Below are 55,910 nucleotides of genomic sequence, written 5' to 3' on the forward strand. Positions count from 1 at the left end.
CCGTCGTCCAAATTTCGGCGGGTCGCGCCGGTAAGTGACGCCACGACGGCGGGTCGAGCCGGGAAGTCGAGCAGAAAGGGGCGGGTCGAGCCGGGAAGTCACAGCCACCCGGGTGACCGGCCAGTCGGGTGGCCACCGGGGTCGCCGGATCGCCGGGAAGCGGCCTGCCTGCCGCTGGGCTTAGGCGGCGCGGGCCTGAAGCGGCTGTACTGCGGGTGCGGCGCGGGCCTGAAGGGGCTGTACTACGGTCTGACCGGCGCGCGCGGGCTGCGTGTACTACGGGGGAGTGGGGCGGCGGGTTTGCTTGCGTAGGGGTGGGAGAGTGGTTGAACATTCAGCATCGGATCGGAAGGGGTCTGGAACCGTGGATCTTCAGTTGGCTGGGCTGCGTGCTTTGGTGACCGGCGGTACCAAGGGGATCGGGCACGCGATCGTGGAAGGGCTGGCCGCTGAGGGCGCGGCGGTGGGGTTCTGTGCTCGGACCGAGGCTGATGTCACGGCGACGGTGGACAAGCTACGAGCCGACGGTGTGACGGTCGTCGGCCGGGCGCTTGACGTCGGCGACGGCGAGGCGTTGACGCGATGGGTGACCGAGAGCGCCGCTGAGTTGGGCGGCGTGGACATCGTGGTCTCCAACGTCAGCGCGCTGGCGATCGGTGATAGCGAGGAGTTCTGGAAGCAGAGCTTCGAGGTGGACATGCTCGGCACGGTCCGGCTGGTCAGCGCCGCGATGCCGTTCCTGGAGCAGAGTCAGGCGCCGTCGATCGTCACGGTGTCCAGCGTCTCCGGCCGCGAGATCGACTTCGCCGCCGGAGCGTACGGCACGTTCAAAGCAGCGATCGTGCACTACACCCAGGGCTTGGCCTATCAGCTTGCAGGCAAAGGGATCCGGGCCAACACCATCTCGCCCGGCAACACCTACTTCCCGGGCGGCGTGTGGGAGAACATCGAGCAGAACAACCCCGCCCTGTACGCCGAGGCGCTCGCCCTCAACCCCACCGGCCGGATGGCGCGGCCCGAGGAGATCGCCCGCGCCGCCGTCTTCCTGGCGAGTCCCGCTGCCAGCTTCGTCACGGGGACCAACCTGGTCGTCGACGGCGCCCTGACCCGCGGCGTCCAGTACTAACCCTGGAGCCATGCCAGGCGCGCCGACCGGGGTGAGTCTGCGCGTTCCTAGGCCCGTCACGCATCACCGCGCGAGCACTGCTCGCGCGGTGATCACTGCGTGGCTAGAGGATGCCGCGGTCCGCGAATGCCTTGTGGACGACGGCGGCCTGTGTGGCTCCGTACATGGACTGTGCGGTCGCCTCCGTGTGCCGGGCCGCAGCGGCGAAGCTGGTGTCCGGAGCGAACCCGAACTGCGCGTTGACGATGATTCGGTCGGCGACCCCCGGACCGAGCGCGGTACGAATCTGGAACAGCGCCTGCGACCAGATCTCACCGTTCGCGTGCACCTCGCCGGCGACGTCCTGCGGATAGTGCTTGCCGGCGTCGAGACGGCGCAGACAGTGCGGCGTCGTCGACGTGTATGACGTCGAGTCCCAGTCCATCACACAGGCCAGCGGCGCTTTCACCGGAACGCCGTACTTCTTCGCTACCCAGTCGCCGACGGTCACCGAGAAGTAGTCGCCCCACGCCTCGCCGATCGAGCCGGCCTCAAGAGAGGACCCGAAGCCCGGCACCTGGGCGTCGTGCACGGCGTGCCCCGTCTCGTGCACGATCACCTCGCCGTCCTCGGCGTCGTCCACGCCGCCCTTGCCGAGGGTGATCGTGTCGTGCTTGTCCCTGGAGAACGAGTTGTCCAAGCCATACTGGTCGACCTTGTAGTCCTGGCTCTCGGCGTTCACCGGTGGTAGCTCGCTGCCGAAGCCGAGCGACTGCAGGTACTTCTGTGCCTCGGTGCCCCAGAAGTACGACATCACCTGCTCGAACTGGTCGTCGTGCCGGTTGTAGAAGTACGTGCCGTCCGTGCTGTACGCCGGGGTGCCGGTGGCGCTGCGGACGTTCGCCCACGTACCGCGGAGATAGCCGGAGCCGTCCAGGTCGGTCAGGGTGACCTCGTAGTACTCGCCGCGGGGGACCGCCGTCGCGGAGTCCTTCTCGTCCGTGAGCGTCTCTTGACCACTGGACTGCACCGGGTTCGGGATGAAGACCAGTGCCTTCGCCGTGGTCGTGCCGGTCGGCGGCTTCGCGCTGGCGGCAGGCGCCGCCAGCCCGGTCGCCAGGGTCAAGGCCACGGTCGCGGTCAGCGCGGCGCTCGTGGTCCAGGTCTTCGGCGCCATCGAAGCCTCCGTGTCGACGCAGGGGTACAGCCATCACAACCTAGGTCGTGGGTCCGTGCGGCGGAAGACCGGTCACAAAGGTTCAGGGATTCCCTGCACGGACGATCCGGCACGGACCGTTGTCTGCGTGTGGTCGAGGTGCGCGCCCTCGGGGATCTTCGGCTCGGATCGCTGGTCAGTCGTCGGCGTTGAGGGTCGTTCGCCACGTGAACTCGGGCTCGTAACCGAGGACTCGCCGGGCCTTGTCGATGGACAGCAGCGTCTCGTTCGGCCCGAAAGGCTTCTTGACCGGTACGCCGGGGAACACCTCGGCCAGCAGCTCTTCGTTCGGGCGCGACATCACCGTGTCGGAGTTGGCGATGATGAAGACATCCGTGCCGGTCGTGTCGAGCTCGAGGGCCCGCCGTACGGCTTGGGCGCCGTCGCGGGCGTCGATGTAGCCCCAGAGGTTCCATTTCCGCAGCCGGGCATCGGCATCAAAGGAGGGGAACCGCGCGTAGTCCTCGGGATACATCACGTTGGAGAACCGCAGCCCGAGGAGCTTGAGGTCTGGATGCCACCGGCACAACTGACGGGCCAGCTCCTCCTCGAGCGTCTTGACCAGGGAGTAGGTGCTGTTCGGCCGCGGCGGGTAGTCCTCGTCGACCGGTACGTAGGGCGGTTCCTCGTCGAAGGGCAGTCCGAGGACTGTCTCGCTGGAGGCCCAGACGATGTTGCGTACTCCGGCTCGCAGCGCCGCGGAGAAGACGTTGTAGGTCGCCGTCATGTTGTTGTGGAACGTCGCCGCGTTCGGCCGAAGGCCCGGAGCTGGGATAGCCGCCAGATGCACCAGTGCGTCGAGTCCGTCGTGTCGGTCGTCGATGCCGGCCACAGCCTCGTAGGCCTGCCCGAAATCCGTCAGATCGACCCGCGTCGACGTGATGTCGGCTCGCGCCGGTGGTGCCTGGTCCAGGGCGACAACCTCCCAGCCCTGGTCATGCAGGTGATCGACCACTGCCCGACCGAGCTTGCCGCTGCTTCCGGTGACCGCTACACGTCTGCTCACTTCCCGATCATTACATCTGCGCCAAAGGTGATCCGGGTACTGACCACCCATTGATCACCCCTGCGCGAGGTGGTCGTGGGATCAGGTCGGGCGGGTGAGGTGGAGGGCGCGGCGGAGGTGCGGAAGGAGGGCGACGAGGCGCTCCGGTGGGGTCGGGGTGCTGACCAGGCTGAGGGTCAGGCGGTAGCGGAAGGGCGCGGGGACTAGTTGTTCGCCTGGCCGGAGTTCGCCGGAGAGCGCGCTCCGGGGGACCAGGGCCAGCTGGGAGCGGCGGCGGGCCATGGCAACTGTGGTTCCGAGGGTGACGCCGCGGCGGGCGGTTGCGCCGAGGGCGATCAGGCGGGAGCGGATCTCGTCCGTGCCGCGGTCGTAGGTCGAGAACGGGAGATAGCGCTCTCTCAGCGGTTGCTTGCCTTTCCCGGGCTTTGCGACACCTTGCGGCACGAAGAGAACCAGCTCGTCGCGGCCGACCGGTCGGGCCACGGTGGCGCGCGGCAGCACCATCTGGTCGGCGATAGCGATGAACGCGGCGTCCATGGTGCCTTCGGCAATCTTCTCGACGAGGAACTGACCATGGTCGACCTGCTGCTCGATGTCCAGGTCGGGTAGCTCGGCGTCCAGCACCGGGAAGAGGATCGGCGCGAGGCTGGCGAATGTCCCCACCACCAGCCGGCTCCCGGCGGCGGCCGCCCGAGTGGCGTCGTACACCTCCTCGAGGTGGCCGAGGATGTGCTCCGCACGGCGCGCGAGCTCACTGCCGGCCGCGGTCGGCCGGGCGCCCCGGGTGTCCCGGTCGAACAGCCGCGTGCCACAGGTCCTCTCGAGTCGCGCCAGCCGTTGGGAGGCGGAGGGCTGGGAGATCCGGAGCTCGCGGGCCGCCGTGCCGACCGAGCCGGTCCGCCTGATCGTCAGGACCAGGCGCAGATCCTCGACGGATGGTGATGAGGGCATAGGCACAGCCTATGCCTGAGAGGTAGTTGCTGCTGGCTACCGATGGAGCGCTCTCCGGGCGAGGATCGAGGTCATGGGAGCACGCCGCGACGCGCTGTTTCTGCTGACAGGGAGCGGAATCTCGGATTTCGCCTTCCGGATCGCGCAGGTCGCATTGCCGCTGGTCGTGCTGCACGAGACGGGTTCAGTGGCCGCGACCGGTCTCGCGGGTGGAGCGTCAGGAATCCCGGTCCTGCTCTCGCCGTGGTGGGCGAGGCGGGCCCGGCAGTGGGTCGATTCCGGGCCAAGGCTCGCCATGATCGCGTGCGTCCAGGCGTTCGCCCTGGCGATGATCCCGGCGGCCGCAGCACTCGGCGTACTGCGGCCAGAGGTGCTCATCGCTGGCGGTCTGCTGCTGGGTTGTGGTGATGCGTTAGCTGCGCCGGGGCGGTCGGCGCTCCTCGCTGACACGGGCGACCGCTGGGGGCCGGACCGGGCCGTTCTCCTGCTGACCTGGCAGGACGGGATCAGGCGGGTCGGCATGGTGATCGGGCCGCCGATCGCTGCTCTGGCGATTGCGGCCGGGCTCACCGACGAGCTGCTCTGGCTGGAGGCGGGCACGGTTCTCGTGTCGGGCGTGCTCGCGGTCAGCGTCGCCGGGGAGCGCTCTCCCGCGATCAGCGAGCTGCCCTCGATCAGGTCGAGCCTCAGGGAGCGTCCGGACGTTCTGTCCGGCTGGATCGCCCGTGGCATCGGCTGTTTCACCTGGTTCTCGTTCACTCTCGGCCTGTCGGTGATCGGAGCAGAGCGCGGGCGCCCCGGGGTCTACCTGGCCGCCGGGATGTCCGGCTACGGCGTGGGCTCGGTGCTGGGGACGGTGGTCTCGCTCGCCGTGATTCGACGGATCCCACCGGTGCCGCTCGCGTCGATCGCGTGGGCTGTCATGGGGTTGTGCTGGGTCGGCATGGGCCTGTGGACCACGCCGGCCGCGGTCGCGGTACTGGCTGCGGTGGGTGGGGTCACGGTCGTGCTGGGGATCTCGGCCATCTCCGCGGTGATCACCAGATCGTCAGCCGGCGCCGAGCGGCGGGCCTTGTTGTCGGGTCAGTCGGTGGTCGTCAATGCCAGCAGCTCGGCGGGACTGCTGATCGGTGGACCGGTGATCGCCGCCGCCGGAGCCGAGCTCACCCTCATCGCCTCAGGCCTCCTGACAGCCGCGGTCGCAGTCGGCGTGCTCCTGGTCCGAAGCCACCAGCGCCCGCGAGCCTTCCCGCTCCGCGCCAAGGCCGATAGCCGGCCAGGCCTGTAAAGGGCTCCGGTTCCGCAGCAACGCCTGACGTCAGGTAGGCGTGCGAAGCATCGTGGCATGGCAGGGAGAAACCGGGCTGCGGGTGGGGGCGACGGCTGCGAGACTGCGGGTATGTCCGAGATCGTGATCACCACGCTGGCCGAGCGACCTGAACTGATCGACCGGTTGTACGACTTCTCGGACGTCTGGCCGGAGTTCATGACGCAGGACCCGGTTGGCAACGCGCTGATGGGCCGGGTGCAGGAGAACTTCCCCGAGCAGTGCCTGGTCGCCACCGAGGACGGTGAGTTGGTCGCGCACGGCCGGAGCATTCCGTTCGTGTTCCCCGACAAGGATCGGTCCGAGCTGCCGGACGGAGGCTGGGACCGGGTGCTGCAGTGGGGGATCGCAGACCACCGCAATGGGCGAGAGCCAAACGTTTCGAGCGCCCTGGAGATTTTGATCCGACCGAGCCACCTCGGGCGCGGGCTGTCGCACCGGATGCTCCAGGCGATGCGGAACGCGGTGAAGATGCTGGGGCACTCCACGCTCTACGCGCCGGTCCGTCCCAACGCGAAGCAGGACCCCGAGCAGCCGATGACCGACTACATCCAGCAAGTTCGCGAGGACGGTTTGCCCGTTGATCCCTGGCTGCGGGTGCACGTCAAAGCCGGCGGCAGGATCGTGAAGGTGGCCCCGACCTCGATGGTGATGGCGGGTTCGCTCGCGGAGTGGCGCGAATGGACCGGTCTGCCGTTCGACCAGGACGGCGACGTCGTCGTACCGAAGGCCCTGTTGCCCGTGCGTTGCTCGGTCAAGCACAACCATGCTGTGTACGTCGAGCCGAACGTCTGGGTCCAGCACGACCTGTGAACACCCCAACTAGTCGGGGTGTTCAGCCGCTGTCGTGGGTCGGAGCATCGGCTTCATGACACAGACAACGCAGAACCCAGGACAGACCACAGAGCAGAACAAGGACACCGTTCGACAGTTCATCGACGGACTGTTCACCAAGGGAGAGCTGGGCGCGGTCGACACCTATCTCGCCGAGGACTTCATCAACCACGACCCGCCCTTCGGGGTGACCGCAGACCGTGAAGGCATGCGGACGGCTGGGGCGATGATGCGCACCGCTTTCCCTGACTGGCACAGCGAGCTCCACCAGTTCATCGCCGAGGCAGACATCGTTGTCGAGCGCTTCACCGCCAGCGGGACCCAGCAGGGCGAAGTGATGGGCGTCGCGCCGACCGGGCGGACGGTCAGCCTGCCGGGCATCAACATCTTCCGCCTCCGCGACGGTCGCATCGTCGAGCGCTGGGGACGCCTCGACGAACTCGGCCTACTGCGGCAGCTCGGCATCGTCCCGGCCTAGGCGAGCAGGCGCGGCTCGTGCTGGTGCCCGCATCGGTCAGTGCAGAAATGGTCCCGGACAGAGAAGTAGCGCGGCGTAGCATCGGCGGTGTGGGGGTCGCCGATCGCCTGGATGTGCTGATCCGCCGTTGCTATGCAGGGCTGGAGACGGACCAGTTGCGGTCCGAGACGCTCGACCGGCTCCGCGGCATCCTGACTGTCGACGCCGCCTTCTTCGCGACGGTCGACCCGGCGACTCTGCTGTTCACCTCGGCGATCGCGGACGACCCGCTGCAAGCGGTCACCGAGCAGTTCCTCGACAACGAGTTCGGCCGGGCCGACGTCAACAAGTTCGCCGCCCTGGCGACCGCGCCGGACCCGGTCAACTCCCTCGAACAGGCGACCAAGGGGGATTGGGCTTCGAGCTCGCGCTACACCGAGGTGATGGCGCCACTGGGCCTGGGCGACGAGTTGCGCGCAGCGCTGGTATCAGGCGGACACTGCTGGGGTGTCCTCTGCCTGCATCGGGAGGACGCCGTGGCCGGCTTCTCCGAGCGGGACCTTCAGCTGGTACGACGGCTCGGGCCTCACCTGGCAGAGGGTTTGCGGCGCAGCATGCTGGTCGGGCCCGACGCTCCGGCTGAAGAGGTAGGTCCGGGCGTGGTGGTGCTCGACGGCGACCTGGGCGTCGTGTCCGTCAGCCCCGAGGCAGAGCACTGGCTGCGCGAGCTCGAGCCAGACCACCGGGATCGGCAGCAGCGGCCCGGCTCGTCGCAACAGCCGGACTGGGCGCGGAGTACGGGGTTGCCGGTTGCGGTGCGGGCGGCCGCAGTCCAGCTCACCCGGCTGAACGAGCTGCCGACCGGGGTTTCCGCGCCGGTCTTGAAGGTGAGAACGCGAGGGGGACGCTGGCTCGCGGTCCATGCCTCGAACTTGCATGGTCGAGGCTCGCCTGGATCAAGGCCGGCTGAGCAGCAGACCGTGGTGATCCTCGAGCCGGCCACACCCAAGCAGCTCAGCTCACTGTTGCTGGATGTGCACGCTCTGACGCCGGCACAGCAACGCGTCACGGCGCTGCTTCTTCAGGGATGTTCGACCCGGCAGATCGTAGATCGGCTGCACCTGTCGCCCCACACGGTCCAGGAACACGTCCGGGCTGCGTTCGACAAGGTCGGCGTCGGCAGCCGACGCGAGCTCATCGCCGCCTTGCTCGGCCAACACCGAGGCTGACCGCGGCCGGCGGCTGGCTGGAAGCGGCCGGCCTGGAAGCGGCCGGATCAGAAGGTCCGCATCACCTTGATGATGCGGCGGCGGAGCCAGACCCGCCTGGTGCCGTCCGGGTAGCGGCGGAGCCTGGCGAGCTCCCAGCCGCCGTACTCCGCGTGCTCGGTGAGCAGCCGGCGCACCGCGCCGCGCGATTCCGTCCTCGACACCTCGAACTGCTGCAGTTCGTATTCGGCCATCCGCACCTCCACACCTTCCAGCCCTACCTCACCAATGACGCAGCCTCACGAAACATCCTCCAGCGCCGCCACGATGGCCGGGGGCAGAGTGAGCTCCTCCACACCCAGCACCGACTTGAGTTGCATCGCCGTCCGGGCCCCGACGATCGCCGCAGTCACACCCGGTCGGTCCCGCACCCAGGTGAGCGCCACTTCGAGCGGGGTCCAGCCGAGCCCGTCAGCCGCCCGGGCCACCGCCTCAACGATGCCCGAACCTCGCCCGTCCAGATAGGGGTCGACGAATCTGGACAGATGCTGAGACGCGGCGCGCGAGTCCGCGGGGATGCCCGTCCGGTACTTCCCAGTCAACACGCCGCGCCCAAGCGGGGACCACGCCAGTACGCCGATGCCGAGCCCGCCCGCCGCTCGAATGGCATCCGCCTCGGCGTCCCGGGCAAGCAGCGAGTACTCCACCTGGTTGGAGACCGGTACTGCGCGGCCGGGCCACGCCTGCTGCCAGGTGACTGCCCGGGCCGACTTCCAGCCCGCGTAGTTCGACACCCCGACATACCGGACCTTGCCGGAGTTCACCGCGTGATCCAGGGCCGAGAGGGTCTCCTCCAGCGGCACGTCGTCGGACCAGGTGTGCAGCTGCCACAGGTCGATGTGGTCCACGTTCAGCCGCCGCAGTGATCCCTCCAGGTCGCGCAACAGCGCACCACGCGAGGTGTCGGTGATCCGCTCGCCGCGGCGGACGCTGAACCCGGCCTTGGTCGCGATCACCAGGTCGTCGCGCTCGACGACGTCACCCAGCAGGGACCCGATCAATCGCTCGCTGTCGCCATCGCCGTACGCGGCGGCGGTGTCGATCAGGGTGCCGCCGGCCGCCACGAACGCGGCGAGCTGTTCGCGCGCCTCGTGCTCGTCGGTGTCGCGGCCCCAGGACATGGTGCCCAGGCCAAGCCTGCTCACCGCGAGGCCACTGTGACCGAGATAGCGCTGCTGCATGAGCCGAGCCTATTGCGGGGCACCGACAACGGCTCGTTAGGCTCGCCTGTCATGCGACTCGGACTAAACATCGGCTTCGTCTTCGGTGGCGACGACCATCTGGATCATCTGAGGCTGGTGAGGGAGGCCGAGGCACTCGGATTCTCGGTCACCTGGGCCGCGGAGGCCTACGGCTCGGACGCCGCCACACTGCTGGCGTGGATCGCCGCCCAGACCTCGACCATCGACCTGGGCGCAGCGGTCTTCCAGATCCCGGCGCGGACTCCCGCGATGACGGCGATGACCGCCGCCACACTCGACAAGCTGTCCGGCGGCCGGTTCCGGCTGGGGCTCGGTGTCTCCGGGCCGCAGGTGTCCGAGGGATGGCACGGGGTCCGCTTCTCTCAGCCACTCCTAAGGACTCGTGAGTACGTTGCGATCGTGAACTCCGCACTGCGCCGGGAGACGGTGGCGTTCGAAGGCGCGCACTTCACCTTGCCGCTGCCCGACGGGCCGGGCAAGGCACTCAAGCTCTCGATCCGTCCGGTGCGCGACCATGTGCCGGTGTACCTGGCCGCGGTCGGCCCCAAGAACCTCGAGCTGGCGGGCGAGATCGCCGACGGCTGGCTCGGCATCCTCAACGACCCCTCGTATCTGGGAGAGCAGTTGAACCACATCAGGACGGGCCGCGCGGCCCGTCAACCCGACCTCGGCCTGGACGGCTTCGACGTGGTCGCGTCCGTCCCGGTCGTGGTCGGCGACGACCTCGCCGCCGCCTCGGATCCGATCCGGGGCTATGCGGCGCTCTACATCGGTGGCATGGGCAGCCGGGAGAAGAACTTCTACAACGCACTCGCCGTCCGGATGGGATACGAGAAGGAGGCGGCGCAGATCCAGGACCTCTACCTGGCGAAGAAGCACCGCGAGGCGATGGCCGCGGTACCGCAGGACTTCATCGACTCGATCTCGCTGCTCGGCGGCAAGGAGCGGATGGCCGAGAAGCTCACCGCGTACGCCGAGGCCGGTGCGACCACGGTCGCGCTGACGCCGTTCGAGCCGACCGTGGAGCAGCGGATCGACACCCTCCGCACGGTCGCCGACGCGCTCGAGCTCGCCGGGATCGGTGACTGACACCCCATGACAATCTGGGACTCCATCATCCTCGGCATCGTCGAGGGGCTGACCGAATTCCTGCCCGTCTCCAGCACCGGGCACCTGACCATCGCCTCGAAGATGCTCGGTCAGAAGATCGACGACCCGGCCATCACCGCCTTCACCGCGGTGATCCAGTTCGGCGCGATCGCGGCCGTGGTGCTGTACATGTGGAAAGACATCAGCCGGTACGCCGTGGCGTGGTTCCGCGGCCTGCGCCATGCCGAGCACCGGGGCGAGTTCGACCACCGGATGGGCTGGTACATCATCGTCGGCTCGCTGCCGATCGGCATCATCGGCTTCCTCGCGAAGGACATCATCTCCGGGCCGCTGCGAAGCCTCTGGTGGGTGGCCGGCTCGCTGATCGTCTGGTCCTTCGTGATGGTCGCGGCGGAACGGCTCAGCAGCAAATCGCGCCCGCTGACGCGGATCACCCTGACCGACGCGATCGTGATGGGCCTGGTCCAGTGCCTCGCGCTGATCCCGGGCGTCTCCCGCTCGGGCGCCACCATCAGCGCCGGTCTGTTCCGCGGCCTGGACCGGGTGGCTGCCACGCGGGTGGCCTTCCTGCTGGGCATTCCCGCCTTGGTGGGAGCCGGCCTGTTCGAGCTGAAGGACGCCCTCGGCGGCAACGTCGGCCTGGTTCCGGTCCTGGTCGGCACGGTGGTCAGCTTCATCGTCGCCTACGCCTCGGTGGCCTGGCTGCTCCGCTTCGTCGTCAAGCACTCCATCGAGGTCTTCGCCTTCTACCGGATCCTGCTCGGCATCGTCATCCTGATCCTGCTCGCCACCAGCACGATCACCGCCACCTGACCCGTACTGCGGGACGCCGCGTCGCCTGCGGAGCTGCTGGCGACGCGGCGCACCGCAGTACCGGCCTCAGAGCCAACCGGCGCGGCGGAACGTGGCGTACAGAGTGGTGCAGACCAGCGCCATGAAGGCGAGGCACGCGAAGTAGCCGTAGTACCAGCGGAGCTCGGGCATGTTTTCGAAGTTCATGCCGTAGATGCCGGCGATCATCGTCGGGGCTGCGACGATCGCGACCCAGGCGGAGATGCGGCGCATGTCGTCGTTCTGCTGCACCGAGACGCGGGCCAGGTGCGCATTCAGGGCCGAGCTGAGCAGCACGTCGAGCGCCTCGGTCTGGTCGGCGACCCGGTTCACGTGATCCGCGACATCGCGGAAGAACGGCGCGGCATCCTGGGGGACCAACGGGATCTCGCCGTGGGCGAAGGACTCCATCGGCTCGCGCAGCGGGGTGATCGCGCGGAGCATCTCCAGCACCTCGCGCTTGAGCAGGTAGATGCGTTCGGCGTCGCTGGTGCGCTCGTGGGAGAAGACCGAGCCCTCAACCTCGTCGACGTCGACCTCGACGGCTTCGGCGACCAGTTCGTAGCCGTCGACAACGGAGTCGCAGATCGCCCAGAGCACGGCGGCCGGGCCGTGGCCGAGGACCGAGGCGCGTTCCTCGAGCTCCTTGCGGGCCGTGGTCAGTGCGGCGCCCTCGCCGTGGCGGACGGTCACGACGTACCGCTTGCCGACGAAGACGCTGACCTGGCCGGTCTCCACCGCGTCCTGGTCGTCGACGTACCAGAGGGTCCTGAGCACGACCACGATGGACTCGCCGTACTGCTCGACCTTTGGCCGCTGGTGGGCCTTGAGCGCGTCCTCGACGGCCAGTTCGTGCAGGTCGAACAGCTTCTGGACCCGGCGCATCTCCTCCGCGGAGGGCTCGTGCAGGCCGACCCAGCCGAAGCAGTTGCCGTCGTCGTCGATCGCCTGCGCGACCGTCTCGGGGTCCCTGGGCAGGTCCTGCCGCACCCCTTCGGAGTAGACCCCGCAGTCGACGATCACGTCCCCATTCTGGCATCTCGCGATTTGCTCCGACCGGATACCGTGCGGTCATGCCCACGGTGATTCTGGTCAGGCACGGCCGCAGCAGCGCCAACACGTCCGGCGTCCTCGCCGGGCGGACCCCTGGCGTGAAACTCGACGAGACCGGCCTGCAGCAGGCGGTCGCGGTCGGGGAGCGGCTCGCCGGTCTACCACTGGCCGCGATCGTCACCTCGCCGCTCGACCGCTGCAAGCAGACGGCGGCCGCGATCGCGAAGCATCACGAAGGGTTGCGTCCGGCAACGGATCGTCGGCTGACCGAGGCCGGGTACGGCGACTGGACCGGCAAGCAGATCACGTCCCTGATGAAGGACCCGCTCTGGCCCGTGGTCCAGCAGCACCCGTCGGCGGTCACGTTCCCCAACGGCGAGTCGATGCGGGGGATGCAGCAGCGCGCCGTGGACGCGATTCGCTCGCATGACGCTGCCGTCGCGCAGTCACACGGCGCCGGAGCGCTCTGGGTGGCGGTCTCGCACGGTGACGTGATCAAGGCGATCGTCGCGGACGCGCTCGGTCAGCACCTGGACACGTTCCAGCGGATCGTCGTCGACACCGCCTCCACCACGATCATCACCTACACCCTGACCCGCCCGTTCCTGGTCCGGCTGAACGACTCGGGCAGCGAACTCGCCTCCCTGGTGCCGAAGCCGGCCAAGAAGACCCGCGGCAAGAAGTCCGCCGTACCATCCTCCGACGCCGTCGTCGGCGGACGGTAGCTAGGGTTTAGGCATGGCGCGCGTAGTGCATTCCTATGACGATCCGGACAGGTTCGTCGCCGGCACCGTGGGGGAACCCGGTGCCCGGACCTTTTTCCTGCAGGCCCGGGCCGGGGTCCGGATGACCTCGGTGGCCTGTGAGAAGGAACAGGTGATGGCGCTCGCGGAGCGGCTGGACGTGATGCTGGACGAGGTGGCCCGGCGGTTCGACCGGGACCCGGTCACGCCGGTGGGGGTGGACGACACCGACCCGCTGGAGCAGCCGATCGAGGAGGAGTTCCGGGCCGGCACGATGACGCTGGCGTGGGAGGCCGACGCCGAGAAGGTCGTGATCGAGGTGTTCGCGGTGGTGGCCGGCGAGCAGGTCGAGCTGGAGGAGACCGACCCGGTCGCGGCCGCGCTGGAGTCCGAGGACGCCGAGGTGTTCATCGTCCGGATCAGCGAGGAGCAGGCCCGGGCGTTCGCCCGGCGCGCGGTGGCCCTGGTCGCATCCGGCCGGCCGAGCTGCCCGTTCTGCGGCCGCCCGATCGACCCGGAAGGCCATATCTGCCCCCGCGCCAACGGCTATCGCAGGCACGTCCGCGAATGATCGATCTCGACCTGCTCCGCAGCGGGGAACTGTCCCTCCACGGACGGCTCGTGGCGGCCTCGAACGGCACCTTCCAGGGCTCGGTCAGCCTGGACGGCGACTCCGCGACCGTGGTCTACAAGCCGGTCCAGGGTGAGCGGCCGCTGTGGGACTTCCCCGACGGCACGCTGGCCCAGCGCGAATACGCCGCGTACGTCGTGTCGGAGGCGCTCGGCTGGTCCGTAGTACCGCCCACGCTGCTCCGCGACGGGCCGCTCGGCGAGGGCATGGTGCAACTGTGGATCGACGAGGTGGAACGGCCGCCGGGTGATACCGAGCTGGTCGACATCGTCCCGCAGGGCCGGGTTCCCAAGGGCTGGGTCGGGGTGCTCGACGCGCTCGACGGCCGGCACAACCCGGTGACGCTCGTGCATGCCGAGATCGACCCGTTGCGCCGGATGGCGGTGTTCGATGCCATCGTCAACAATGCGGACCGCAAGGGCGGCCACGTGCTCGACCCGGGGGACGGCCGGGTGTTCGGCGTCGACCACGGGGTCACCTTCAACGCCGACGACAAGCTGCGCACGGTGTTGTGGGGCTGGGCCGGCGAGCCGGTACCGCCCGAGCTGCTCGAGGACGTGAAGAAGCTGGCGGACGAGCTGGCCGGCAAGCTCGGCACGGAGCTGTGCGAGCTGATCACCGCGGTCGAGCTCACCGCCACGCGCGAGCGGTGTTCGTCATTGCTGAAGACCGGGGTGTTCCCCTCTCCGAGCGATGACTGGCCCGCAATTCCGTGGCCTGCTTTCTGAGGTCGTCGATTCCGTCCGAGGATCCTTCCGTCTGGATCATCGTCTGGGTCATCGTCCGGGTCATCGTCAGGGTCGCGGGAGGTTACCCGAAGCCGTCGGCGGACGCGATCGGATCCGGGGAGTGGAACCGCGTCGTGTCGCGAAATCGCTGACTGGATAGGCTCCATCCCATGCAGGCGTGGACGAAACCAGAAATCCCGGTCGTACCCGGGCCGGCCCGGCGTCTTCGCCTCTACGACACCGCCTCAGGTGGTCCGGTCGAGGTACCGCCCGCCGCCGACGGCCTCGCACGGATGTACGTCTGCGGCATCACGCCGTACGACGCGACCCACATGGGCCACGCTGCGACGTACGTCACATTCGACCTGATCAACCGGCTCTGGCGCGATGCCGGCTACGACGTGCACTACACCCAGAACATCACCGACGTGGACGACCCGCTGCTCGAGCGGGCCACCGCGACCGGCATCGAGTGGACCGACCTGGCCGCGCGCGAGATCCAGCTGTTCCGCGACGACATGACCGCGCTGCGGGTGATCCCGCCGCAGAACTACGTCGGCGTGGTCGAGTCGATCTCACTCGTCGCCGACGCGATCGCGGACCTGCAGCGCGCGGGAGCGGTGTACGACGTCGACGGAGACCTCTACTTCGCGGTCAAGGCCGACCCGACCTTCGGCGGCGTGTCCGGGTACGACCGGGAGACCATGCGCGCGCTCTTTGCCGAACGTGGTGGTGACCCCGAGCGCGAGGGGAAGCGCGACCCGCTGGACAGCCTGCTGTGGCGGCACGAACGCCCGGGCGAACCGGCCTGGGACTCTCCGTTCGGACGTGGCCGGCCGGGCTGGCACGTCGAGTGCTCGGCGATCGCCCTGGAACACCTCGGCATGTCCTTCGACGTCCAGGGTGGCGGCAGCGACCTGATCTTCCCGCACCACGAGATGTCGGCCAGCGGAGCCCAGGTGGCCACCGGCGAACACCCGTTCGCGCGCGCCTACGTGCACCAGGCGATGGTCGGCCTCGACGGCGAGAAGATGTCGAAGTCCAAGGGCAACCTGGTCCTCGTCTCCCGGGAGCGCGAGGCCGGCTCCGACCCGATGGCGATCCGGATGGCGCTGCTCGCCCATCACTACCGCACCGACTGGTTCTGGACGTCTTCCGATCTGCTGGATGCGCAAGAGCGCCTCGACGTCTGGCGCGGCGCCATCACCCGCGGCTCGGGCCCCGACGGCGCCGCCGCCGTTGACGCGTTGCGGGCAGCCCTCACGAACGACCTCGACACCATCGCCGCGTTGGCGGCGATCGACCAATGGGCAGAAACCAACGGCGACGACCCTTCCGCCCCCGCGCTGGTCGCCGACGCAGTCGACGCCCTCCTCGGCATCAAGCTCTAGACGCCCTCCTCGGCATCAAGCTCTAACGGGGCTTCGCCCCAGCCCGAGTCCGCCGTCGAGGGGTCCGCTCCGGGCAGGTGGCACGTGCAGCGGGTCGGCTGTCGGGCTTCTCGCCGACTGTCGCCGTGCAGGCCGCTACCCACCGAAATACCCGCCAGCGAGCCGGCCGCACCCAGCCCGGCTTGGGCAACCTCGGTAGGTGGGCTACTGGGGGCCTCAGTTCGGCCTGGGTGTACCGACCGACAGGAGGTAGTCGCCAAATCCGGTGCCCCCACCGCCCATCCAGGCGGACCGCCTGCCCGGCGTGGCGAATACCTCCTGTCGGTCGGTACACCCCGCCCTGTCACGAGCCCTGTCACGAGCCCTGTCACGAGCCCTGTCACGAGCCCTGTCACCAGCCCTGTCACCAGCCCTGCGCCGACAGGCACCATCACGTGGCCCGGGGACGCCAACCACCCGCACCCACAACCGCGCGACCCCCGGCACCTACCGAGTGAGACACCACCGGGACCTACCGCGTGCGGAACCACCTCGCCGGCTGGTCGGCGTACTGGGTTACTCGGAGCGGTCGGGTTACTCGGGGCGGTCGGTGTTGCGGCGGCGGAGGTACCGCTCGAACTCCGCGGCGATCGCGTCGCCACTCGCCTCGGGGAGGTCGGTGGTTTCGCGTTGTTCCTCGAGGGTCGCGACGTACTCGGCTACCTCGGGGTCTTCCTCGCTGAGTTCGTCGGCGCCTCGCTGCCAGGCCCGGGCGAGTTCGGGAAGGTCGCCCTCGGGGATGGGGAGGTCCAGCAGGGCCTCGACCTTGCCGAGGAGAGCAAGGGACGCCTTGGGGCAGGGGGTGCCGGCGATGTAGTGGGGGATCGCGGACCAGATGGAGACGGCCGGTACGCCGAGGGCGCCGCAGAGGTCGGCGAAGACGCCGGTGATGCCGGTCGGGCCTTCGTACGTCGACGGCTCCAGGCTCCACGAAGCGGTCAGCTCCGGATCGGAGGACGACGCGGAGACCGGGATCGGGCGGGTGTGGGGCGCGTCGGCGAGCAGGGCGCCGAGGACGACGACCAGTTGCGCGTTCGACTCGTCGACCAGTTCCAGCAGTTCGCGGCAGAAACCGCGCCAGCGCATGTTCGGCTCGATGCCCCGGATCAGCAGGACGTCGCGGTCGGTGTCGTCCGGTCGCGCCAGGAAGACCCGGGTGGTCGGCCAGGTCAGCCGGCGGACGCCCTCGTCGTCGAAGCCGACCGTGGGCCGGTTCACCTGGAAGTCGTAGTAGTCCTCCGGGTCGATCGCGGTGACCAGCTCGGCGTCCCACTCGTCGATCAGATGGTCCACCGCGCCGGTGGACGCCTCGGCGGCGTCGTTCCAGCCCTCGAACGCGGCGATCACGACCGGGTCTCTCAGGTTCGCGAGGTCTACCACTCGCCACCCCCTGTCCTAGTCGTCTGTAGTGGTTCCCGGCGCTGGCCGAGCCACCGGTTTCCGGACTGCCAGCCTACGTGCATCCCGGACTCCGCGGAGGCGGTTTCACGCCCAGCGGAACGTGTCGGAGCGTCGTACTGGAGTTTGAGACCGTTGATCAGATGCAGGGTCAGCGCCCTTGGCACCTGGCCGGAAAGTGGTCGACTGGTCGTTCCCGACTCGTCTGGCGGCCCTGTGCCCGGATCCGATCGTCCTGACCTTCGCCAGGTGCTCGCAGAGCACGTTGTCGTGGCCGACGATGCGATGGGCACGATGTTGCGGGGCCTACGAGCTGTCTCTCGACGACTTCGAGGGGTACGAGATCCGCAACGTGACCAGGCCCGATGTGGTCCGCCAGGCGTACTTCGCGGTCGGCGTGGACTGCGAGTACGTACACGCGAGGTGCTAAACGGGTCCGCGACGAACTCGGGTTCGGCGCCGGGGACGGCGACCTCGACTGGATGTTGCGGGACCAGGCGTGCAAGGGCTCGCGCTACTCGTTCGGGTGCCCGGCGTGCCCGGACTTGGAGGACCGGGCGAAACTGGTGGAGTTGTTGAAGCCGGAACGGATCGTCGTTCACCTATCTGAGGAGCTGCAGTTGCCTCCGGAACAGTCCACCGATGCCCTGGTGGTTCACCACCACGAAGCGAAGTACTTCAACGCCTCATGACTCTTCAAGCGGTGCTCTGGGACATGGACGGGACGTTGGTGGATTCCGAGCCGGTCTGGGCGCGGGTGCAGCTGGACCTGCTCACCTCGCTCGGCGCGAGCTGGACGGTCGAGGACTGCATCAACCTGGTCGGCAGCGACCTGGGCGACGCGGTGAAGGCTTGGATGGCCCGGATCCCCGAGGGCGCGATCGAGCCCGAGGAACTGGCCGAGCGGATGTACGGCGAGGTGGTCCGCTCGCTGAAGGAGGAGGTCGTGTTCCGGCCGGGCGCGGTGGAGCTCCTCCGGGCACTGAACGCCGAGGGCATCCCCTGCGCGCTGGTGTCCGCGTCGCATCGGGTCATGATCGATGCGGTGCTGGCACACCTGCCACCCGACCTGTACGACGTGATCGTGGCCGGTGACGAGGTCACCCACGGCAAGCCGCACCCGGAGCCCTACCTGACGGCGGCCCGTGAGCTGGGCGTGGATCCGGCCGACTGCATCGTGATCGAGGACTCGCCGGGTGGTACCGCGTCAGGGACCGCCGCGGGCGCGTTCGTCATCGCGGTACCGCAGTGGGTCACGATCCCCGACGCACCCCGGCGGCTGGTTGCCAAGTCCCTCGAACCCTTCACTCCGGCGGCCCTGCGCGAGCTGCTCGCCTGAAGCAGGTTGCACGTTCCTGCAGCGGGTTGCACGTTGCTGCAATTTCGTTGCCCTACGCAAATAGACGTTGCTACGTTCCGTATGTCTACACCAACGGGGTGTACTCGGGGCGGAAGGAACGTGCGATGAGGTATTTGCCAGCGGCAACAAGAATCGGGACGATGCTCGCGGCGGTGGCCGCTTCCGCGGTCGTGGTGACGGGCGGGGGCCAGACGGCCAGCGCTGGCTGCGAGTTCTACGTGTACTACGAACTCAAGGCCACCAGCGTCGCGATGCGGTGGCCCAGCATCCCGATCTTCACCAACGGCAAGGGCGGCACGCTGAGCGTCAGCAAGCAGACGAACAAGGCGGTGTCGTACGGCGTGGTGGCCGGGGCGGAGTCCGAGGTCGGCGCGGTGCTCGCCAAGGCGAAGGTGTCGATCAGCGCGAACCTGACCAAGACGAACTCGTCGACGGTGATCAACGGCTTCAGTCACACCATCCGGCCGGCGTACTACGGCCATGTGAAGTACGTCTCCGACGGGAAGCGGGTGTCGTGGGTGAAGAAGCGCCAGAACGGCAACTGCACGTACACCACGATCGGCAGCGGCGTGATCAACTTCCCGTCCATCTCGGAGGGCTGGGACTACTGGGAGTCGAAGTCGCGGGCGGTCTGATCGCGTCGGTACTGCCCGCCTGGCGGAGGTGCGCCGGGCGGGCAGTACCGTCTTTGGTGCGAGGGAGGGTCGGAAGGTAACGTTCCGGAGTCCTCCGGGACACGCGTGATCACGGGCGGGGTCACGAAGCCGAGAGGGTGGAATGGTGATTGCGTCGAGGCGCTGGGCCGCGTTCGTGGCTCTGGTCGGAGTGCTGGCGGGGTCGCTGGCGAGCTGTGGGAAGAACGACCACACTCCGCAACCCGCCGGTTCGACACCGAAGCAGCTGATCCTCAGGGTCGCGACCACCGACACCGTCACCTCCATGGACCCGGCCGGCCCGTACGAGGTCGGCTCACGCACGCTGCAGGCGAACCTCTACCAGACCCTGCTGACGATGACGCCGGACAAGTCGACGCCGGTGCCCGATGCCGCGGACTGCCAGTACGACGCGCCCACGACGTACACGTGCAGCCTCAAGAGCGGGCTGACCTTCCCCAACGGGCACGCCCTGACCTCATCGGACGTGAAGTTCAGCTTCGACCGGATGCTGCGGCTGAAGACCCCGGGCGGTCCCGCGTCGCTGTTCAGCACGCTGGCCTCGGTGTCGACACCCGACGAGCTGACCGCGGTGTTCAACCTGAAGAAGCCGGACGCGCGGCTGCCGTACCTGCTCACCACGACGGCTGCCTCGATCCTGGACGAGGAGTTCTACCCGAGCGCGAAGCTGCTGAACGACAAGGCGATGGGCAGCGGCCCGTACCAGTTGACGTCGTACAAGCCGGGTCAGCGGGCGGTGCTTGCGAAGTTCAAGGGGTACCGCGGAGTGCGTGCGGCGCAGAACGACGGGATCGAGCTGAGCCTGCTGCGGGACTCCACCGCGTTGACCCAGGCGGTGACCACCGGGAAGGCCGACGTCGCCGTCCACGGCTTCGCTCCGAGTGATCTGGACAAGCTCCGGGCAGGGGATCAGGTCCAGGTGGTCGAGGCGGACTCCGCGGAGATCCGGTTCTTCGCCTTCCAGTTCAAGTCGGCGACAGCCCGTAAACCCGCGGTACGACGGGCGGTTGCGCAGCTGATCGATCGCCCGGCCATCGCGAAGAAGGCGTACGGCGATCACGTCACCCCGCTCTACTCGGTGATCCCGCCCGGTTTCGGCGGCCATGTCGACGCCTTCCGGACGGAGTACAAGGAGCCGAACAAGGCCGCCGCGACCGCGATCCTGCGCCAAGGTGGCATCACCGGCCCGGTGACCCTGACCGTCGGCTGGACCCCGACCCACTACGGCCCGGGCGCCAAGGCCGAGGCGCTGGAACTGAAGCGGCAGTTGGAGGCCTCGGGGCTGTTCCGGGTGAATCTGCGCAGTGTGGAGTGGCCGCGCTACCAGCAGTTGGCCGGAGCCGGAGCGTTTGATCTTTATCACGCCGGTTGGCTGCCGGATTATCCCGACGGGGACGACTACCTGGCGCCGTTCGTGCGGGACGGGGCGACCTACCAGGACGGCTACAAGTCCCAGACCGCGAACAAGCTGATGGACCAGGAAATCGCTGAACAGAACCAGCTCGATCGCGAAGCGTTACTGGGCAACCTCCAAGGCGTGCTCGCCAACGACGCGCCCGTGGTGCCGACCTGGCAGGGCCGCTCGACCGTGGTGGCCGGCAAGGGCGTGCAGAACGTCGCCGCGACGCTGAATCCGCTGTCGTTCCTGTACTTCTCGCCACTGCAGAAGTGACGCTCCGCGAGGCTTCCGCGACGGGCGGTACGACGACATGCTTTACTGCGGGATGTCCACGATACGGGACGATTTCCTACGGATCACGATCGGGCAACGCACCCATTCCCGCGTTTGACTCCGGAAGGTAATGGCGGCAGGTTTAGGCGGCAGCCGCACCGAGCGGCCGCGCGGACGAACAGATCGGAACAGGGGTAGCTGATCGCGTGACCACACCACTCGAGGTCGAACCGGGAGCATCGAGCCCGGAAGCCATCTTGCAGGGCGCCCCCCGGATCGAGGGCCGCTCGCTGTGGCGGATCTCCTGGACCAGGCTGAAGCGCGACAAGGTCGCGATGGCCGGTGCGGTGGTGGTCGGGCTGCTGATCCTGATGGCGATCTTCGCGCCGCTGATCGTGAAGGTGCTCGGCGACCCGCCGAACGCGTTCCACCAGGACCTGATCGACACCAAGACCGGCACGCTGGCGCCGTACGGCAAGTTCGGCGGCATCAGCTGGCAGCACCTGATGGGGCTGGAGCCGGTCAACGGCCGCGACATCTTCAGCCGGGTGGTCTACGGCTCGCGCATCTCGCTGCTGATCGCCTTCTTCGCGACGCTGCTGTCGGTCGCGATCGGCACCACGATGGGCGTGATCGCAGGCTTCTTCGGCGGCTGGGTGGACGCGGCGATCAGCCGCTTGATGGACATCTTCCTGGCGTTCCCGCTGCTGGTCTTCGCGATCGCGCTGGCCGGCGTGATGCCGGACGACGCGTTCGGGCTGAAAGGCAACACCCTGCGGGTGTGCCTGCTGATCTTCATCGTCGGCTTCTTCAACTGGCCCTACATCGGCCGGATCATCCGCGGGCAGACGTTGTCGCTGCGCGAACGAGAGTACGTCGACGCCGCCCGCAGCCTGGGCGCCCGGCGGCCGTACATCCTGTTCACCGAACTGCTGCCGAACCTGCTCGGCCCGATCCTGGTCTACTCAACGCTCCTGATCCCGACGAACATCCTGTTCGAGGCGGCCCTGTCGTTCCTCGGCGTCGGTATCCGGCCGCCGACGGCGTCGTGGGGCGGCATGCTCTCCGACGCCGTGACCTTCTACACCATGCCGCACTTCATGTTGTGGCCCGGCCTCGCGATCTTCGTCACCGTGCTGGCCTTCAACCTGTTCGGGGACGGCCTGCGCGACGCCCTCGACCCGCGGGCCCGTTAGTTTCACCTGCAGTTCCAGCTCGACCTAGCTCCTGAGAAGAAGGGGTGGATCGGAAACCGATGAACACCAGACGAATGAAGAGTGCGATCGCCGCCACCGCGGTACTCGCAGTCTTGCTGTCTGCCTGTGGGGGCAACAGCAACAACAACAGCGGTTCCTCCGGTGGCTCCGCCAAGGCGGAGTTCAACGCGGGCCTGACGGGGGTTGTCAGCCCTTCGGACAAGAAGGGCGGCATCGTCAAGTTCGCTGACGAGAGCGCCCCGGACTCGGTCGACACCGGCGACACGTACTACGGCAGCCAGTGGGACATGGTGCGGCTCTACAGCCGCGCGCTGACGATGTTCACCGTCGCGCCGGGCGACGCCAGCAAGAAGCTGGTCGGCGACCTGGCCGAGGGCCTCGGTACGCCGAGTGACAGCGCCAAGACCTGGACCTACAAGATCCGCAAGGGCGTCAAGTTCGAGGACGGCACCGTGATCACGTCCAAGGACGTGAAGTACGGCATCTCGCGGTCCACCGACAAGGGGATCTTCCCGGACGGCCCGACGTACTACGACACGATGCTCAACTGGCCGGCCGGCTACAAGGGTCCGTACAAGACCCCGACGATGAACACCGACTCGGCCATCTCGACGCCGGACGACAACACCATCGTCTTCCACCTGAAGGCGCCGTTCGCGGGCTTCGACTACCTGGCGATGACGCCGCAGACCGCTCCGGTCCCGCAGAAGGGCGACCAGGGCGCGAAGCAGAAGCAGCACTACATCTCCTCCGGTCCGTACATGTTCGCCTCGTACTCGGACGGCAAGAGCTACACGCTGAAGCGGAACCCGAACTGGGACCCGGCGACGGACCCGAACCGTAAGGCGCTGCCGGACGGTATCGACATGCAGATGAACGTCGACGCCGAGGACATCGACAACCGGCTGATCTCCGGTGACGTGGACGTCGCGCTGGCCGGTACCGGTGTCACCGCCGCCAGCCAGAGCCGGGTGCTGAGCGACCCGGCACTGAAGGCCCGCGCCGACAACCCGACGCTGAGCCGCCTGTGGTACACGTCGATCAACCCGACGGTGCCGCCGTTCGACAACATCGAATGCCGCAAGGCGATCGAGTACGCGATGGACAAGACGTCGTACCAGACGGCCTTCGGTGGCGAGTTCGCCGGTGGCGCGCTGGCCACGACCCTGATGCCCCCGATCGTGCCCGGGTACAAGCAGTTCGACCTGTACTCGACGCCGGACGGCAAGGGCGACCTGACCAAGGCCAAGGAGTCGCTGACCAAGTGCGGTCAGCCGAACGGCTTCTCGACCAACATCTCCTACCGCAACGAGCGGCCCAAGGAGAAGGCGACCGCCGAGGCGTTCCAGCAGCAGCTGGCCAAGATCGGCATCAAGGTCACGCCGAAGGGCTTCCCGAAGAAGGACTACTTCTCCACCTACGCCGGCAACCCGCCGTATGTGAAGAAGAACGGTCTCGGCCTGGTCGTGAACGGCTGGGGTGCGGACTGGAACGACGGCTTCGGCTTCCTGTCGCAGATCACCGACTCGCGCGTCATCCGCGACACCGGCGGTTCGTCGAACACCAGCGTCCGGATCCCGGCGGTCGACAAGCTGCTCGACCAGGCGCAGGCGGAGACCGACGTCGCCAAGCGTGAGGCGATCTGGAGCCAGGTCGACCAGATGGTGATGGAGCAGGCGGTCATCTACCCGGGTGTCTACGCCAAGAGCCTGCTGCTGCGGGGCAAGAACCTGACGAACGTGTTCGTCAACCCGCAGCTCGGCATGTACGACTACCTGGCTCTGGGCAAGCCGTAAGTCATCCGTCTTCTTCAGATTAGGTAGGTGAAGGCACTTGCCGGCCGGTCCGGGACTCGCTCCCGGACCGGCCGGCGACGCCGAGGTTTGTGGTCACATACATCATCCGGCGGCTGATCGCCGCCGTCGGTCTGTTGTTCATCGTGAGCGCCATCACGTTCTCGATCTTCTACCTCGTTCCGAGGCTGGCCGGCGCGACGCCGGAAACCCTCGCGACCAGGTACGTCGGCCGGACGGCGACGGCTGAGACCGTTCACCTGACCGCGGAGAACCTCGGCTTCTACGACCCGATCACGGTCCAGTACGCGAACTGGGCGAAGGGCATCTTCGTCGGCGCCAGCTACGACATGGGTGCCGAGACCGAGCACTGCCCGGCGCCCTGCCTGGGCTACTCGTTCATCACCCGGCAGCCGGTCTGGCCCGACCTGCTCGACCGGGCACCGGTGACACTGTCACTGGCGGTCGGCGCCTCCGTCCTCTGGCTGCTCGGCGGTGTGTCGATCGGCGTCCTTTCCGCGCTTCGAAGAGGCAGCCTCTTCGACCGGGCGGCGATGACGGTGGCCCTGGCCGGTGTGTCCATGCCGATCTTCTGGACCGGTCTGATGGCGTTGGCGCTGTTCGCCTACAAGTTCGCCATCTTCCCCGGCGGCGGTTCCTACACACCAATCACCGAGAATCCGGTCAAGTGGGCGCAGGGGTTGCTGTTGCCCTGGATCACGCTGGCCTTCCTTTTCTCCGCGCAGTACGCGCGGCTCACCCGAGCAGGCATGCTCGAGACGATGAACGAGGACTACATCCGAACTGCCCGGGCCAAGGGCCTGACCGAACAGGTCGTCGTGGTGCGGCACGGTCTGCGGGCCGCCCTCACCCCGATCCTGACGATCTTCGGTCTCGACCTCGGCCTTCTGCTCGGTGGCGCCGTGCTGACCGAGAAGGTGTTCAGCCTGAACGGCCTCGGCAAGTACGCGATCACTGGCATCTCCGACCAGGACATGCCCAAGATCATGGGCGTCACCCTGCTCGCGGCGACCTTCATCGTGATCTCCAACCTGGTCGTGGACATGCTCTACGCCGTTGTCGACCCGAGAGTGCGGCTCCAGTGACCGAAACCACCGAACGCAGCAGCATCCTGGACCGCAACGCCTTCCTCCAGGTCCGCGACCTGAGGGTGCACTTCCCGACCGACGACGGCGTGGTGAAGGCGGTCGACGGCCTGTCCTTCAACCTCGACCGGGGCAAGACGCTCGGCATCGTGGGCGAGTCCGGCTCCGGCAAGAGCGTCACCAGCCTGTCAATCATGGGCCTGCACAAGGCCGGTACGGCGCGGATCAGCGGCGAGGTGCTGCTGGACGGCCAGGACCTGATCAGCTCGTCCCGCGAAGAGGTCCGCCAGCTCCGCGGCAAGCGCATGGCGATGATCTTCCAGGACCCTCTGTCGGCGATGCACCCGTACTACACGGTCGGCGCGCAGATCATCGAGGCCTACCGGGTGCACAACAAGGTGACCAAGGCGGTCGCCCGCAAGCACGCGATCGACATGCTCGACCGGGTCGGCATCCCGGAGCCGCACAAGCGCGTCGACGCCTACCCGCACCAGTTCTCCGGTGGCATGCGGCAGCGCGCGATGATCGCGATGGCGCTTTCGTGCGACCCCGACCTGCTGATCGCCGACGAGCCGACCACGGCGCTCGACGTCACCGTGCAGGCGCAGATCCTGGACCTGATCCGGGACCTGCAGCGGGAGTTCAACTCCGCCGTCATCATCATCACCCACGACCTCGGGGTGGTCGCCGAGCTGGCCGACGACATCCAGGTGATGTACGCCGGCCGCGCGATCGAGTACGGCACCGCCGAGGACATCTTCGACCGGCCGCAGCACCCCTACACGTGGGGTCTGCTCGGCTCGATGCCGCGGATCGACAGGGAGCGGAGCGAGCGACTGCTCCCGATCAAGGGCACTCCGCCGAGCCTGATCAACGTGCCGCCGGGTTGCGCGTTCAACCCGCGCTGCAACTACGCGCACCTGAACGGCGGGACCAGCGAGACCGAGGTGCCGCAACTGCTCGACATCGGCGGCGGTCACCAGGTCGCCTGCCACTTGTCGCCCGAGCAACGCCGGCAAGCCTGGGAAACCGACATCAAGCCGAAGCTGTGACGGGGAACGACGGAGCGATTGTGACCACTACTGACACCGAACCGGGCACAGTGGCCCCGCCCGTGGGCGAGGAGATCCTGTCGGTCACGGGCCTGACGAAGCATTTCCCGATCCGCAAGGGACTGCTGCAGCGCCAGACCGGCGCGGTCCGCGCCGTCGACGGCCTCGACTTCACCGTCACCAAGGGCGAGACCTTGTCGCTGGTGGGGGAGTCCGGCTGCGGCAAGACCACCACCGGGCGGCTGCTCACCCGGCTGCTGGAGCCCACCGAGGGCACGATCGTCTTCGAGGGCCGGGACATCAGCCATCTGTCCAACGGCCGGATGCGGCCGCTACGGCGCGACGTCCAGATGATCTTCCAGGACCCGTACGGTTCGCTGAATCCGCGGCACACGGTCGGCAAGATCGTTGGTGCGCCGTTCAAGCTGCAGCACGTCAAGACCGAGGGCGGCACCAAGAAGGCGGTCCAGGAGCTGCTCGAACTGGTCGGCCTGAGCCCGGAGCACTACAACCGCTACCCGCACGAGTTCTCCGGCGGTCAGCGCCAGCGGATCGGGATCGCCCGGACACTGGCGCTGCGGCCGAAGCTGATCGTGGCGGACGAGCCGGTGTCGGCGCTGGACGTGTCGATCCAGGCCCAGGTGGTGAACCTGCTGGAGGACCTGCAGGACGAGTTCGATCTGACCTACGTGATGATCGCGCACGACCTCTCGGTGGTGCGGCACGTGTCGGACCGGGTCGCGGTGATGTACCTGGGCAAGATCGTCGAGCTGGCCGACCGGGTCAGCCTGTACGAGAAGCCGATGCACCCGTACACGCTTGCGCTGCTGTCCGCAGTACCGATCCCGGACACCAAGCGGAAGGGTAAGCAGGAGCGGATCCGCCTGGAGGGCGACGTACCCAGCCCGATCAACCCACCGCCCGCGTGCCGCTTCCACACCCGCTGCTGGAAGGCGCAGGACATCTGCAAGACGGTCGAACCGCCGCTGCTCCAACTGGCCCCCGGCCACCAGGCCGCCTGCCATTTCCCCGAGAACCAGCCGAGCACGAAACTCCGCCCGACCGACACTCCCGCCCGCTGAAACAGCCGTTGCGTCCGAAGACCCGTGGGGCTGGCCCCACGGGTCTTCGGACGTTCTGAATAGGGGCGGGTCGGCAGGGCCGGACGTCGTCTGAGTGTCGCGGCGCCGTACGTTCGACAATGTCGAACGTACGGCGTTGTGTCGCCTCGCTAACGCTCTTAGATTCCAGTTCTCCGTGGTCGTCACGGGGTGGAAGGGAGATCGAGCATGGCAATGTCTGAGACGGTCAAGGCGAAGACTCTCCTGGGGGAGATGTCGGCGGAGTTCGCCGGCACGATGATCCTGATCCTGTTCGGCGTCGGCGTGGTCGCGTCGGTGGTCCCGGCCGCGACCGGCAATCACGACTCGATCGCCTGGGCCTGGGGACTCGGCGTGATGCTCGGCGTGTACACCGCCGGCCGGATGACCGGGGCGCACCTGAACCCGGCCGTGACCATCACGTTGGCGCTGTTCCGCGGGTTCTCCTGGCGCAAGGTGGCGCCGTACGCGCTGGCGCAGTTCCTCGGCGCCTTCGTCGCGGCGCTGATCGTCCGGTGGAACTACAACGACGCGCTGGTCAGGTTCGACCCGGGCCTGACGATCAAGTCGCAGGGCGTGTTCTCCACGCTGCCGGGCAATGGCAACCCGAACCTCGGCGTCGGCGTCTGGGGCGGTCTGCTCGACCAGATCATCGGCACCGCGATCCTGCTCTTCGTGATCTTCGCGGTCATCGACCTGCGCAACACCTCGCCCGGAGTGAACCTGACGCCGCTCATCATCGGGCTGCTGGTCGTCGCCATCGGGATGGCCTGGGGGGCGCTGGCCGGCTACGCGATCAACCCGGCTCGCGACTTCGGGCCCCGGTTGGCCTCCGCTCTCACCGGCTACGGCGGCGGCGCGTTCAAGGACCAGTTCGGCGACTACTACTTCTGGGTACCGATCGTCGGTCCGATCATCGGCGGAGCGATCGGCGGCTTCCTGTACGACCTGCTGGTCGGGCGCTTCCTGCCGATCGCCGAGGAGGAGGAGGGTGAGCGGCCAGGCCGGCTGCCGGAGGAGCCGCCTGCACGGCCCACCAATCCCTGACAGTGCACGACCACCACGACTCGGACCGTTCCGCGGTTGCAGAAAGGAACTCTACTCATGGCTGACTTCGTCGGTGCCGTCGATCAGGGCACCACGAGCACCCGCTTCATGATCTTCGACCACTCCGGCAACGAGGTGGGCAAGCACCAGCTGGAGCACTCGCAGATCCTCCCGCAGGCCGGCTGGGTCGAACACAACCCGGTGGAGATCTGGGAGCGCACCAGCTCGGTCATCAAGACCACGTTGAACGCACAAGGGCTGCAGGCGAGCGACCTGTGCGCGCTCGGCATCACCAACCAGCGCGAGACGGCCGTGGTCTGGAACCGCAAGACCGGCCGTCCGTACTACAACGCGATCGTCTGGCAGGACACCCGGACCGACCGGATCGCTTCGGCGCTCGAGCGCGAGGGCAAGGGCGACGTGATCCGGCAGAAGGCGGGCCTGCCGCCCGCGACGTACTTCTCGGCCGGCAAGGTCCAGTGGATCCTGGAGAACGTCGACGGGGTCCGCGAGGCCGCCGAGGCCGGTGACGCCGTCTTCGGCAACACCGACACCTGGCTGCTGTGGCACCTCACCGGCGGCGCCGAGGGCGGCGTCCACGTCACCGACGTCACCAACGCCAGCCGCACGATGCTGATGAATCTTGAGACGCTCGACTGGGACGACGAGCTGATCTCGTTCTTCAACATCCCGCGTCAGATGCTGCCGGAGATCCGGCCGTCGTCGGACCCGAACAAGTACGGCGAGACGCTGGCGAGGGGACCCCTCGGTGGGGTGGTCCCGCTCACGGGCGACCTCGGCGACCAGCAGGCCGCGACCGTGGGTCAGGTCTGCTTCAACCCGGGCGAGGCCAAGAACACCTACGGCACCGGCAACTTCATGCTGCTGAACACCGGCACCGAGCTGGTCCGGTCGAAGGCCGGCCTGCTCAGCACGATGTGCTACAAGTTCGGCGACGACGCGCCCGTCTACGCGCTGGAAGGGTCGATCGCCGTGACGGGTTCGGCCGTCCAGTGGCTGCGGGATCAGCTGGGCATCATCTCCGGCGCGGCCGAGGTCGAGACGCTGGCCCGGCAGGTCTCCGACAACGGCGGGGTGTACTTCGTGCCGGCGTTCTCCGGCCTGTTCGCGCCGTACTGGCGCTCCGACGCCCGTGGGGCGATCGTCGGTCTGTCCAGGTTCAACACGAACGCCCATCTGGCGCGCGCGACACTGGAAGCGATCTGTTACCAGAGCAAGGACGTGGCGGACGCGATGGAGCAGGACTCCGGCGTCAAGCTCGACGTACTGAAGGTCGACGGCGGTGTCACCGCGAACGAGCTGTGCATGCAGATGCAGGCGGACATCCTCGGCGTGCCGGTGAGCAAGCCGGTCGTCGCGGAGACCACCGCGCTGGGAGCGGCGTACGCGGCCGGTCTGGCGGTCGGCTTCTGGAGCACGACCGACGAACTGGTGCAGAACTGGAACGAGGACAAGCGGTGGGAGTCGCAGTGGAACGACGAACAGCGCGCAGCGGGGTACACGGGCTGGGAGAAGGCCGTCCAGCGCACACTTGACTGGGTTGACGTCGACTGACTGCACGCAGTACTGGGGCTACACAAAGCAACACAACGTAACAAGACGGAAGGAACAGCACAGTGGGCGCAGTGGCACTGTCACCGCAAGCGAGGACCGAGGCCATCGACGCGATGGCGAACGCCGAGGAACTCGACATTCTGGTGATCGGTGGCGGGGTGGTCGGCACCGGCTCGGCCCTCGACGCCGCGACCCGGGGTCTGACCACTGGGCTGCTGGAGGCTCGCGACTTCGCGAGCGGGACCTCCAGCCGGTCCAGCAAGCTCATCCACGGCGGCCTGCGCTACCTGGAGATGCTCGACTTCCGTCTGGTGCACGAGGCATTGCAGGAGCGCGGGCTGCTCCTGCAACGCCTGGCACCGCACCTGGTCAAGCCGGTGCCGTTCCTGTACCCGCTGCAGCACCGCTGGTGGGAGCGGTTCTACGCCGGCTCGGGCGTCGCGCTGTACGACGCGATGGCGCTCAGTTCGGGGCTCGGCGCAGGCCTGCCGCTCCACAAGCACCTGACCCGGGGCGGCGCGATGCGGCTGGTCCCGAGCCTGAAGAAGTCCGCCCTGGTCGGCGCCCTGCAGTACTACGACGCCCAGGTGGACGATGCCCGGCACACGATGGAACTAGCCCGTACTGCGGCGTCGTACGGCGCGCATGTCGCCAACCGGGTGAAGGTGACCGGGTTCCTCCGGCAGGGCGAGCGGGTCACCGGCGTGCAGGCGAAAGACCTGGAGAGCGGGCGCGAGTTCGAAGTACGGGCCAAGCAGGTCGTCAACGCGACGGGTGTGTGGACCGACGACACCCAGGCGATGGTCGGCGAGCGCGGGCAGTACCACGTGCGCGCGAGCAAGGGCATTCACCTGGTCGTGCCGAAGGACCGGATCCAGTCCAGCACCGGGATGATCCTGCGCACCGAGAAGTCCGTGCTGTTCATCATTCCATGGGGACGGCACTGGCTGATCGGCACCACCGACACCGACTGGAACCTGGACAAGGCCCATCCGGCCGCGACCAGCAACGACATCGAGTACCTGCTCGACCACGTCAACGCGGTGCTCACCACGCCGCTGACCCGCGAGGACGTGGAGGGTGTCTACGCGGGGCTCCGACCTCTACTGGCGGGAGAGTCTGAGAGCACCTCGAAGTTGTCCCGCGAGCACGTGGTGGCGCACGCCGCACCAGGGCTGGTGGTTGTTGCCGGCGGCAAGTACACGACGTACCGGGTGATGGCCAAGGACGCGATCGACGCGGCCGCGGCAGCCCTCGACGGACGGGTGCCCAAGTCCGTCACCAAGAACACCCCGCTGGTCGGCGCCGACGGGTACCAAGCGATGTGGAACCAGCGGCACCTGATCGCCCAGCGCTCGGGGCTGCACGTGGCGCGGATCGAGCACCTGCTCAACCGGTACGGCGCTCTGATCGACGAGGTGCTCGAACTGGTCGCCAAAGACCCGTCGCTGGGGGAGCAGTTGCCGGGGACGCAGGACTACCTCAAGGCCGAGATCGTGTACGGCGCGCAGAGCGAGGGCGCGCGGCACCTGGACGACGTACTGGCTCGCCGGACCCGCATCTCGATCGAGGCCTGGGACCGCGGTGTCGGCGCGGCCGAGGCGGCTGCCCGCCTGATGGCACCGATCCTCGGCTGGGACGAGCAGACCATCGACCGAGAGGTTTCCTACTACCAGCGCCGGGTCCAGTCCGAACGCGACTCCCAGGACCAACCCGACGACGAGTCGGCCGACAAGGTCCGCCTCGAGGCGCCCGACATCGTCTCTCCCGCCTGACCGCCCCGCTTCCCTACTTGCTTGCGTCCGAAGAAGTGCGGGTCCTGCCCACCGGTTCTTCGGACGCTGGTTCGGGAGGCTTACAGTGCGAGGCATGGACCTGGCAGAGGTGGTCGAGGCGACCGAGGCGAATCTGATGTTCGAGCTCACCAAGGTCGCGGAGCCGGTACGGGAGCGGATGGGGATCTCCGGCCGGCGGTTCGGTCGGGGGGTCGCGCTGTCGGTGCGCAACGATCCGTCGGAGTTCTGGTCGAGGGCGCAGGGGTTCGGGTTCGACAAGCCGGTGACGGGCGAACTGATCAGCGAAGTGCTGGCCTTCTTCCGCAGCGAGGGCACCGAGGTGGTGAACGTCCAACTGGCACCCGAGGTGCTCCCCGACGACTGGGCGGGGATCTGCCGCAGTCACGGACTCACCGAGGGCCCGACCGTGGTGAAGCTGGCACGTGACGCGGGTCCGGCCGAGCAGCCGCCCACCACCCTGCGGATCGGGCCGATCAAGCCTGCCGACCGGGCCGCCTGGGCGGCGGTGCAGATCGAGGCCTTCGGCTTCGCGGACGACGACGGCCGGATCGCCGAGATGCTTGCCACGATCAACGATCTGCCTGAGGTCACCGGGTACGCCGCTTGGGACGGCGACAAGCTGGTCGCGACGGCCGCCCTGTACGTCGACGGCAAGGTCGGACAGTTCGTCAGCGCCGCCACGTTGCCGGAGTACCGCGGCCGTGGGGCGCAGTCGGCGTTGCTCGCCCGACGGGTGGAGGACGCTTTCGCGGCCGGCTGCAGGTGGATTGCCGCTGACACGGGCAGACCCGGCGACGGTGAGCAGAACCCGTCGCTGAACAACCTGCTCCGGGCCGGCTTCAAGGTCCTCTACGACCGCCCGGTCTGGGTCTGGCGCCAGTGACAGCCGACGCCGCGGCAGCTGTGTTGCTTACGGCACGCTTTCGGGATGTGCTGTTCATTTGGATGTCAGGTTCGGCGACCTAAGGTCGGAGCAGTACGCCGTCATTCTCGCCGGAGGAACCATGCCGCTGGACCGGATCGCCGAACTGCTCGAACTCTCCGAGGCCGAGGCGGTCTGGGGATACGAGCAGGTGGCGCCGCCGGAGGTGCAGGAATCCCTGGGCATGGCGTCCCAACGGATCGGCGGCGGCGTTGTGCTGTCGGTCCGCAACGACGTGACGAACTACTGGAGCAAGGCACTCGGGTTCGGGTTCGCGGAACCGGTGACGGCCGAGCTGATCGCCGAGATCACCGCGTTCTACCGCGATCAGGGGACCAAGCTGGCCACGTTGCAGCTTGCGCCCGCGGTGCTCCCGGTGGACTGGGACGCGATCTGCAAGGCGGAGGGTCTGACACCTGGTGGCACGTGGGTGAAGCTGGCCCGCCTTGCCGGCTTGGTCGAGTCGCCGCGGACCGATATGCGAGTCGGTATCGCCGGCAGCGCTGATGCCGAGGAGTGGTGGTCGGTGTTGCTGCAGGGATTCGGCATGGCCGAGCTGGGGTTGGACCGGATGGCCGCGGGACTCCTCGAGCGGCCGGGCTGGACGGCGTACGGGGCGTGGGACGGCGATCAGATGGTCGCGGCGGCGGCGCTACTGATCACGGGACAGGTGGCCGAGTTCGTGGGCGCGGCGACGTTGCCGAGCCATCGCGGCAAGGGTGCCCAGTCGGCCCTGCTGGCCGCGCGGGCACGGCAGGCCGCTGCCGAAGGGGTGAAGTGGTTGAGCGCCGAGACCGGCAAACCTGCCAAGGGCGAGCAGAACCCGTCCCTCAACAACATGCTCCGCACCGGCTTCGAGATCCGCTACGAACGCCAGAGCTGGACCTGGCGTCCCTGAGGATCATTGATCAGGCCGGATCCAACCGAAAGTCCGCTGTACCGCGGCCTGCCAGTTCGCGTACTCCGTCGCGCGGCGGCCAGGATCCATATGCGGCACCCACTGTCCGGCCCGGTGCCAGTTGCTCCGCAGACCTTCGAGGTCGGGCCAATAGCCGACAGCCAGGCCCGCTGCGTACGCCGCGCCGAGTGAAACCGTCTCGGCGACCATCGGGCGAACCACCGGCACGTCAAGCAGGTCCGCAAGGAACTGCATCAGCAGGTTGTTCGCCGTCATTCCGCCATCGACCTTCAAGGCCTTCAACGCGATCCCCGAGTCGGCGTTCATCGCGTCGACCACCTCGAGCGTCTGGAACCCGGTCGCCTCCAGCACCGCCCGCGCCAGATGGCCCTTGGTGATGTACGACGTCAGCCCGGCGATGACCCCCCGCGCCTCACTCCGCCAGTGCGGCGCGAACAAGCCTGAGAACGCGGGCACGATATACGCGCCGCCGTTGTCCTCGACGGTCCGTGCGAGCGTCTCGATCTCGGCGGCCGTGTGGATCAGCCCGAGCCCGTCGCGGAACCACTGCACCAGCGAGCCGGTGACTGCCATCGACCCCTCCAGCGCGTACGCCGCCGGTTCCGAGCCGATCTGGTACGCCACGGTGGTGAGCATCCCGTGCGTCGACCGGACGATCTCCTTGCCGGTGTGCAGCAGCAGGAACGACCCGGTCCCATACGTGCATTTCGCCTCGCCAGGACTGAAGCAGGTCTGCCCGAACAGCGCGGCCTGCTGGTCCCCGAGCGCCGCCCCGATCCGTACTCCGGGGAGCACCTCCGTGGCGGTCGCGAACACCCCGGACGACGGCCGGATCTCCGGCAGCACGCACCGCGGTACGTCGAACGCGGCCAGCAGTTTGTCGTCCCACTCCAGCGTCTCGATGTTCATCAGCATCGTGCGACTGGCATTAGTCACGTCGGTCGCGTGCAACCCGCCGTCGGGACCGCCGGTGAAGTTCCAGATCAGCCAGGACTCCATCGTCCCGAAGAGCACCTCGCCGCGCTCCGCCCGAGCGCGCAGGCCGGGGGTGTGGTCGAGCATCCAGCGCAGCCGCGGCGCGGAGAAGTACGTCGTCAACGGCAGACCGCACAGATCCGCGAACCGGTCCGGGCCCTCGTCGCCTGCGAGCTCGGTGATCAGCCGGTCGGTCCGGGTGTCCTGCCAGACCACGGCATGGCCGATCGGCTGGCCGGTGCGGCGGTCCCAGAGCAGGCTGGTCTCGCGCTGATTGGTGATGCCGATGGCAACGATCTGGGATGGCTCGGCGCCGATCTGGCGGATCGCGGACGGCACCACCCGGGTCACGTTGCGCCAGATCTCGGCCGCGTCGTGCTCGACCCAGCCCGGCCGCGGGAAGTGCTGCTTGTGCTCGCGCTGCGCCACCGACACCAGCCGGCCGCGCCGGTCGAACAGGATGCACCGGGTCGAGTTGGTGCCCTGGTCCACCGCGGCCACGTACTGCTCCGACATCAGCAACCCCCTCGCGCCTGGCCGTACCGAGCCATCAGCTGTCCTCCCGCAGATCGCGGCCGATCGCCTCGGCGGTGGCGCGGACCATGGTGACCAGATCGGCCCGGTGCCGCAGCCGGCTGTCGCAGATCCGCTCGATCCGGCCGCTCAGCCCGACCGCTCCGACGACGAGCCCGCCGAGCCCACGAATCGGTGCCGCGATCCCGGCCAATTCGACAGTGTGCTCCTCGAGCTCACCGGCCCAGCCCTTCGCCCGGACCGCGGCCAGCTCGTCAGCCAGCCGGGCCGAGTCGGCGATGGTCCTGGTCGTGTACGCCTCGAGCTTCTTCGGCCGGGCGGCTCCGCTCGCGTCGTACGCGAGCACTGCCTTACCCAGCGCGCAGGCATGCGGCGGCAGCGTAGTACCGACGTCCAGATCCTGGTCGCTGTCGTCCGGGCGGAAGACGTGGTGCACGACGACGACCTTGCCGTCGACGAGCCGGCCCACGCGGACCACCTCGCCGCTGCGGGAGGCGAGGGAGTCGGCCCAGTTGATCGCCCGGCTGCGGAGTTCGTTCGGGTCGAGGTAGGTGTCACCGAGGCGGCCGAAGGCGTCACTCAGGTGGTAGTGCGCCCCGCTGTGGTCCTGCTCGACGAACCCCACCTGGTGCAGCGTGCGAAGGATCCCGTGCACGGTCGGCTTGGCCAGGCCGAGGGCATTGCCAAGGTCCGCGACGCCGAGACCGTTCGGTGCCGCAGCCAGCAATCGCAGCACTGCGGCAGCACGCTCGATTGACTGCACACTGCCCGGCACACCCGCAGGCTACCTGTGAATTTCCTGATTAGCTGCGCCTCACGCCGTCGCCGTCAAGGTCATCTCGACCCACCGGAGCCCGGGCACTCGCGATGAGTTTCTCCGCGGCAGGCAGGAAGGTTGCGAGGTCAGCCGGGTCCCGTCCCTCCACCCCGATCGCGAACAGGTGCGGGCCGCCAGCGTAGGTGACGTTTGCGAGCTCAAGCCGCAGAACCGCGGAGCCGCCGAAGCCGTACTTGTTCTCGCCCGCATCGGTCACGCCTCTCGTCGACGACCTCCACCAGCAGTCTGGCCCGCCGCCTTCAGCCAGCCTCAAAGGCCGGCCTCAGGCGTACGGCGGGGTCCTGGAGGCGTTGCCTGAGGTGCCTAGGCGTCGATGACGACGGGGATGACGACCGGGCGGCGGCGCCAGTGGCGGTAGGTCCAGTTGCCGACTGCGCGGCCGACCAGCTCCTCGAGCTGGTTGGCGTCGCCGATACCTTCCTTGGCGGCCCTGGCGAGGGTGTCCTCGATCACCGGGACGACCTCCTTGAAGGTGGTGTCGTCGTGGACGAAGCCGCGAGCCAGGAAGTCCGGCGGCTCGGCCAGCCTGCCGGTGTTCGCGTCCACGATCAGCACGACCGTGACGACACCCTCCTCGGCGAGCGCGCGACGATCCTTCAGATTCGCCTCGGTGACCCCGCCGACGGTCATCGCGTCGACGTACACGTAGCCGGCCTCGACCGCGCCGGCGATCCTCGCGCGGCCCCTGTCCAGATCGACCACCACGCCGTCCTCGGCGATGATCACCCGGTCGGCCGGTACGCCGGTGCTGGTGGCGAGCGCCGCGTTCGCCTTCAGGTGCCTGTACTCGCCGTGGATCGGCATCACGTTGCGGGGCTTGACCAGGTTGTAGCAGTAGACGAGCTCGCCCGCGCTGGCGTGACCGGAGACGTGCACCTTGGCGTTGCCCTTGTGCACGACGTTCGCGCCCCAGCGGATCAGGCCGTTGATCACCGCATAGATCGCGTTCTCGTTGCCCGGGATCAGTGAGCTGGCCATCAGGACAGTGTCGCCCTCACCGATACGGATCATGTGGTCGCGGTTGGCCATCCGGGACAGCGCGGCCATCGGCTCGCCCTGGGAACCGGTGCAGACCAGGGTGACCTTGCGGTCGGGGAGCTTCTCGAGTTCCTTCAGGTCGACGAGGAGGCCCTTCGGGATCTTCAGGTAACCGAGGTCGGCGGCGATGCCCATGTTGCGCACCATCGAGCGGCCCACGAACGCGACCTTGCGGCCGCCTGCTTTGGCGGCGTCGAGGACCTGCTGGATCCGGTGCACGTGGCTGGCGAAGCTGGACACGATGATCCGGCCGGGTGCGGTCCGGAAGACGGTGTCGATGGCCGGTCCGAGATCCTTCTCGGCGGTGGTGAATCCCGGCACCTCGGCGTTCGTCGAGTCCGTCATGAACAGGTCGACGCCCTCCTCACCGAGCTTGGCGAACGCGCGGAGGTCGGTCAGCCGGCGGTCCAGCGGGAACTGGTCCATCTTGAAGTCACCGGTGTGCAGGACGAGGCCGGCCTTGGTCCGGATCGCCACCGCCAGGCCGTCCGGGATCGAGTGGTTCACGGCCAGGAACTCGCAGTCGAACGGGCCGAGCTTGCGCCGGTCGCCTTCCTTGACCTCGATCGTCTCGGGCTTGAGGCGGTGTTCCTTCAGTTTGGCGGTGATGAACGCCAGGGTCAGCTTCGAACCGATCAGCGGGATGTCGCCGCGTTCCTTCAGCAGGTACGGGACGCCGCCGATGTGGTCCTCGTGACCGTGGGTCAAGACGATGCCGTCGATCTTGTCCAGCCGCTGCCGGATCCAGCTGAAGTCGGGCAGGATCACGTCGACGCCCGGCTGGTGCTCCTCGGGGAACAGCACGCCGCAGTCCACCACCAGCAGCCGGCCGCGGTGCTCGAAGACGGTCATGTTCCGGCCGATCTCACCGAGCCCGCCGAGCGCGACGATGCGAAGCGCGTTGTCCGGGAGTCGAGGCGGTTGTCCTAGATCGGGATGCGGATGGCTCATACCCCGGACGGTATCCGAATCGCGCACTTGTACTCCGCACCGACCGGTGTGAGCAGGACCTCAGCCCTGCCTGAGAGGCCTGCCGCGGGCGTCAGCCGTCGACTCCGACCAGGTCCACGCCGGCCGACTCCTGTGCGACCTCTTCGACGGATCGATCCGGCAGCGGCGGGGGAGTGCCACCCCAGGCCGGGCAGATCGCCTTGTGGTCGCACCAGTCGCACAACGGGCCCGGGCTCGGCCGCCAGTCGCCCGACTCCAAGGCCCGGGTGATCGCGCTCCAGAGCGCGGTGACCTTCCGCTCGCAGGCCCGCAGGTCCGCCTCGTCGGGGACATAGCGGACGATCTCGCCGTTGCCGAGGTAGACCAGTTGCAGCATCGCGGGGACCACGCCGCGCAACCGCCAGAGGACGAGCGCGTAGAACTTCATCTGGAACAGCGCCTTGGCCTCGAAGAACTCCGACGGCGACCGGCCGGTCTTGTAGTCGACCACCCGGATCTCCCCGGTCGGAGCCACGTCGAGGCGATCGACGTACCCGCGCAGGGTGAGCCCCGAGTCGAGCTCGGTCTCGACGTACAGCTCGCGCTCGGCGGGCTCGAGCGCGTTCGGATCCTCGAGCGTGAAGTACTTGCCGAGCAGTTGGTGGGCCTCGGCGAGCCACTTCGCCAGCTCCTCACCGTTCGCGTCCTCGGCGAACAACTCGGCGACCTCGGGCTCGGCCTCGAGCAGCTGCTGCCATTGCGGCTCGAGCATCTCGGCTGCGTGCTCCAAGGTGCGCTGCCCGGCCGGGAGATCGAAGAGGCGCTCGAGCACCCCGTGCACCACAGTGCCGCGGACAGCCGCCGCGGACGGCTTCTCGGGCAGCCGGTCGATCACGCGAAAGCGGTACTTGAGCGGGCAGCTCATGAAATCCGCCGCCCGGGACGGGGACAGTGCCCCGCGCGGGTGGCCGTGCACATCGACTGCTGCTGCAACGCTCATGCCGTCAGGCTAGGCGAGACCACCGACAGTCCGCGCGCACGCCGTACAGGGCCTGTGGACAAGCTGCGCGGATGCCCAGACCCGGACGGTGGGGTGGGGCAGACTCTGGACGGGCTCGAGGCTGACAGCAAACTGTCAGGAGACTTTCGGCAAACTATCGGCCCCGGTCGGCAATCTGGTGGAACGCGCAACCAACGGAGGAGACCGAGATGACACCGCACGAACACGACCTGGGGCTGATCTACGACCTGGGGACGCTTCGCCGGAGGAATGTGCTCCGTCTTCTGGCCGGCGCCGGACTGGCCGTGGCCGCCGGTTGCTCCGCCGACGAGACCACCGGCTCGAGCACCCCTTCGACCACCCCTTCGACGACCCCGTCGGCCACCACTTCGAGCAGCACCTCCAGTACGCCGAGCACGACGGCGTCGGCCGTGAACGTCGACGAGATCCCGCAGGAGACCGCCGGGCCGTTCCCGGGCGACGGGTCGAACGGGCCGAACGTGCTGACCGAGTCCGGCATCGTGCGGAAGGACATCACCAAGAGCTTCGGATCCGCCTCAGGTGTTGCCGCAGGCGTCCCGCTCACGGTTGAGCTCGCAGTACTGGATGCTGCCAAGGACACGGCGTTGCAGGGAGCGGCCGTCTACATCTGGCATTGCGACGCGCAGGGGCGGTATTCCCTGTACGACGGCGAGATCACCGGCGAGAACTACCTGCGCGGAGTACAGGCGGCTGATGCCAACGGCAAGGTCACCTTCACCACGGTCTTCCCCGCGGCGTACCAGGGCAGGTGGCCGCACATCCACTTCGAGGTGTACTCGTCACTGTCGGAGGCAACCGCGGCAGGCAAGATCAGCTCCACCTCGCAGCTGGCTCTCCCGGCCGAGGTCTGCAACACCGTCTACGCGACCAGCGGGTATGACGGCAGCTCGCAGAACATGTCCCGCACGTCCCTGCAGAACGACAACGTGTTCGGCGACGACGGCGGCGTCAAGCAGCTCGCGGCTGTCACCGGCAGCGTGCAGGACGGATACGTCGCCCGGCTCACGGTGGGCGTGTAGCACGGTGTTACCACTGGACCAGTAGCGTTACCCCGATGTCGGAGCCGCGCGATCCCCAGAGTCCCGCCCAGCCCGTCGGGCCACCGCCCGGCACCTGGGTGCTCGGCCGTGTCAAGGGGATCCGGCTGACCATGCGGGTCACCTGGCTGCCGGTGGCAGTCCTGCTGGCCATCGGGTTCTCCACCATCATCGGCCAGCAGTTCCCGGACCTCGGCGGCTGGCGCTACGTCGCGTCCTTCGCCTTCGTGGTCGCGTTCACGGTGTCGATCCTGATCCACGAGCTGGCGCACGCGCTGGTGGCGATGCGGTTCAAGATCCCGGTGACGGAGATCAACCTCGGTTTCTTCGCAGCCGGCACGCACATCGAGGGCGAACGAAAGACGCCGTTCGAGGAGTTCGCCGTCTCGGTGGTCGGCCCGCTCGCCTCGCTCCTCGTCGGAGCCGTCGCGTACCTCGGGTCGCGTGCTGCCGACGAGGGCGTCGCGTACGTCGCGCTGTTCGAGCTGGCCATCGCGAACCTGATCGTGGGCATCACCAACCTGCTGCCGGGCCTGCCGCTCGACGGTGGGTGGGTACTGCGGGCCTTCGTGTGGAAGCTGACCGGCAACATGCACACCGGCACGGTTGCGGCCGCCTGGGCCGGCCGGCTGATCGCGATCGCCGTACTGGCTGCTCCGGTGGTGCTGGAGGAAGTCTTCAACCGCCAGCCGACGATCATCGATTTCGTCATCGCACTGGCGGTCGGGTTCTTCCTCTGGATGGGCTCGACGGCGTCCTTGATGCAGGCCCGCCTCCGACGGAGACTCCCAGCCCTGCAAGTTCGCAACCTGGCCCGCCGCGCCATCGCAGTACACGCCGGTACGCCGGTATCGGAAGCGGTGCGGCTGGCTGGCGAACAGCGTGCCGGGGCGGTCGTGGTGATCGACGGCGAAGGCAAACCGCACGCTCTGGTCTCGGAGTCCGCGGTCAACGCGGTCGCCCCGAACCAGCGCCCGTGGACCACCGTCGGGGAGGTGGCCACCCGGATCGGGAGCGGGCACATCATCGGCGTCAACGACACCGGCGAAGAGATCCTCGCGACCCTCCGCAAGAACCCTGCCTCCGAGTACCTGGTCCTCGACCCGGAGGGGAAGGTCTACGGAGTGCTGACGAGCGCTGACGTGGAACAAGCCTTCCGCAATCGCTAGCCGGGTCGATCGGCTTCGAGGGTGGCGACCAGCTTCTGCATCGTCGCCAGCGCGGTTCGCAGCTCGTCGGCGCCTACCTTGGCCCCGATCCGCGCGGCCCAGGGATGCTGCTTGATGCTGATCCGGCGGATCGCCCAGTAGCCGGCTTCCGTGCACGCGAGCAGCTTTGCCCGCCGATGTGCGGGATTGGGCTGGTACTCCGCGAGATCACGGTCGACCAGCAGGTCGGCGATCCGCTGCACCCCTTGCCGGGTCATCCCCATCCGCCGCCCGATGTCGGCCACCGTGCGCGGCTGGTCCAGGACGCCCCCGAGCACCTGCCACCAGGCCGCGGTCAGCCCACCTTCGACCGCGAGGTCCTGGGCCGCCTCCATCAGCAGGGCGTTGAGCCGGAAGGTGGTGAGGATGACCTCGGTGAGTGCCTCGCCGTCCTCGGTCACTGGCGGTGGCTCGGGCCACTTCTCGCGAGGTGGTGGAACGACGGCATCGCGGACGTCCGGGTCGGCGGTCATGCGTGGGCGGCCAGCATGAGAACCGGGTAGCCGGTGAGGTCTTCCCGATCGAAGACCGCTTCGTAGGCCTCCAGCGTTTCACCGGAGGCCAGACCGAGGCGCCCCAAGGTCGCGCTCGCGAACTGCACCGGCGAAGACGGACCGGCCGTGATGAGGTCGCCGTCGACGACCGCACGCTCGTCGCCGTACAAGTCGCCGCCGGCATAACCGCTGGCCGCCAGGTATTCGGCGGCAGCGCTGGTGTGACGGCGCTTGTCGAGCAGACCGTCGCGAGCCAGCCCGAAGGTGGCGCCGCAGATGGCCGCCACGGGAACCCCGGCTTCCAGGAAGCGCCCGGCAGCCGCCGTGAACGCGTGCCCGCCGTCGGCGTCCCAGATGCCTGCGCCCGGCAGGATGAGGAGGTTGCTGGCAGCGGGGTCGAGGTCGGCCAGCAGCAGATCGGGCAGCACGCGCAGGCCGCCCATGCTGGTGACCGGCTCCAGCGACTCGGCGACCGCGACGACATCAACCGGCGTACCGGTGAACCGGCCCGTGCGCAGCTCGACGAGGAGATGGCCGATCTCCCAGTCGGCGTACGTGTCGTAGATCCCAACGTGTGCGGTGAGGTTCGCCATAGACAACACCTTGTCAAAGCGACAACACGTTGTCAATGGGCGCACGTATCGAGCCGGCCCCCTTGCTGACCTCGACTTTGGAGTTTCCGTACGCCGACGGCGCAGGGCGGGTAACCCACTCACGGGGCGCGTTACCCACTGACGCGGCGGGAGGGGTTGCCCCACCGACGTGGCGGGAGGGTTGCACCACCGACGTGGCGGGAGGGTTGCACCACCGACGTGGCGGGAGGGGTTACCCACCGACATGGCCGGGAGGGGTTACCCACCGACCTTGTGGGTTGCCCCCCGTTATTAACGGGGGGCAACCCACAAGGTCGGTGGGTAACCCTCAACTTGGGCCTCGCTTCCCACTCGCTGGGTTGAGGTCGACGGGCACGGCCGCCGCCTGGGATCCGAGTAACCGCCCGGCTCCACCAGAACAGGTGACCGCTCAGCCGAATGACTGAACTCGCCATCGCGCCGAGTGATGGACCTCAGCGCCCGAAGTCGGGCCGAACAACTCGCGCCGGAAGTCGGGCGAGCGACCTGCGCCCGAAGGCGGCCGAGCGAGTCGTGCCGGTAGTCGGGCGAGCGGCTCGCGTCTCGAGGGACCAGTTCGCCGTTGGCCGAGGCGCGACGGGGGAGGCGACGCTTCGGGTGGGTGGAGCGCCGACGGAGGAGGTGCGGGCGGGCGGAGTACGGGAGTGAAGTTAGGGTGAGCGCCTTATGTCTGATCTCCGCGACTTTCCTGATGCGTCCTTCTCCGGGGTCCACCACGGCCCGCTGCAAGCCGGGGAGTGGATCACCCTCACCGACCCCAAGGGCCGGCGGCACTCGGTGTTCCTGGAGCGCGGGAAGATCTTCCACACGACCAAGGGCGGGATCGCGCACGACGACCTGATCGACGGTCCCGACGCGGTGGTGATCCGGTCCAAGGGGAACGTGGAGTATCTCGCGTTGCGGCCGCTGATGGCGGACTACTCGGTCTCGATGCCTCGCGGCGCGGCCGTGATCTACCCGAAGGACACCGCGCAGATCGTCACGATGGCCGACATCTTCCCGGGTGCGAAGGTGGTCGAGGCCGGTGCCGGCTCGGGCGCGCTGACCACCGCGCTGTTGCGGGCCGTGGGCATTCATGGGGAGGTTGTGTCGTTCGAGCGACGGGAAGATTTCGCCGAGGTTGCGCGCAAGAACGTGACCGGGTTCTTCGGCGGCGAACACCCGGCCTGGCGGCTCGAGGTCGGTGACCTGGTGGAGTCGTTGGCCGAGACTGACGTGGACCGCGTCGTACTGGACATGCTGGCCCCCTGGGAGTGCGTTGACGCCGCCGCGAGTGCCCTGGTGCCGGGAGGGGTTTTCTGCGCGTACGTCGCCACCACGACCCAGTTGAGCAGGGTTGTGGAGACGCTGCGGGCGCACGGCGAGTTCACCGAGCCGCGGGCCTGGGAGTCGCTGGTGCGCGACTGGCACGTCGAGGGGTTGGCCGTCCGGCCGGGCCACCGGATGCAGGGTCACACTGCCTTCCTGGTCACCGCGCGGCGGATGGCGCCGGGCGTCAAGGCGCCCCGAAAGAAGCGCCGCCCGGCGCCCGGAGCCTATGGCGACGACTATTCGGGGCCCCGTCGCGCCGATACTCCAGCAGAAACCACAGAAGCAAGGGATTCATCCGCAACCGACACGTGATGGGATTCAGCTTGCCCGGTGAGGTTTTCTGGGTAAGGTCCATAGGGTCGAGCCCCACATGGTGAGGTGATGATCGTGGCTGGAGACGAGAGTCCTACCGCGGCAGAGCTGCGTAACCAGGTCCGTTACCTGGAGGCCGAGGTCGCAGCGTTGCGGCGTCGGTTGTTGGAGCACCCGGCTGATAGCCGGTCGCTCGAAGGCAGACTGTCCGAAACCCAGGCGTCCTTGGCGAGCGTGACCGCGCAGAACGAGCGGTTGGCGGAAACGCTTCGCGAGGCCCGAGAGAAGATCATCGCCCTGAAGGAGGAGGTCGACCGGCTGGCGCAACCGCCATCCGGTTTCGGTACCTTCCTGGGCCGCAACGACGACGACACGCTGGACGTGTTCACCGGGGGCCGCAAGCTCCGCGTCGCGGCGAGCCCCTCAGTCGACCTGGACGCGCTGAAGCTCGGCCAGGAACTGATGCTGAACGAGGCGTTGAACGTGGTCGAGGCCTGCGACTTCGAGGTCGTGGGTGACGTGGTGATGCTGAAGGAGCTGCTGGCCGACGGCGAGCGGGCACTGGTGATCGCGCAGGCGGACGAGGAACGTGTCGTCCGGCTCGCCTCCCCACTGCTCGACCAGCCGTTGCGGGCCGGCGACTCGCTGCTGCTGGAGCCCCGCTCCGGCTATGTCTACGAGAAGATCCCGAAGTCCGAGGTCGAGGAGCTGATCCTCGAAGAGGTGCCGGACATCGACTACACCCAGATCGGCGGCCTGGTCGGCCAGATCGAGCAGATCCGGGACGCGGTCGAGCTGCCGTACCTGCACAAGGAGCTGTTCCTCGAGCATGAGCTGAAGCCGCCGAAGGGTGTCCTGCTGTACGGCCCACCGGGTTGTGGCAAGACGCTGATCGCGAAGGCGGTGGCGAACTCGCTGGCCAAGAAGGTGGCCGAGAGGACCGGGGTGGAGGGGCAGAAGTCGTTCTTCCTCAACATCAAGGGCCCGGAGCTGCTGAACAAGTACGTCGGCGAGACCGAGCGGCATATCCGGCTGGTCTTCCAGCGGGCCCGGGAGAAGGCCTCCGAGGGCATGCCGGTGATCGTGTTCTTCGACGAGATGGACTCACTGTTCCGCACCCGCGGATCCGGTGTCTCCTCCGACGTCGAGAACACCATCGTGCCGCAGTTGCTGAGCGAGATCGACGGCGTCGAGGGCCTGGAGAACGTGATCGTCATCGGCGCCTCGAACCGTGAGGACATGATCGACCCGGCGATCCTGCGGCCGGGCCGGCTGGACGTGAAGATCAAGATCGAGCGGCCGGACGCCGAGGCCGCCCGCGACATCTTCTCCAAGTACCTGACCACCACGCTGCCGCTGCACGCCGACGACCTGAACGAGTTCCACGGCGACCGGGTCGAGTGCGTGAACGGGATGATCCAGCGCACGGTCGAGCGGATGTACACCGAGGCCGACGAGAACCGCTTCCTCGAGGTCACCTACGCCAACGGTGACAAGGAGGTCCTGTACTTCAAGGACTTCAACTCGGGCGCGATGATCCAGAACATCGTCGACCGGGCCAAGAAGATGGCGATCAAGGCCTTCCTGGACGACAAGCAGAAGGGTCTGCGGGTGCAGCACCTGCTGCAGGCGTGCGTCGACGAGTTCAAGGAGAACGAGGACCTGCCGAACACGACCAACCCGGACGACTGGGCCCGCATCTCCGGCAAGAAGGGCGAGCGGATCGTCTACATCCGGACGCTCATCTCCGGCAAGCAGGGTACCGAGCCCGGCCGCTCCATCGACACGGCCACGAACACAGGCCAGTACCTGTAACACCTGTCAGCAGCCGCCCTGGTTCCCATGAACCAGGGCGGCTGGTGCTGTGTCTGGGGGCTGTGTCTGGTGCCGGGGTCAGACCGGTGTGGTCCAGGTCGCCAGATCGAGCACATAGGTCTTCCGTTCCTTCCGAACCAACGGCAGGTCTGTTCGGGTGAAACCAGCCGCCATGGCCACCCGCTGGCTGGGAGGGTTGTCGACCGCGATCAGGAGACGAGCCTCGCTGAATCCCCGGTGCGCGCGAACGGCAGCAGCGCGCGCACGGCCCGAGCGGCCAACTGCTTCCCGCGGTACTGCGCGCCGACCGCGTACGCCAGCTCGCACGTGCCGGCGATGTCGGTCGGAACGATCAGCACCTCGCCCAGCGGCTCGTCACCGTCCTCGGTGATCGCGAACTGGAACACGCCGTCCGCGCGGCTCTTGTGGGCTCGCTGTACGTACGCCGTGGCCGCTTCCGCGTCGAAGGGGTGCGCCAGCGGTGTCCAGCGCTCCATCTCAGCGGTGTCGAACAAGGTCACCATGACCGGCACATCTGCCGCTCTCCACTCGCGGAGCAGCAGACCTTCCGCGGTGACCGTCACTGGCTTCGAGATGCTCAACGTCGTCCTTTCAGAGGAGTGCGGCTCCACCGGAGGCTGAGGGCGAAGGGCAGGACCTAGCTGAGGATGCGGGGGACGCGCAGAGTGTGCCAGAGCATCGCGTCACGGCCGAGGCTGTGCAAGGGGGATCGACCGGGGTTTCCCCTGATCCGGGCGAGCCGCTGCTGCCGTAGTTTTTCTCCTATGGCGACGGACGAGATTCGCAAGGACCTGCGCGCCGCGGTGGCCGCGCGCCAGGAGTTGGGGCCGGAGTACGAGCCCGAGATCATCGACGCGTTCCTCGAGAAACTCGACGCCCGCGCCGCCCAACGCACGACGGTGGAGCCGGTCCACCAGAGCACGGGGAACACGAGCAAGGAGAACGACCCGGGCGGTCTTGCCCTCGCCATCGTGTCCGTGGTGGCCGGCATCCCGATCACCGCGATCGCTGCGAACCAGGAAGGCACGATCGCGATCATCATCTGCTGGGGCGGCCTGGTCGGCGTCAACCTGGCTCGTACCATGTCCCGGTTCGTCAGCCGCAACTGACCTCCTCGCGCCCGGGAACCGTCCGGACGCAAGGACGGGCCACCTCGGCGGCATGGTCGGGATCAGGCGAGGGATCGGGTAAGCGCTCTACCAGGGCCCGGAACCGTTTCCCGGTCCGGAACAGGCTCCGGCACTCGTTGCCCGCCACAACCAGCAACCAGCCACGAGCGCTCGGCGCTGTGAGTGGGCCGGGTGGGTTGCGCTGGAACCGCCGCCAGGTGTCGAGGAGCGTCGCCTGGACGACGTCCTCGGCCGCGGCCCAGGAGGCGGTCCGGCGAAAGGCGAACGCGTGCACGTCGTCCGCGTACCGGTCGAACAGCGCCCCGAGTGCCTGTTGATCGCCGTGCCGTAGCCGGTCCCACAGCTCACCGTCGGTGTCCGGGGATCCGGTGGCCATCAGGCGCTCCGTCTCGTCGGTCAGGATGATCTTCACATCGGGGAGTGGCCGGCAGGCCGTCCGATGGTTGCATCAGAGCCGGGCCAAGATCCCCGAGAGACCGCTCTCCACGTCCTCAGGCAGGCCGAGCAGGAGGCCGCGGTGCACCCCGTACCAAGGGCCCAGGCAATGCCAGTCACGGGCCCGACGGCGCAGCTCCGGCGTCACGGCATAGGCCTCGGCGACTCCTTCGGCAACGGCCTCGGGGGCATCGTTGAGGAGCCAGCAGAGGTCGAGAGCAGGGTCGCCGATCTCGGCGTCGGTCCAGTCGATGACGCCGCTGATCCGCCCCTCCCTGACCAGCAGGTGCTCAGGTCCCAGGTCGGCGTGGATGAGAGCCGTCCGCACTCCGTTCACCCGGTCGAGCAGCTCCGCGGCCGCGGGTTGGGCCGCCTCTGGCAGCAGTGGAAGCACCTGATCCCGGGCCTCCTCAAGGAACGCGGCCTTCGCCGCCGCCGCAGTTGCCGCGTCCAGCCCGCCGTGCGCGACGGCCTCTGCGGGATCCACCTCATGGAGCGCTCTCAGGAACGACCCGAGCTCGCGGCCGAGCGCAGTACTGGCTTCTTCCAGTCGCTCGCCGACCAGCAGACGGTGGCGTACGCCGTACTCGGTGGGTTCGGGGATCGGGACGGGGACAGGGAGCTGCGGGGCAAGCCAGGGGAGCAGGCGGACTTCCGCGAGCAGGCGCGGGCGGACCTCGGGGCGGCGCGGTTCGCGGTGCAGCCACTCGCCGTCGAGCCAGGCGCGACTGTCCCAGCCGTTGTCGGTGATCGTCATACGAACGTGCGCACCAGCGGGCCGACGAGGGCGGTGGTGTCGGGCATGAACGGCCAGTCCGGATCGTTCAGCCGGGCGACCAGCTCGGCGGGGGACATCCAGGCACCCCAGTCGATCTCCTCCGGCTGATGCTGGATCGGGCCGTCCCAGACACACGCGTAGAGATAGGCGTGGTACGACGTGGACTCGTCCGCGTAGTCGCCCTCGGGCAGCCTCTCGAGCTCGACCCCGGTGATCCCGAGCTCCTCGGCCAGCTCGCGCACCACCGCGTCGTACGGGTCCTCGCCGGCCGCGACGACGCCACCGGCCATGAAGTCGTAGCGACCTGGGTACACGTCCTTCGTGGGGGTGCGGCGATGAACGTAGATGTCACCCGCGGAGTTCCGGACCAGTACGCCGGTCGCTCCGTGGCGCAGGTTTTCCCGGCGCATGACGGATCTCGGCGCCGTCCCGCAGACCCGGCCCTGGGTGTCGAACAACGCCACGAGCTCGTCCATCCGGGAAGTGTCACATGTAACCCTGTGGACAGTTCAACGGAATTAGTCGGCCTGACCGCGTAGGCTCATTCGCATGAGTGTTCGGCGGATCATGGGGACCGAGACCGAGTTCGGGATCTCGGTGCCGGGCCAGCCCGGGGCGAACCCGATGCTGACCTCGAGCCAGGTGGTGAACGGCTACGCGCAGACGCAGCCGCTCGCGCGCAAGACGCGGTGGGACTTCGACGAGGAGCACCCGCTGCGGGACGCGCGCGGCTTCGACCTGAGCCGGGAGGTGGCGGACTCCAGCCAGCTCACCGACGAGGAGACCGGGCTGGCGAACGTCATCCTCACCAACGGCGCCCGGTTGTACGTCGACCACGCCCACCCCGAGTACTCCGCGCCAGAGTGCACCAATCCACGCGACGTGGTGGTCTGGGACAAGGCCGGCGAGCTGGTGATCATGGAGGGTGCGCGGCAGGCCCGGCAGATCCCCGGCGCGCCCCCGCTGAACCTCTACAAGAACAACACCGACAACAAGGGCGCGTCGTACGGCTCGCACGAGAACTATCTGATGCGCCGGTCCACCCCGTTCGCGTCGATCGTGCGGCACCTGACCCCGTTCTTCGTCAGCCGCCAGGTGGTCACCGGCGCAGGCCGCGTCGGGATCGGCCAGGACGGCAGCGCGCACGGCTTCCAGATCAGCCAGCGGTCCGACTACTTCGAGGTCGAGGTCGGGCTGGAGACGACGCTGAAGCGGCCGATCATCAACACCCGCGACGAGCCGCACGCGAACCCGGACCGGTATCGCCGGCTGCACGTGATCATCGGCGATGCGAACCTGTCCGAGATCTCGATCTACCTGAAGGTCGGTACGACGTCGCTGGTGCTGGCGATGATCGAGGACGGCTGGCTGACCGAGGACCTGAGCGTCGACCGGCCGGTCACCGCGCTGCACGAGGTCAGCCACGACCCCTCCTGCACGCATCTGATGACGCTGAAGGACGGCCGCAAGATCACTGCCGTCCAGCTGCAGACGGAGTATCTCGAGCAGGCCCGCAAGTACGTCGAGGACAAGTACGGCGACGACGCGGACCGGCAGACCAAGGACATCCTGAGCCGCTGGGAGCAGGTGCTCGACCAGCTCGCCACGGATCCGATGAAGCTGGCCGACCAGCTCGACTGGGTCGCGAAGCTGAAGCTGCTGCAGTCGTACCGCGATCGCGACGGGCTCGGCTGGGACGACTCCAAGCTGCACCTGGTCGACCTGCAGTATGCCGACCTCCGCCCGGACAAGGGGCTCTACTACAAACTCGTCAAGGCCGGCCGGATGCAACGCCTGGTCAGCGACGAGGAGATCCGGATGGCCGTCTCGCACCCGCCGACGGACACCCGGGCGTACTTCCGCGGCCGCTGCATGCAGCAGTACGCCGGTCAGGTCGCCGCCGCCTCCTGGGACTCGGTGATCTTCGATCTGCCCGGCAAGGAATCCCTCCAGCGGATCCCGACGCTGGACCCGCTGCGCGGTACGAAAGCGCATGTCGGGGCCCTTCTTGACCAGTGCGACACCGCGAGTGACCTGGTTCGCACCATCACTGGGGGCGGCGCCGGGTAGGGTCGCCGTATAGGTGTCACAGCGAAGGCCGGTTGGGCGGCCTTCCTGGGCGGCGGTTCTAGGAGGTGTGGTGCCATGGCAAAGGACGGCGGACAGCAGCACAAGCAGTCGAAGCGGTCGACGACCGAGGAAGAGGTCACCGAGGCCAAGTCGACCGAGGACGTCGCGGAGCGCAAGGAACGCCTCGACGACGACGTGGACTCGATCCTCGACGAGATCGACGAGGTCCTCGAGGAGAACGCGGAGGAGTTCGTTCGCGGCTTCGTGCAAAAGGGTGGGGAGTGAACCGCTAGATGACATTCGATGCCTCCGGCCGTTTGCCGGAAGCCTTCCTGATCCCAGGTGGCTCGTCCTTCATGGACTTCCTGGCCGGGCACGCGCCCGACCTGTTGCCCGGACGACGCTCCCTGGGCACAGGTGATCTGTCCAAGGACGTTCCGCACGGCACCACGATCGTCGCCGCCACCTTCGGGGGTGGCGTGGTGATGGCCGGCGATCGGCGCGCCACGATGGGCAACATCATCGCCCAGCGTGACATCGAGAAGGTGTTCCCGGCCGACGAGTACTCCTGCGTCGGGATCGCCGGCAGCGCCGGTCTCGCGGTCGAGATGGTGCGGCTGTTCCAGGTGGAGCTGGAGCACTACGAGAAGCTCGAGGGCACCACGCTGAGCCTGGACGGCAAGGCGAACCGGCTCAGCGCGCTGATCCGCGGCAACCTCGCGATGGCGATGCAGGGGCTGGCCGTGGTGCCGTTGTTCGCGGGCTTCGACCAGGACCAGAAGGGCGGCCGAATCTTCTCCTACGACGCCACAGGCGGCCGGTACGAGGAGACCTCCTTCCACAGCGTCGGCTCGGGCTCCCTTTTCGCCCGCGGCGCGCTGAAGAAGCTGTACCGGGAGAACCTGTCCTCGACCGACTGCGTCACGGCAGTCGTCCAGTCGCTGTACGACGCGGCCGACGACGACTCGGCGACCGGTGGGCCAGACCTGGCCCGGCGGATCTTCCCGGTGGTCGGGGTGGTCACCGCGGACGGCTACGAGCGGATGCCCGACGAGCAGGTCGGCGAGATCGTCGACACCATCGTCAGCGCCCGCAGGCAGCGTCCGGACGGCCCTGCCGCATCCCTGACCTGAGCTCCACGAGTCACAGAGGATATAGATGAGCGTTCCGTTCTACGTCTCGCCCGAACAGCTGATGCGGGACCGGGCAGACTTCGCCCGGAAGGGCATCGCGAAGGGTCGCAGCGCGATCGCCCTGCAGTATGCCGACGGCATCCTGTTCGTCGCGGAGAACCGGTCTCCCGCGCTGCACAAGGTGGCCGAGATCTACGACCGGATGGCCTTCGCGGCAGTCGGGCGCTACAACGAGTTCGAGAACCTGCGGATCGCCGGCGTCCGGCTGGCCGACATGCGCGGGTACTCCTACGACCGGCGCGACGTCACCGGCCGGGCGCTGGCGAACGCCTACGCCCAGACGCTCGGCGCGATCTTCTCCTCCGGCGGCGAGAAGCCGCTCGAGGTGGAGATCCTGGTCGCCGAGGTCGGTGCCAGCACCGCCGAGGACCAGATCTACCGGCTCACGTACGACGGCTCGATCGCCGACGTCCGGGGGTACGCCGTGATGGGTGGCCCGGCCGAGCAGGTGGCTGACTACATCGGCGAGCACTACTCCGACGGGATCTCCCTCGCGGGGGCGCTCCGGCTTGCGGTGGACGCTCTCGGCCACGAAGGCACCGAGGTCCGGCAGCTGGAGCCGGACCAGCTCGAGGTCGCCGTACTGGACCGGACCCGTACCCAGGTGCGCAAGTTCAAGCGGATCTCCGACGAGACGCTGGCCCGCATCCTGTCCGAGTCCAGGCCCGACACCTCCCCGTCGGAGCCGACCCCGCACACCGAGACCTCCGAGACGGTCAACGGTGGCACCTACGAGAGCGACCCCTCCTCCGACGGCGCCCCGGTCGCGCCGCGCGAGGACGACGCTCCGATCGCGCCGCCGGAGGACCCGGACACCGACCGCCCACTGTGACCGATACCTCGCCGTCCGCCGCCGGAACTGGTCCCGCGGCGGACGGCGCTGTTTTCCGCCCCGCCGACCCGGAACCATGGGTGCTCCTCGAGGAGAAGCCCGCATACGACGGCTTCCTGGCGGTGAAGCTGCGCAAGTACCGCCTTCCCGACGGCCGGATCGTCGACTGGGATGTCTTCGGTCCGAAGGCGGCGGCCGGAGTGACGGTGCTGCCGCTGACTCCGGCGGGACGGATCGTGACCGTGCGGATGTTTCGGCCCGGCCCGGACGCGGTGGTCACGAATCTGCCCGGCGGATTGGTCGAGCCGGGGGAGGATCCGGCCATGGCGGGCGCCCGGGAGCTGGAGGAGGAGTCCGGCTACACCTGCGAGTCGATCGAGATCGTCGGCTGGTGCTTCGGCGCCGCATCGTCGACCTTCCGGAAGATCATCGCCATTGCGCGCGGTTGCCGCCCCGACGGGCAACAGCAGTTGGACGAGTTCGAGGACTGCGTCCCAGTGGAACTCACCCTCGCCGAGTTCCGCGCCGAACTCCGCACCCCCGGCCGCATGACGGGCACCGACGCCGCCTACCTGGCCCTGGATCACGCCGGCCTCCTCTGAGACCGCGTTGACCGAATTTGGTCGCGGTTGGCGGTTGACGAGCAGCTACGTGCACTGAATGGATGGACCGACCCCGACGAGTCTTTGGTACTGCGACACACCCCAAAACTGCATTTGGAGAGTGCGCCGAAACTGGCGGCTCGGACTGCGGCGTTCTGGCAGGGGCTGGAATGCCGGGGACGCGGCGGCTGGCATCGCCGCTCTGCGACCGTACTTCGAAGCGAACGAGAACGCACCGGCCCGGATTCGTGCCGGAGTGGTCCGCATCGGTGACGGCTTGGTCGACGCCTTCGTCGCTGAGGCCGGCCAGGTGGCGGAGAAGATCCCTGGGCGGGCCAACCGCTAAAGTTGTCGGCGGACCGTGACTGGCGTTCAGGTGGATCACCACCGGGGAACGGTCTGTCGGCAACACCCCGCCGACTACAAGCCGCGCGCCTGGGCACCCGACCCTCTTCCGTCGACGCCCACAGGAGCGCGCCATGACCAACGCCCACATGCCACTTACGTCCGAAGAGGTAGCGGGACGTCCCTCCAGTCCTTCGGACGTAACAGCCGGCCTGATGCGCGGCACCGAGCTCGCCGCGGAGGTGGTGGCGAAGGCGGCCGACAGAGCGCAGGCCTTCCAGCAGAGGACCGGCGTGCAGCCCTGCTTGGCGACTGTGCTGGTCGGGGACGACCCCGCGTCGGCGACGTACGTGAAGATGAAGCAGAACCGGAGCAAGAAGGCGGGTATCGGCTCCGTCAGCGTGGTGCTGCCGGCCGAGACGACCACCGATGAACTCGTGGCACAGCTGGAAAAGCTCTCCGACGACCCGGCCGTGCACGGGATCCTGCTGCAGCACCCGGTGCCGGGCCACATCGACGAGCGCGCGGCATTCGAGGCGATCGACCCCGGTAAAGATGTCGACGGGGTCACCATGCACGCGTTCGCCGCGATGGCCTTCGACGAGCCCGGGTTCCGCTCGTGCACGCCCGGCGGGATCATCCGCCTGCTCGAGGCGTACGACGTACCGCTGGCTGGTGCGCATGCCGTCGTCATCGGCCGCAGCCCGATCCTCGGCAAGCCGGTCGGGATGTTGCTGCTGGCATCGAACGCCACGGTCACCTACACCCACTCGAAGACGCGGGACCTGGCCGACATCGTCAGGACCGCCGACATCGTGGTGGCCGCCGTGGGCCGGGCGAACTTCGTCAAGGGCAGCTGGCTGAAGCCCGGCGCGGTCGTGATCGATGCCGGCTACAACGAAGGCAACGTCGGCGACGTCGACTTCGAGGAGGCGCGGCAGGTGGCGAGCCTGATCACGCCGGTCCCCGGTGGGGTCGGCCCGATGACGATCGCCCTGTTGCTGGAGCAGACGGTCGACGCCGCTGAGCGTCAAAACGAGACGGTTCAGCAAGCGGAGGCGGACCTGACCTAGGGTTGAGGCAGGCAACCAGCGCAGAGCGGCCACGCCGTACGGCTGGGGAGTGGCAGCGAACGAGGAGGCAGGCACTGTGGCGGTACGGGCGATCCGGGGTGCCACCCAGCTGGAGGCGGACGAGCGCGAGCACCTGCTCGAGCGGTCTGCGGAGCTGGTCCGGGCGGTGCTGGAGGCGAACGACCTCGGCGCCGAGGACCTGATCAGCATCCTCTTCACGGTTACGCCGGACCTGCACTCGGAGTTCCCCGCAGTGGCCGGGCGGCAGATCGGGCTGACCGACGTGCCGCTGATGTGCATGCAGGAGATCGACGTGCCGCACGCGCTGCCCCGGGTGGTCCGGATGATGGTGCACGCGGAGTCGCCGCGGTCGCGGGAGAAGATCCAGCACGTCTACCTGCACGGCGCGGTCAGCCTCCGCCCGGATCTGACGGGCGCTCAGTGACCGAGCTCCGTGGCCCGGTGCGGATTGTCGGGACCGGCCTGATCGGTACGTCGATCGGCCTCGCGCTCGGGCGGCTCGGCGTGGTCGTCGAGCTGGTGGACGCCGATCCCGACAACGCGCTGATGGCCGAGCGGATCGGGGCCGGCTCGCGGCTGGTGCAGCTCGAGCCGCAGCTCGTGGTGGTCGCAGTACCGCCTGATCATGTCGGCGCGGTGGTCGCCGAGCAGCTGCGCCAGACGGCGGCGATCGTCACCGATGCCGCCAGCGTGAAGGCGAAGCCGCTGACGGATGCGCGGGCGCTGACCGAGGACCTGTCCAGGTATGTCGGCAGCCACCCGATGGCCGGGTCGGAGCGAAGCGGGCCGTTGGCCGGGCGGGCGGATCTCTTCGACGGTGCGACCTGGGCGATCACCCCGCACGAGAGCAGCGATCCGTCGGCCGTGGAGCTGATCCGCTGCCTGGCCGAGGCATGTGGCGCGCGGACGGTGGAACTTTCCGTAGCGGATCACGACCTGGCCGTGGCCCGGGTCTCGCACCTGCCTCACCTGATGTCGGCGCTCGCGGCCGGGACGCTGGTGGATGCACCCAAGTCGCACCTCGAGCTGTCCGGCCAGGGCGTCCGCGACGTCACCCGGATCGCGGCGGGTGACCCGAGGCTCTGGACCCAGATCGTGTCGGCCAACTCGACCGCGCTGACCGGGCTGCTGGAGCAGATCCGGGGCGAGCTTGACCGCGTGCTCGTTGCCCTCAGCAAGGAGGAGGCCGGCGAGGAGCTGACCTCGATCCTCGGCCAGGGCGTCTCCGGTGCCGTCCGGGTGCCGGGCAAGCACGGCGCCCCGCACATCGACCTCGTCACCGTGCTCGTCACGATCCCCGACCGGCCCGGTCAGCTGGCCCGGCTGTTCGCCGATGCGGCCGCCTCCGGCGCGAACGTCGAGGATCTGCGGATCGACCACAGCCCTGGTCGCCCGGTCGGTGAGGTGGAGCTCGCGGTCAAACCGGCGTCGGTGGATCAGCTGGTGCAGGTACTGACCGAGCGGGGATGGTCCGTCCACCGGTAATCTTCGGGCCATGATCATCGCTGTCGACGGCCCGAGCGGTTCCGGTAAATCCAGCACGGCCCGTGGGGTCGCCACCAGATTGGGACTGCGCTACCTCGACACCGGCGCGATGTACCGCGCCGTCACCTGGTCCGCGCTGGAGCACGGCCTCGACCTCGACGACACCGAGGCGGTCGCCGAGCGGGCCCGCCAGGTGGAACTCTCAATCAGCACCGACGCGCAGCACGCCCGGTTCA

At 68.2% G+C, this 55,910-nt stretch carries 59 protein-coding genes and 1 riboswitch (1 of these 60 cut by a window edge); of the genes, 41 read left to right on the top strand and 18 right to left on the bottom strand.

Going from position 1 to position 55,910, the window contains the following annotated elements:
• Positions 1-364: 364 nt before the first annotated feature.
• Complete coding sequence (locus ABD210_RS20810) at positions 365-1,126, top strand: SDR family NAD(P)-dependent oxidoreductase (protein WP_344113493.1); 762 nt, start codon at positions 365-367, stop codon at positions 1,124-1,126.
• Between the two features lie 103 nt (positions 1,127-1,229).
• Here ABD210_RS20810 and ABD210_RS20815 read toward each other — a convergent pair whose 3' ends face one another.
• The 3 genes from ABD210_RS20815 to ABD210_RS20825 form a co-directional block, all read right to left on the bottom strand.
• On the bottom strand, positions 1,230-2,282 hold the full coding sequence (locus tag ABD210_RS20815) for a M4 family metallopeptidase (RefSeq protein WP_344113494.1): 1,053 nt from the start codon (positions 2,280-2,282) through the stop codon (positions 1,230-1,232).
• Positions 2,283-2,457: 175 nt separating this feature from the next.
• Positions 2,458-3,327 carry an NAD-dependent epimerase/dehydratase family protein gene (locus ABD210_RS20820; RefSeq protein ID WP_344113495.1) on the bottom strand — a complete coding sequence of 290 codons (870 nt, stop codon included), beginning with the start codon at positions 3,325-3,327 and terminating at the stop codon, positions 2,458-2,460.
• Positions 3,328-3,408: 81 nt separating this feature from the next.
• On the bottom strand, positions 3,409-4,278 hold the full coding sequence (locus ABD210_RS20825) for a LysR family transcriptional regulator (protein WP_344113496.1): 870 nt from the start codon (positions 4,276-4,278) through the stop codon (positions 3,409-3,411).
• Positions 4,279-4,351: 73 nt separating this feature from the next.
• On the opposite strand from ABD210_RS20825, the gene ABD210_RS20830 reads away from it, so the two are divergent.
• The 4 genes from ABD210_RS20830 to ABD210_RS20845 all read left to right on the top strand — a co-directional run bounded on the left by ABD210_RS20830 (position 4,352) and on the right by ABD210_RS20845 (position 8,125).
• Complete coding sequence (locus tag ABD210_RS20830) at positions 4,352-5,566, top strand: MFS transporter (protein WP_344113497.1); 1,215 nt, start codon at positions 4,352-4,354, stop codon at positions 5,564-5,566.
• Positions 5,567-5,677: 111 nt separating this feature from the next.
• Entirely contained in the window at positions 5,678-6,418 is a 741-nt protein-coding gene (locus ABD210_RS20835; RefSeq protein ID WP_344113498.1) for an N-acetyltransferase, read from the top strand.
• A 55-nt stretch (positions 6,419-6,473) separates the two neighbouring features.
• Entirely contained in the window at positions 6,474-6,917 is a 444-nt protein-coding gene (locus tag ABD210_RS20840; RefSeq protein ID WP_344113499.1) for an ester cyclase, read from the top strand.
• A gap of 89 nt (positions 6,918-7,006) precedes the next feature.
• Entirely contained in the window at positions 7,007-8,125 is a 1,119-nt protein-coding gene (locus ABD210_RS20845; protein ID WP_344113500.1) for a LuxR C-terminal-related transcriptional regulator, read from the top strand.
• 47 nt (positions 8,126-8,172) lie between these two features.
• Here ABD210_RS20845 and ABD210_RS20850 read toward each other — a convergent pair whose 3' ends face one another.
• Positions 8,173-8,358: a DUF5703 family protein gene (locus ABD210_RS20850; RefSeq protein ID WP_132191327.1), complete on the bottom strand. Its 186-nt coding sequence runs from the start codon at positions 8,356-8,358 to the stop codon at positions 8,173-8,175.
• Positions 8,359-8,403: 45 nt separating this feature from the next.
• Complete coding sequence (locus tag ABD210_RS20855) at positions 8,404-9,345, bottom strand: aldo/keto reductase (RefSeq protein ID WP_344113502.1); 942 nt, start codon at positions 9,343-9,345, stop codon at positions 8,404-8,406.
• A 51-nt stretch (positions 9,346-9,396) separates the two neighbouring features.
• Between ABD210_RS20855 and ABD210_RS20860 the strand changes: the two genes are divergently transcribed.
• Together ABD210_RS20860 and ABD210_RS20865 are read left to right on the top strand one after the other, a co-directional pair.
• Complete coding sequence (locus ABD210_RS20860) at positions 9,397-10,455, top strand: LLM class F420-dependent oxidoreductase (RefSeq protein ID WP_344113504.1); 1,059 nt, start codon at positions 9,397-9,399, stop codon at positions 10,453-10,455.
• A 6-nt stretch (positions 10,456-10,461) separates the two neighbouring features.
• Positions 10,462-11,289 carry an undecaprenyl-diphosphate phosphatase gene (locus ABD210_RS20865; RefSeq protein ID WP_344113506.1) on the top strand — a complete coding sequence of 276 codons (828 nt, stop codon included), beginning with the start codon at positions 10,462-10,464 and terminating at the stop codon, positions 11,287-11,289.
• A 66-nt stretch (positions 11,290-11,355) separates the two neighbouring features.
• Here ABD210_RS20865 and corA read toward each other — a convergent pair whose 3' ends face one another.
• Entirely contained in the window at positions 11,356-12,330 is a 975-nt protein-coding gene (gene corA / locus ABD210_RS20870; protein WP_344113508.1) for a magnesium/cobalt transporter CorA, read from the bottom strand.
• A gap of 50 nt (positions 12,331-12,380) precedes the next feature.
• Here corA and ABD210_RS20875 point away from each other — a divergent pair, with 50 nt between their 5' ends.
• From ABD210_RS20875 to mshC, 4 genes are all read left to right on the top strand, one after another.
• Positions 12,381-13,085: a histidine phosphatase family protein gene (locus ABD210_RS20875; RefSeq protein ID WP_344113509.1), complete on the top strand. Its 705-nt coding sequence runs from the start codon at positions 12,381-12,383 to the stop codon at positions 13,083-13,085.
• Between the two features lie 13 nt (positions 13,086-13,098).
• Positions 13,099-13,674: a DUF3090 domain-containing protein gene (locus ABD210_RS20880; RefSeq protein ID WP_344113510.1), complete on the top strand. Its 576-nt coding sequence runs from the start codon at positions 13,099-13,101 to the stop codon at positions 13,672-13,674.
• Positions 13,671-14,462, top strand: coding sequence for an SCO1664 family protein (locus ABD210_RS20885; RefSeq protein WP_344113512.1), 792 nt, complete (start codon positions 13,671-13,673; stop codon positions 14,460-14,462). The genes ABD210_RS20880 and ABD210_RS20885 overlap by 4 nt, the downstream gene beginning before the upstream one ends.
• Positions 14,463-14,632: 170 nt before the next feature.
• The gene (mshC, locus tag ABD210_RS20890) at positions 14,633-15,853 is read left to right on the top strand and encodes a cysteine--1-D-myo-inosityl 2-amino-2-deoxy-alpha-D-glucopyranoside ligase (protein ID WP_344113513.1); all 1,221 of its coding nucleotides are present in this window, start codon (positions 14,633-14,635) and stop codon (positions 15,851-15,853) included.
• 573 nt (positions 15,854-16,426) lie between these two features.
• Here the strand turns inward: mshC and ABD210_RS20895 are convergent.
• A complete protein-coding gene (locus ABD210_RS20895) occupies positions 16,427-17,272 on the bottom strand; it encodes a PAC2 family protein (protein WP_344113514.1) in 846 nt (281 codons plus the stop codon).
• Between the two features lie 298 nt (positions 17,273-17,570).
• On the opposite strand from ABD210_RS20895, the gene ABD210_RS20900 reads away from it, so the two are divergent.
• The 15 genes from ABD210_RS20900 to ABD210_RS20970 all read left to right on the top strand — a co-directional run bounded on the left by ABD210_RS20900 (position 17,571) and on the right by ABD210_RS20970 (position 33,502).
• Positions 17,571-17,720, top strand: a complete 150-nt coding sequence (locus tag ABD210_RS20900) for a hypothetical protein (protein WP_344113515.1) — start codon at positions 17,571-17,573, stop codon at positions 17,718-17,720.
• Between the two features lie 52 nt (positions 17,721-17,772).
• Positions 17,773-17,982 (top strand): vitamin B12 dependent-methionine synthase activation domain-containing protein, encoded by a 210-nt coding sequence (locus ABD210_RS20905; protein ID WP_425552692.1) that lies wholly within the window; start codon positions 17,773-17,775, stop codon positions 17,980-17,982.
• Entirely contained in the window at positions 17,979-18,629 is a 651-nt protein-coding gene (locus tag ABD210_RS20910) for an HAD family hydrolase (protein WP_344113516.1), read from the top strand. Before ABD210_RS20905 ends, ABD210_RS20910 begins: the two co-directional genes overlap by 4 nt.
• 125 nt (positions 18,630-18,754) lie before the next feature.
• Entirely contained in the window at positions 18,755-19,285 is a 531-nt protein-coding gene (locus ABD210_RS20915) for a hypothetical protein (protein ID WP_344113517.1), read from the top strand.
• Between the two features lie 142 nt (positions 19,286-19,427).
• On the top strand, positions 19,428-20,996 hold the full coding sequence (locus tag ABD210_RS20920) for an ABC transporter substrate-binding protein (RefSeq protein WP_344113518.1): 1,569 nt from the start codon (positions 19,428-19,430) through the stop codon (positions 20,994-20,996).
• Between the two features lie 206 nt (positions 20,997-21,202).
• Positions 21,203-22,192 carry an ABC transporter permease gene (locus ABD210_RS20925; RefSeq protein WP_344113519.1) on the top strand — a complete coding sequence of 330 codons (990 nt, stop codon included), beginning with the start codon at positions 21,203-21,205 and terminating at the stop codon, positions 22,190-22,192.
• A 59-nt stretch (positions 22,193-22,251) separates the two neighbouring features.
• Positions 22,252-24,009 (top strand): ABC transporter substrate-binding protein, encoded by a 1,758-nt coding sequence (locus ABD210_RS20930; protein ID WP_344113520.1) that lies wholly within the window; start codon positions 22,252-22,254, stop codon positions 24,007-24,009.
• Between the two features lie 89 nt (positions 24,010-24,098).
• Positions 24,099-25,112: an ABC transporter permease gene (locus ABD210_RS20935; protein WP_344113521.1), complete on the top strand. Its 1,014-nt coding sequence runs from the start codon at positions 24,099-24,101 to the stop codon at positions 25,110-25,112.
• Positions 25,109-26,164, top strand: a complete 1,056-nt coding sequence (locus ABD210_RS20940; protein WP_344113522.1) for an ABC transporter ATP-binding protein — start codon at positions 25,109-25,111, stop codon at positions 26,162-26,164. The genes ABD210_RS20935 and ABD210_RS20940 overlap by 4 nt, the downstream gene beginning before the upstream one ends.
• Positions 26,165-26,181: 17 nt before the next feature.
• On the top strand, positions 26,182-27,246 hold the full coding sequence (locus tag ABD210_RS20945) for an ABC transporter ATP-binding protein (RefSeq protein ID WP_425552714.1): 1,065 nt from the start codon (positions 26,182-26,184) through the stop codon (positions 27,244-27,246).
• A gap of 207 nt (positions 27,247-27,453) precedes the next feature.
• Positions 27,454-28,311: an MIP/aquaporin family protein gene (locus ABD210_RS20950; RefSeq protein WP_344113525.1), complete on the top strand. Its 858-nt coding sequence runs from the start codon at positions 27,454-27,456 to the stop codon at positions 28,309-28,311.
• Positions 28,312-28,368: 57 nt separating this feature from the next.
• Positions 28,369-29,886, top strand: a complete 1,518-nt coding sequence (glpK, locus tag ABD210_RS20955; RefSeq protein WP_344113526.1) for a glycerol kinase GlpK — start codon at positions 28,369-28,371, stop codon at positions 29,884-29,886.
• Between the two features lie 62 nt (positions 29,887-29,948).
• On the top strand, positions 29,949-31,661 hold the full coding sequence (locus ABD210_RS20960; RefSeq protein ID WP_344113527.1) for a glycerol-3-phosphate dehydrogenase/oxidase: 1,713 nt from the start codon (positions 29,949-29,951) through the stop codon (positions 31,659-31,661).
• A 94-nt stretch (positions 31,662-31,755) separates the two neighbouring features.
• Complete coding sequence (locus ABD210_RS20965) at positions 31,756-32,565, top strand: GNAT family N-acetyltransferase (protein WP_344113529.1); 810 nt, start codon at positions 31,756-31,758, stop codon at positions 32,563-32,565.
• A 121-nt stretch (positions 32,566-32,686) separates the two neighbouring features.
• Positions 32,687-33,502: a GNAT family N-acetyltransferase gene (locus tag ABD210_RS20970; RefSeq protein ID WP_344113531.1), complete on the top strand. Its 816-nt coding sequence runs from the start codon at positions 32,687-32,689 to the stop codon at positions 33,500-33,502.
• A 3-nt stretch (positions 33,503-33,505) separates the two neighbouring features.
• On the opposite strand, the gene glpK (ABD210_RS20975) is transcribed toward ABD210_RS20970, so the two are convergent.
• The 5 genes from glpK (ABD210_RS20975) to ABD210_RS20995 form a co-directional block, all read right to left on the bottom strand.
• The gene (glpK, locus tag ABD210_RS20975) at positions 33,506-35,014 is read right to left on the bottom strand and encodes a glycerol kinase GlpK (RefSeq protein ID WP_344113533.1); all 1,509 of its coding nucleotides are present in this window, start codon (positions 35,012-35,014) and stop codon (positions 33,506-33,508) included.
• A 34-nt stretch (positions 35,015-35,048) separates the two neighbouring features.
• Positions 35,049-35,807: an IclR family transcriptional regulator gene (locus ABD210_RS20980; protein WP_344113534.1), complete on the bottom strand. Its 759-nt coding sequence runs from the start codon at positions 35,805-35,807 to the stop codon at positions 35,049-35,051.
• Positions 35,808-35,835: 28 nt separating this feature from the next.
• Entirely contained in the window at positions 35,836-36,066 is a 231-nt protein-coding gene (locus ABD210_RS20985) for a hypothetical protein (protein ID WP_344113535.1), read from the bottom strand.
• Positions 36,067-36,173: 107 nt separating this feature from the next.
• Complete coding sequence (locus tag ABD210_RS20990; protein ID WP_344113536.1) at positions 36,174-37,859, bottom strand: ribonuclease J; 1,686 nt, start codon at positions 37,857-37,859, stop codon at positions 36,174-36,176.
• A gap of 91 nt (positions 37,860-37,950) precedes the next feature.
• Entirely contained in the window at positions 37,951-38,838 is an 888-nt protein-coding gene (locus ABD210_RS20995) for a RecB family exonuclease (protein ID WP_344113538.1), read from the bottom strand.
• Positions 38,839-39,047: 209 nt separating this feature from the next.
• Here ABD210_RS20995 and ABD210_RS21000 point away from each other — a divergent pair, with 209 nt between their 5' ends.
• Positions 39,048-39,899, top strand: coding sequence for an intradiol ring-cleavage dioxygenase (locus ABD210_RS21000; RefSeq protein WP_344113539.1), 852 nt, complete (start codon positions 39,048-39,050; stop codon positions 39,897-39,899).
• A 35-nt stretch (positions 39,900-39,934) separates the two neighbouring features.
• Positions 39,935-41,086, top strand: a complete 1,152-nt coding sequence (locus ABD210_RS21005) for a site-2 protease family protein (protein ID WP_344113541.1) — start codon at positions 39,935-39,937, stop codon at positions 41,084-41,086.
• Here the strand turns inward: ABD210_RS21005 and ABD210_RS21010 are convergent.
• Positions 41,083-41,598 carry a MarR family winged helix-turn-helix transcriptional regulator gene (locus ABD210_RS21010; protein ID WP_344113542.1) on the bottom strand — a complete coding sequence of 172 codons (516 nt, stop codon included), beginning with the start codon at positions 41,596-41,598 and terminating at the stop codon, positions 41,083-41,085. The two genes, ABD210_RS21005 and ABD210_RS21010, sit on opposite strands and share 4 nt — an antisense overlap.
• The gene (locus ABD210_RS21015; RefSeq protein WP_344113543.1) at positions 41,595-42,212 is read right to left on the bottom strand and encodes a DJ-1/PfpI family protein; all 618 of its coding nucleotides are present in this window, start codon (positions 42,210-42,212) and stop codon (positions 41,595-41,597) included. The genes ABD210_RS21010 and ABD210_RS21015 overlap by 4 nt, the downstream gene beginning before the upstream one ends.
• A 705-nt stretch (positions 42,213-42,917) precedes the next feature.
• Between ABD210_RS21015 and ABD210_RS21020 the strand changes: the two genes are divergently transcribed.
• Both ABD210_RS21020 and arc read left to right on the top strand, forming a co-directional pair.
• On the top strand, positions 42,918-43,874 hold the full coding sequence (locus tag ABD210_RS21020; protein ID WP_344113545.1) for a tRNA (adenine-N1)-methyltransferase: 957 nt from the start codon (positions 42,918-42,920) through the stop codon (positions 43,872-43,874).
• Between the two features lie 69 nt (positions 43,875-43,943).
• Positions 43,944-45,689, top strand: coding sequence for a proteasome ATPase (arc, locus tag ABD210_RS21025; RefSeq protein WP_344113546.1), 1,746 nt, complete (start codon positions 43,944-43,946; stop codon positions 45,687-45,689).
• Positions 45,690-45,898: 209 nt separating this feature from the next.
• On the opposite strand, the gene ABD210_RS21030 is transcribed toward arc, so the two are convergent.
• Complete coding sequence (locus ABD210_RS21030) at positions 45,899-46,291, bottom strand: GNAT family N-acetyltransferase (protein ID WP_344113548.1); 393 nt, start codon at positions 46,289-46,291, stop codon at positions 45,899-45,901.
• 183 nt (positions 46,292-46,474) lie between these two features.
• On the opposite strand from ABD210_RS21030, the gene ABD210_RS21035 reads away from it, so the two are divergent.
• Positions 46,475-46,819 (top strand): hypothetical protein, encoded by a 345-nt coding sequence (locus ABD210_RS21035; RefSeq protein WP_344113550.1) that lies wholly within the window; start codon positions 46,475-46,477, stop codon positions 46,817-46,819.
• Here ABD210_RS21035 and ABD210_RS21040 read toward each other — a convergent pair.
• From ABD210_RS21040 to ABD210_RS21050, 3 genes are read right to left on the bottom strand one after another with little or no spacing between them, the layout of a single operon-like run.
• Positions 46,806-47,252: an RNA polymerase sigma factor gene (locus ABD210_RS21040; RefSeq protein WP_344113552.1), complete on the bottom strand. Its 447-nt coding sequence runs from the start codon at positions 47,250-47,252 to the stop codon at positions 46,806-46,808. The two genes, ABD210_RS21035 and ABD210_RS21040, sit on opposite strands and share 14 nt — an antisense overlap.
• Before the next feature lie 36 nt (positions 47,253-47,288).
• Complete coding sequence (locus ABD210_RS21045) at positions 47,289-48,032, bottom strand: phosphotransferase (protein ID WP_344113553.1); 744 nt, start codon at positions 48,030-48,032, stop codon at positions 47,289-47,291.
• Positions 48,029-48,529, bottom strand: coding sequence for an NUDIX hydrolase (locus ABD210_RS21050; protein ID WP_344113555.1), 501 nt, complete (start codon positions 48,527-48,529; stop codon positions 48,029-48,031). The genes ABD210_RS21045 and ABD210_RS21050 overlap by 4 nt, the downstream gene beginning before the upstream one ends.
• 73 nt (positions 48,530-48,602) lie before the next feature.
• On the opposite strand from ABD210_RS21050, the gene dop reads away from it, so the two are divergent.
• The 10 genes from dop to cmk form a co-directional block, all read left to right on the top strand.
• On the top strand, positions 48,603-50,123 hold the full coding sequence (dop, locus tag ABD210_RS21055; RefSeq protein ID WP_344113557.1) for a depupylase/deamidase Dop: 1,521 nt from the start codon (positions 48,603-48,605) through the stop codon (positions 50,121-50,123).
• 75 nt (positions 50,124-50,198) lie between these two features.
• Positions 50,199-50,408, top strand: a complete 210-nt coding sequence (locus ABD210_RS21060; protein WP_344113559.1) for a ubiquitin-like protein Pup — start codon at positions 50,199-50,201, stop codon at positions 50,406-50,408.
• An 8-nt stretch (positions 50,409-50,416) separates the two neighbouring features.
• A complete protein-coding gene (gene prcB / locus ABD210_RS21065) occupies positions 50,417-51,256 on the top strand; it encodes a proteasome subunit beta (RefSeq protein ID WP_344113560.1) in 840 nt (279 codons plus the stop codon).
• Positions 51,257-51,281: 25 nt separating this feature from the next.
• On the top strand, positions 51,282-52,148 hold the full coding sequence (prcA, locus tag ABD210_RS21070) for a proteasome subunit alpha (protein WP_344113561.1): 867 nt from the start codon (positions 51,282-51,284) through the stop codon (positions 52,146-52,148).
• On the top strand, positions 52,145-52,750 hold the full coding sequence (locus tag ABD210_RS21075) for an NUDIX hydrolase (protein ID WP_344113563.1): 606 nt from the start codon (positions 52,145-52,147) through the stop codon (positions 52,748-52,750). The genes prcA and ABD210_RS21075 overlap by 4 nt, the downstream gene beginning before the upstream one ends.
• Before the next feature lie 121 nt (positions 52,751-52,871).
• A complete protein-coding gene (locus ABD210_RS21080) occupies positions 52,872-53,096 on the top strand; it encodes a hypothetical protein (RefSeq protein ID WP_344113564.1) in 225 nt (74 codons plus the stop codon).
• A gap of 5 nt (positions 53,097-53,101) precedes the next feature.
• Positions 53,102-53,198, top strand: a riboswitch (ZMP/ZTP riboswitch).
• 31 nt (positions 53,199-53,229) lie between these two features.
• Complete coding sequence (locus tag ABD210_RS21085; RefSeq protein ID WP_344113566.1) at positions 53,230-54,168, top strand: bifunctional 5,10-methylenetetrahydrofolate dehydrogenase/5,10-methenyltetrahydrofolate cyclohydrolase; 939 nt, start codon at positions 53,230-53,232, stop codon at positions 54,166-54,168.
• 49 nt (positions 54,169-54,217) lie between these two features.
• Entirely contained in the window at positions 54,218-54,613 is a 396-nt protein-coding gene (gene aroH / locus ABD210_RS21090) for a chorismate mutase (protein ID WP_344113567.1), read from the top strand.
• Positions 54,610-55,674, top strand: a complete 1,065-nt coding sequence (locus tag ABD210_RS21095) for a prephenate dehydrogenase (protein ID WP_344113568.1) — start codon at positions 54,610-54,612, stop codon at positions 55,672-55,674. Before aroH ends, ABD210_RS21095 begins: the two co-directional genes overlap by 4 nt.
• Positions 55,675-55,684: 10 nt before the next feature.
• Positions 55,685-55,910, top strand: partial view of a (d)CMP kinase gene (cmk, locus tag ABD210_RS21100; RefSeq protein WP_344113570.1) — the 5' end (the start) only. The gene runs 464 nt beyond the window's last position; 226 of the gene's 690 nt are visible here — the first part of the coding sequence; the start codon lies at positions 55,685-55,687; its stop codon lies beyond the right edge, outside the window.

The sequence above is a fragment of the Kribbella alba genome (assembly GCF_039529635.1).
Lineage (GTDB): Bacteria > Actinomycetota > Actinomycetes > Propionibacteriales > Kribbellaceae > Kribbella > Kribbella alba.

What these genes read in the sequence shown, in the direction of transcription:
- prcB (WP_344113560.1), top strand. Translation starts at nt 50,417, where the DNA reads ATGACATTCGATGCCTCCGGCCGTTTGCCGGAAGCCTTCCTGATCCCA.
- ABD210_RS21085 (WP_344113566.1), top strand. Translation starts at nt 53,230, where the DNA reads ATGACCAACGCCCACATGCCACTTACGTCCGAAGAGGTAGCGGGACGT.
- ABD210_RS20825 (WP_344113496.1), bottom strand. Translation starts at nt 4,278, where the DNA reads ATGCCCTCATCACCATCCGTCGAGGATCTGCGCCTGGTCCTGACGATC.
- ABD210_RS21050 (WP_344113555.1), bottom strand. Translation starts at nt 48,529, where the DNA reads ATGGACGAGCTCGTGGCGTTGTTCGACACCCAGGGCCGGGTCTGCGGG.
- ABD210_RS20850 (WP_132191327.1), bottom strand. Translation starts at nt 8,358, where the DNA reads ATGGCCGAATACGAACTGCAGCAGTTCGAGGTGTCGAGGACGGAATCG.
- ABD210_RS20865 (WP_344113506.1), top strand. Translation starts at nt 10,462, where the DNA reads ATGACAATCTGGGACTCCATCATCCTCGGCATCGTCGAGGGGCTGACC.
- ABD210_RS20915 (WP_344113517.1), top strand. Translation starts at nt 18,755, where the DNA reads ATGAGGTATTTGCCAGCGGCAACAAGAATCGGGACGATGCTCGCGGCG.
- prcA (WP_344113561.1), top strand. Translation starts at nt 51,282, where the DNA reads ATGAGCGTTCCGTTCTACGTCTCGCCCGAACAGCTGATGCGGGACCGG.
- ABD210_RS21020 (WP_344113545.1), top strand. Translation starts at nt 42,918, where the DNA reads ATGTCTGATCTCCGCGACTTTCCTGATGCGTCCTTCTCCGGGGTCCAC.
- dop (WP_344113557.1), top strand. Translation starts at nt 48,603, where the DNA reads ATGAGTGTTCGGCGGATCATGGGGACCGAGACCGAGTTCGGGATCTCG.
- ABD210_RS21000 (WP_344113539.1), top strand. Translation starts at nt 39,048, where the DNA reads ATGACACCGCACGAACACGACCTGGGGCTGATCTACGACCTGGGGACG.
- ABD210_RS21015 (WP_344113543.1), bottom strand. Translation starts at nt 42,212, where the DNA reads ATGGCGAACCTCACCGCACACGTTGGGATCTACGACACGTACGCCGAC.
- ABD210_RS20970 (WP_344113531.1), top strand. Translation starts at nt 32,687, where the DNA reads ATGCCGCTGGACCGGATCGCCGAACTGCTCGAACTCTCCGAGGCCGAG.
- ABD210_RS20860 (WP_344113504.1), top strand. Translation starts at nt 9,397, where the DNA reads ATGCGACTCGGACTAAACATCGGCTTCGTCTTCGGTGGCGACGACCAT.
- ABD210_RS21005 (WP_344113541.1), top strand. Translation starts at nt 39,935, where the DNA reads ATGTCGGAGCCGCGCGATCCCCAGAGTCCCGCCCAGCCCGTCGGGCCA.
- ABD210_RS20990 (WP_344113536.1), bottom strand. Translation starts at nt 37,859, where the DNA reads ATGAGCCATCCGCATCCCGATCTAGGACAACCGCCTCGACTCCCGGAC.
- ABD210_RS20905 (WP_425552692.1), top strand. Translation starts at nt 17,773, where the DNA reads ATGTTGCGGGACCAGGCGTGCAAGGGCTCGCGCTACTCGTTCGGGTGC.
- ABD210_RS20900 (WP_344113515.1), top strand. Translation starts at nt 17,571, where the DNA reads ATGCGATGGGCACGATGTTGCGGGGCCTACGAGCTGTCTCTCGACGAC.
- ABD210_RS20995 (WP_344113538.1), bottom strand. Translation starts at nt 38,838, where the DNA reads ATGAGCGTTGCAGCAGCAGTCGATGTGCACGGCCACCCGCGCGGGGCA.
- arc (WP_344113546.1), top strand. Translation starts at nt 43,944, where the DNA reads ATGATCGTGGCTGGAGACGAGAGTCCTACCGCGGCAGAGCTGCGTAAC.
- ABD210_RS20835 (WP_344113498.1), top strand. Translation starts at nt 5,678, where the DNA reads ATGTCCGAGATCGTGATCACCACGCTGGCCGAGCGACCTGAACTGATC.
- ABD210_RS20880 (WP_344113510.1), top strand. Translation starts at nt 13,099, where the DNA reads ATGGCGCGCGTAGTGCATTCCTATGACGATCCGGACAGGTTCGTCGCC.
- ABD210_RS20830 (WP_344113497.1), top strand. Translation starts at nt 4,352, where the DNA reads ATGGGAGCACGCCGCGACGCGCTGTTTCTGCTGACAGGGAGCGGAATC.
- ABD210_RS20910 (WP_344113516.1), top strand. Translation starts at nt 17,979, where the DNA reads ATGACTCTTCAAGCGGTGCTCTGGGACATGGACGGGACGTTGGTGGAT.
- ABD210_RS21010 (WP_344113542.1), bottom strand. Translation starts at nt 41,598, where the DNA reads ATGACCGCCGACCCGGACGTCCGCGATGCCGTCGTTCCACCACCTCGC.
- ABD210_RS20920 (WP_344113518.1), top strand. Translation starts at nt 19,428, where the DNA reads ATGGTGATTGCGTCGAGGCGCTGGGCCGCGTTCGTGGCTCTGGTCGGA.
- ABD210_RS20875 (WP_344113509.1), top strand. Translation starts at nt 12,381, where the DNA reads ATGCCCACGGTGATTCTGGTCAGGCACGGCCGCAGCAGCGCCAACACG.
- ABD210_RS20885 (WP_344113512.1), top strand. Translation starts at nt 13,671, where the DNA reads ATGATCGATCTCGACCTGCTCCGCAGCGGGGAACTGTCCCTCCACGGA.
- ABD210_RS20815 (WP_344113494.1), bottom strand. Translation starts at nt 2,282, where the DNA reads ATGGCGCCGAAGACCTGGACCACGAGCGCCGCGCTGACCGCGACCGTG.
- ABD210_RS20840 (WP_344113499.1), top strand. Translation starts at nt 6,474, where the DNA reads ATGACACAGACAACGCAGAACCCAGGACAGACCACAGAGCAGAACAAG.
- ABD210_RS20855 (WP_344113502.1), bottom strand. Translation starts at nt 9,345, where the DNA reads ATGCAGCAGCGCTATCTCGGTCACAGTGGCCTCGCGGTGAGCAGGCTT.
- ABD210_RS20965 (WP_344113529.1), top strand. Translation starts at nt 31,756, where the DNA reads ATGGACCTGGCAGAGGTGGTCGAGGCGACCGAGGCGAATCTGATGTTC.
- glpK (WP_344113526.1), top strand. Translation starts at nt 28,369, where the DNA reads ATGGCTGACTTCGTCGGTGCCGTCGATCAGGGCACCACGAGCACCCGC.
- ABD210_RS21060 (WP_344113559.1), top strand. Translation starts at nt 50,199, where the DNA reads ATGGCAAAGGACGGCGGACAGCAGCACAAGCAGTCGAAGCGGTCGACG.
- ABD210_RS20930 (WP_344113520.1), top strand. Translation starts at nt 22,252, where the DNA reads ATGAACACCAGACGAATGAAGAGTGCGATCGCCGCCACCGCGGTACTC.
- ABD210_RS20950 (WP_344113525.1), top strand. Translation starts at nt 27,454, where the DNA reads ATGGCAATGTCTGAGACGGTCAAGGCGAAGACTCTCCTGGGGGAGATG.
- glpK (WP_344113533.1), bottom strand. Translation starts at nt 35,014, where the DNA reads ATGTCGGAGCAGTACGTGGCCGCGGTGGACCAGGGCACCAACTCGACC.
- ABD210_RS21035 (WP_344113550.1), top strand. Translation starts at nt 46,475, where the DNA reads ATGGCGACGGACGAGATTCGCAAGGACCTGCGCGCCGCGGTGGCCGCG.
- ABD210_RS21045 (WP_344113553.1), bottom strand. Translation starts at nt 48,032, where the DNA reads ATGACGATCACCGACAACGGCTGGGACAGTCGCGCCTGGCTCGACGGC.
- mshC (WP_344113513.1), top strand. Translation starts at nt 14,633, where the DNA reads ATGCAGGCGTGGACGAAACCAGAAATCCCGGTCGTACCCGGGCCGGCC.